The sequence below is a fragment of the Longimicrobium terrae genome (genome assembly GCF_014202995.1).
Classification (GTDB): Bacteria; Gemmatimonadota; Gemmatimonadetes; order Longimicrobiales; family Longimicrobiaceae; genus Longimicrobium; species Longimicrobium terrae.
This window is the reverse complement of the sequence record NZ_JACHIA010000012.1, coordinates 41,447-99,117: the sequence shown is the minus strand read 5'-3', so window position 1 is coordinate 99,117 and position 57,671 is coordinate 41,447. Positions and strand designations below refer to the sequence as shown.

Genomic DNA, 57,671 nt, shown 5'->3' with positions numbered 1-57,671 from the left:
TCGATCACTGCCATCCGCCACACCGGACCTGGTCGACTCGCGCCCATCCATCCGCCACAGTCCGCGCAGGCGGACTTCGTGCTTTTCCAGCGGCGAATTCATTCGCTCCTGGAAAGGCGGCCGCACCGAATCCCGTCGATCCCACGAACCCATCCCCACAGTGCCCAGCGGACTCAGACTTCTCCAACAACGCGATCGGGTGACTCAACGCCGAGACCAGCCACGGCACCATCAGCCACCTTCCGCGCCGCCGAAAGCCCGATGACGACGCGCGAGCCCGATTCCCTGCCGTGCGTGGACAACTTCGGGTTCGCTCGATGGCGGAACGAGAGAGGCCTCTGCCCGATGTGCGGGCAGAGGCCTCCTTCAAAAAATGCGGATGAACTCAGCGCGGGCGCAGCCTGCGGATCCGTCCTCAGGCTGTGCGCGGCGGCTGCGTGTCCGCCTCAGCGCGTGCGGCGGCCGGTCACCTGTCCGCCGTCGCCCGCCAGCGTCCAGTTCCCCGTGAAGTCGTTGCCGCTGAAGTTGAACGTCATCGCGACCTGCCCGTTCGGCGTGTCGGCGGTCAGCATGAGCTGCTGGCCGTTGACGGTGACGGAGCGGATGGGGAGCGGCGGCAGCACGCTGGTGACGATGCGGCCCGTGTACGCGCCCGGCGCGCCCTCGATCTCCACCGTTCCCGCCACGTTGTCCCCGCCGATGGACGTCGTGAACGAGTACGCGCCCATCGGGTTGAGCGCGCCCGCCGCCGGCATTGCGGTCCCCGTCGAAGTCGCGGTCACGGTCGTCGTGCCGGTGCCCGTCATGGGCGCGGGCGATTCCGTGGTCGCGGGCGCGGCCGAGCACGCGGCGGCGAACAGCAGGGCGGCCGGAGCAAGCAGAATGCGCATGGCTTTCATCGTGTCATGAGTGGAAAGGCGCACCGCATCCACGGCGCGCCCCGAATCCTGAGAAGCAGCTAATCCGCATTCCGCGGGCCGCCATCGAACGAAGAGGACAGAGACGGCTTGATCCACCAGCCCGTCCCCGTCCTCATCTCCCTGTTCCTATTCCCTATTCCCTACTCCCTATTCCCTATTCCCCGCAGTTACGCCCCCGCCTTCTTTGCCGCCACCCACCGCTCGATCGTCGCGCGCAGCATGGGCAGCGTCACCGTGCCGTCCTGCAGCACGTGGTCGTGGAACTCGCGGATGTCGAAGCGCGGGCCCAGCTCGCGCTCCGCCATCTCGCGCAGGCGGCGGATCTCCAGGTTGCCCAGCATGTACGCCGTCGCCTGGCCCGGCCAGCCGATGTAGCGGTCCACTTCGTTTTCCACGGAACCCTGATTCTCCGCCGTGTTGCGCAGCATGTAGTCGATGGCCTGCTGGCGGCTCCATCCCAGCGCGTGCATCCCCGGATCCACCACCATCCGCGCGGCGCGCAGGGCCTCGTTGCTCAGCAGCCCCAGGCGGTCCAGGTCCGACGAAAACAGCCCCATCTCATCCGCCAGCCGCTCTGCGTACAATCCCCATCCCTCCGCGAAGCCGGAGTTGCCCATGAAGCGGGTGAGCGGATGCACGTTCTGCCGCTCCTGCGCGATCGCCAGCTGCAGGTGGTGCCCCGGAATGCTCTCATGGAACGCGGTGGACTCCACGCCCACCTTGCTCTGCTTCTCGGCCTCGTACGTGTTCAGCCGGTAGATGCCAGGGCGCGAGCCGTCGTCGGCCGGCTGCTCGTAGCTGGCGCCGGACTGCGACGCCTCCGAGAAGGCGGGATACGGCTCGATGCGCACGTCCGCGCGGGGCAGGCGCCCGAAGTAGCGGGGCATGGCCGCCTTGCCGCGGGCGATGGCCGCGCCGGCGTAGTCCATCATTTCCTGCCGCGAGTGGAACAGGTACTGGGGATCGGTCCGCAGCCGCTCCAGCAGCGCCGGCACGTCGTCCGTGTTGAAGCTGCGGCGGGCGATGGTCTTCATCTCCGCCTGGATGCGGGCCATCTGGTCCAGCCCGATCTGGTGGATTTCACGCGCCGGCACGTCCAGCGTGGTCAGCGAGCGCACCTGCGCGCGGTAGCAGTCCGTCCCGTTCGGGTTGTTGCCCACGCCGATCTGCTCGCGCGCGGCGGGCAGGTACTCGTTCGCGATGAAGTCGCGGTACCGCCGGATGGCGGGATACAGCTCCGTCTGCACCACGCCCACCAGTGCCGTGCGGAAGGCCGGCGTGCTGTCGCGCGTGGCGGGAGACGAAAAGGGCGAGGTGGCCGCCGGCGTCGCCAGCAGCGCGTCCAGCTGCTGAATTACGCGGCGCACGTTCACCTTGGGCGCGCTGTACCCCATCCGCAGCCCCTCGCGCAGGTTCACGATCTCCGTGTCGATGGCGTTCGGAAGCCCGTGCCAGCGGGTGAGCGCCTGCGCGCGCAGGTCGTCCGTCCCGATCGGCTGCACCTCCGCCAGCTGCGCCAGCTGCACCTGCCAGCCCAGCATCTGGTTCACGCCGGACCACAGCTCGTTGCGGCACACGCGGCCCTGCGCGTCGCTCTGCGCGGCCTCGCGCAGAAAGCCCAGGGTGACGCCCTCCGGCCGGCCCGCCAGCGGCTCCGTCGGAAGCGCCAGCACGCGGCGGTAGAAGGCGTCGTCTTCCGCCTGGTAGCGGGCGAGCGCGGGGAGCGAACCATCGCTCAGCCGGTCGTGGCGGAATCCGGGAAGGCCAATGAAGGTGGCGAGTTCCGGGCTGCGGGTCAGCATCCGCTGCATCAGCTCGTTCGCCAGCGAGGTGACCTGGGCGGCGAGCGAATCCGCCGGGTTGGCGGCGATGGTGGGGACGGCGATGGGCCCCGTCATGCCCGGCGTCGCTGCGGGCGTAGCGGCGGGGGCCGGGCCGGCGGGCACCTGCGCGGCGGGCGCGCACGCCGCGAGCAGAACGCACGAGGCGCCGAGCCAGCGTGTGGATCGCTTCATGGGATTGTTCGTGGGGTGTGAAGGAGTGCCCGCGAGGGAGGGCCGGGCGTGTCCCGGGTACGCCGCGCGGTGGGGGAAAGATTCAGACGGAAAGTGCGAACTGCGAAGTGCGAACTACGAAGTACGAAAGTGGCGCGGGGCCGGCGCTCGTGTGGAGCGCCGGCCCCGTCCGGCTTCAGCCGATCGTCTCGTAGCTGTCGTCCGCGGCGGCGACTTCGGCGGTGGAGAGCGCGAAGGCCGTCCGCAGTCGTTCGATGGCGGCGTCCGCGTCCGCGTCCGTGCGGGCGTGGATGTCCGCCAGCGGCTGCCCCGCCTGCACCCGGTCGCCGATGCGCGCGCGCACCACGATGCCCACGGCGGGATCGACGGGATCATCCTTGGTGCGCCGGCCCGCGCCCAGCGCCAGCGCCGCGTCGCCGATGCCGCGCGCGTCCGCGGCCTCGATCCATCCCTCCGCATCCGCCGTGAAGGGACGGACCACGGGGGCGGCGGGGAGGATGTCGGGATTTTCCACCACGCGCGGATCGCCGTGCTGCGCTTCGATCAGCTGCTCCAGCACGCGGCTTCCCGCGCCGGAGTCGCGCAGTTCGGTCAGCCGGGCGCGGGCGGTCGCTTCATCCGGCGCCAGGCCGCTCATCTCCAGCAGCTGCGCGCCCAGTTCCAGCGTCAGCGCCCACAGGTCCGCCGGGCCGCCGCCGCGCAGCGTGTCGATCGCCTCGCGGATCTCCAGCGCGTTGCCCACGGCGCGGCCCAGCGGCTGGCGCATGGAGCTCAGCACTGCCCGCGTGCTCCGTCCCGCGCCCTCGCCGATGCGCACCAGCGTCCGCGCCAGGACGCGCGCCTCGTCCAGCGTCTGCATGAACGCGCCGGAACCCCACTTTACGTCCAGCACGATGCTGCGCGCGCCGCCCGCCAGCTTCTTGGACATGATGCTGCCGGCGATGAGCGGAATGCTGTCCACCGTGCCGGTCACGTCGCGCAGCGCGTACAGCTTCTTGTCCGCGGGGACGAGGTCGCCGCTCTGCCCCACCAGCGCCGCGCCGATCCGCAGCACCTGCGCGCGCATTTTGTCCAGCGGCAGCTCGCACCGGAAGCCGGGGATGGCCTCCAGCTTGTCCAGCGTGCCGCCCGTGTGGCCCAGTCCGCGTCCGCTCATCTTGACGAACGCCGCGCCCGCCGCCGCCATCAGCGGGACGAGGACGACGGAAGTCTTGTCGCCCACGCCGCCGGTGCTGTGCTTGTCGACGGTGGGGCGGTCCAGCCCCGGCCACTCCAGCGTGGCGCCGCTTTCCACCATCGCCTCGGTGAGGGCGAGGGTTTCGCGCTCGGTCATCCCGCGCCAGCAGACGGCCATCAGCCACGACGCCACCTGGTAGTCGCGGATTTCGCCGGATACGTAGCCGGCCAGAAAGCCGCGCAGTTCCTCGGGCGTCAGCTCGCCGCCGCGCTTCTTCCGCTCGATGAGCTCCACCGCGGACGGGGCGCTCACCGGCCCTCCCGCGCGGCCGCCAGGCTGGCCGGGCCGAACGCGCCGGGGAGCAGTTCGCGCATGTTGGTCAGCTTGTAGCGGTCCGGCCCGTCGGGCATGACCACGGGCAGGTCCGGGCCGAACTCCGAGATCACCTGGCGGCAGGCGCCGCACGGGGTGCACGCCACGCTGTCGTCCGGGCCGGCGACGGCGATGGCCAGAAAGCGGCGGGCGCCCTCGCTGACGGCCTTGCCGATGGCGACGCGTTCGGCGCAGTTGCCCACCGTATACGCGGCGTTTTCGACGTTGCACCCGGTGAACACCCGCCCGTCTTCCGCCAGCAGCGCGGCGCCGACGGGAAAGTGGCTGTACGGGGCGTACGCGTGGGTGCGCGCCTCGCGGGCGTGCCGCAGCAGCGCGAACGCCGTCTGCGGGTCCATGGGCTCGGATTCGGAAACCGGGGTCAACGCGGGGTCCTTCGGTCTGGCTGCGGATGCGGTGAACCGGCCCAATATACGATTTCCTCCCCGCGCGTGCGACCGCGCGGAACGGCGGCCGGGATCGGTGCGTCGCGGCGGGCCTCACGGGCGGCCCCCACCCGGGCTCGTACTACTCGCCCACCCTCCCCCGAAAAGACGCCCGAAAAGACCGGGGGAGGGTTGTCGGGGGCGGATGGTTCGGCGTGTGGAGCGGAGTTCGTCGCGTGAGCGAATTCCGTTGAGCGAATGAATCCGCCGCTCCAACAGCGGTAACCCCCGACACCGGCCGCTGGCGCGTCCGGTTCGGAGCTTCAACTGCGTTTGGGAATGCGGTGCGACCCGGTAGCCAGTCCGCGGAGGCGGACTTCGTGTTTTGCGAGGTGCGGTTTCAACCGCCGAACGGAGGCCCGCTGCCCGCGCCGGACCCACCCCCGCGCTGAGGTCTCCCCCTCTCCCGCTTGCGGGAGAGGGGGCCGGGGGGTGAGGGGTGCCCGCCGCCGCGCCACACCATCCGAAGCGTGAAGTCGTTGCAGTTCTCCCCTCTCCGTGCGCAGTTTGCACGGGGAGGGGCTGGGGGAGGGGCCTCCAGGCCGGAGCGCGCACTGAATCGTCCAGCCCACACGATACTGGTGTGTGCTCCCTCTCCCACGTCCGTTTGTGGGAGAGGGTCGTCGTGCGCAGCACGCGGGGTGAGGGCCCCATCGTGCGGACTGGACAGCCGTTGTAGATTGTTCGATTGTAATACTGTTTTCAGTAGCCCATCGCAGTATTGTTTTCAGTAGTATCCGCCGCCGGCCCGACCCTCGGCCGGCGGCTCGCGTTATACCCGGCTCTCCACGCGCCCCGCGGGACCGTCCCGCCGGTGCGCGATTGCACCTTTGTTCGTACGGGAACCATGAGCGACAGCAACCACGTCACCAACAGCTACCATCCCGCCGAAATCGAGCGGAAGTGGCAGGCGCGCTGGGACGAGCGCGGCACCAACGCCTGGACCGACGAGGCGCTGCGCTCCGCCGAACGCCCCTTCTACAACCTGATGATGTTCCCGTACCCCAGCGCCGAAGGGCTGCACGTGGGGAACATCTACGCGTTCACCGGTGCCGACATCTTCGGCCGCTTCAAGCGGCTGCAGGGGCACCAGGTGTTCGAGCCCATCGGCTTTGACGCGTTCGGCATCCATAGTGAGAACTTCGCGCTCAAGCAGGGAATCCACCCCACGGAGCTGATTCCCCGCAACGTGGCGCGCTTCACCACGCAGCTGCGGCGCGTGGGCTTCATGTACGACTGGAGCCACACGGTCGACACTACCACGCCCGACTACTACCGCTGGACGCAGTGGATTTTTCTGCAGCTGTACAAGGCGGGGCTGGCGGAAAAGAAGGAGGCGCCGGTCAACTGGTGCCCGTCGTGCAACACGGTGCTGGCCAACGAGCAGGTGGTGGGCGGCGAGTGCGAGCGGTGCGGCACGCCGGTGGAGATGCGCTTTCTGTCGCAGTGGTTCTTCAAGATCACCCAGTTCGCCGGGCGTCTGCTGGAGAACCTGGAAACGCTGGACTGGAGCGACACCACCCGCAAGGCGCAGCAGAACTGGATCGGCCGCAGCGAGGGCGCCGAGCTCTCGTTCCCCATCGCGCGGCGCAAGGTGGCGGACGACCGTCACGAGTCCGCGAAGATCGAGGCCGAGAAGCCGGTGATCCGCGTCTTCACCACGCGCCCGGACACGATCTTCGGTGCCACATACATGGTGCTGGCGCCGGAGCATCCGCTGGTGGACCGCATCACGTCCGATGAACAGCGCGAGGCGGTGGACGCGTACCGCCGCCAGGTGGCCGCCACGGACCTGGTGACGCGCCGGAAGACGGATAAGACCAAGAGCGGCGTGTGGACCGGCGGCAACGCGGTGAATCCCGCCACCGGGCAGGAGATCCCCGTGTGGATCGCCGACTACGTGCTGATGGAGTACGGCACCGGCGCCATCATGGCCGTGCCCGGCCACGACGAGCGCGACTTCGAGTTCGCGACCGCGTTCCATCTGCCCATCGTCCGCGTGGTGGCGGGTGAGGGGCAGGATGCGGACACGCCGCTGGACGAGGCGTACACCGGCCCCGGCGTGCTGGTGAACAGCGGCCGGCTGGACGGGATGGGTGTCATCGACGGCAAGCGCGCGGCGACCGCGTGGCTGGCGGAAATGGGACTGGGCGAGCAGCGGATCAACTACCGCCTGCACGACTGGACCATCAGCCGCCAGCGCTACTGGGGGCCGCCCATCCCCATCCTGTACTGCGACGAGTGCGGCATCGTCCCCGTGCCGGAAGATCAGCTGCCGGTGATTCTGCCGTTCATCGAAGACTTCAAGCCGGACGCGAGCGGCGTCTCCCCGCTGGCGCGCCACGAGGAGTGGTACCGCACCACGTGCCCCACGTGCGGCGGTGCCGCGCGGCGGGAAACGGACGTGAGCGACACCTTTTTGGACAGCGCCTGGTACTTCCTGCGCTACCCGTCCGCGGGCGACGAGCAGGTGCCGTTCGACCAGGAGATTACGAAGCGCTGGCTGCCGGTGGACAGCTACATCGGCGGCAACGAGCACGCGGTGCTGCACCTGCTGTATTCGCGCTTCGTGACCATGGCGCTGCACGACATGGGGTTGATCGACTTCGAGGAGCCGTTCACCCGCTTCCGCGCGCACGGGCTGATCGTCAAGGACGGCGGCAAGATGAGCAAGTCCAAGGGGAACGTGATCGTCCCCGACGACTACATCGCCGAGTGGGGCGCCGACACCATGCGCCTGTACCTGATGTTCATCGGGCCGTACCAGGAGGGCGGCGACTTCCGCGAAGGCGGCATCACCGGGCCGTACAACTTCCTGAGCCGCCTGTGGGATTCGGTGCTGAGCGCGCGGGAGCTGGCGCTGGACGCCGGGGTGGAGCAGAAGCTGCACGCCACGATCAAGAAGGTGACGGAGGACCTGGAGGCGCTCAGCTACAACACCGCCATCGCGGCGATGATGGAGTACCTGAACGTGGTGCGCGCTGGCGGCCGCACGCCGGAGCGGGCCGCGGTGGAGCCGCTGGTTCGCCTCGTCGCGCCCTTCGCGCCGCACATGGCGGAGGAGCTGTGGGAGCGTCTGGGCAACACCGAGTCGCTGTGGACGTCGGCGAAGTGGCCGGGCTACGACGCGTCCAAGGCCGTGGCGGACACGGTGGAGTTCGTCGTTCAGGTGAACGGCAAGGTGCGCGCGCGCATGCCCATGGCCCGCGGCATCGCCGAGGCCGAGGCGCGCGAGGCGGCCCTGGCGGATGAGAACGTGCAGAAGTGGATCGAGGACAAGCAGGTCCGCAAGACGATCTTTGTCGCGGACCGCCTCGTGAATCTGGTGGTTGGATAGTCTGCAACTGCCGTTTCACACGGAGGGCACGGAGGATACACGGAGGTCACGGAGGCATCGCGCCGCCGTGACCTCCGTTCGTTATCCATGATCCGCAGACACAAATCTCACGCAGAGCAGCAGAGGAGCAGAGAAAAGAACAAAAGCAGGGTTGATCTTTTCGCTCCTCTGTTCCTCTGCTCCTCCGCTGCTCTGCGTGAGACTATCTGTTGATCTGTTCCTCCGTGCCCTCCGTGCATCCTCCGTGACCTCCGTGTGAAACGGCAGTTCATGGAGCCGGGCGCACGAGTCACTGGCCTGCCGCGTGCACTCCACGGATCCAGGCATCAACGGAACTCGAAAGAGGCAGACGGATGAAGAAGCGCGTGGCGAAGCGGGCGTGGCCGCTGTTCAGCGGGGCGGTGGTGTGGATCACGGGGGTGGCGGTGCAGCGCGCGCTGGCGTCCGGGTGGCGGCGCACGCGCGACTCGGAGCCGCCTACGCCCAGGAGCGACGCGCCGCTCCTGGTGACCGCGTCGTACACCGCGGCCACCACGGCCCTCAGCGCCACGGCCGCCGTGCTGGCCGCGCACGGCGCCGAGGTCGCCTGGAAGCGGCTTACCGGAAAGAAGCCACCCAAAAAGAAGTGAGCGGCGTCAGAACTCGCCGATCATCCCGATCTCGGTCTTGAGCTCGTAGCCCAGCTGCTCGCGCACGCGCGTCTGGGCCAGGTCAATCAGGGCGCGCACGTCCGCCGAGGTCGCGCCGCCCAGGTTGACCATGATGTTGGCGTGCTTGTGAAAGATCTGCGCGCTCCCCAGCACGTGCCCCTTCAAGCCCACCTGGTCCACCAGCCGCCCCGCGCCGATCCCCTCCAGCTTCTGAAAGATGCTCCCGGCGCTGGGGTACAGCCACAGGTCCGGATGCCGGTCGTCGCGCCACTGCAGGTTCTCGCGGATGGTCTCCCGCATCTCCTCCTTCGGCGTCGGCTCCAGGCGGAAGGTGACGTCCAGCACCACGTCCTTGCGGTCGTGCAGGATGCTGTAGTCGTACCCGAACTGGAAGTAGTCCAGGTCCACCTCGCGCACCTCGCCCTCCTCGGTGAGGATCGTGGCGCCCTCCACCACCTCGGCGATGAACATCGTCCGTTCCCGCTCCGGCGGCGGGGAAAGGAAGTGCAGGTTCTGCCACACCGCGCCGCCCACCGTGCTGGGGATGCCCACGTAGTGCTGCAGGCCGCCCAGCCCCTTGGCTACGGTCATCTGGATTAGGTCGTGGTAGATCTTTACGCCGGAGCCGGCCTTGACGCGCGTGTCGTCCAGCCACTCCACGTGCTCCACCTCGTTCTTGATCACCAGCCCGCGGAACCCCTTGTCGCCCACCAGGATGTTGGCGCCCAGCCCCAGCAGGAAGAAGGGGATGTCCAGGTCGCGCGCGGTGCGGACGGCTTCCGCCAGCTCCTCCTGGTTGAGGGCGCGGTACAGGAGGTCCGCGGGGCCGCCGATCTTGAACGTGGTATGCGGCGCCAGAATGGCGTCGCGCTCCAGCCGGTCGTCGCCCAGGCGCGCGGCGATCTCGGAAACGGGCAGGTCCAGCGCTTTGGTGGCAGACATCCGGCTCGACAGGTTCAGGTTTGGGCGCCGAAACTCGCGCGCGTGGACGCGGTTTGCAAGGCGGGTGCCCCCCGTGGTGGACCCGCCCGCCCGCGTCGTGGTATCAATCCCGCGAAGATGCCCCAAACTGTGACCGAGGGGCGGGCCAGCCGTCTTATGAATGCATCCTCTCCCGCCCGAAAATCCGCAGGACCCGCATGACAGAACGTATCCACCGCGCGCTGGACGGCGAACTCGCCCCGGACGCGCTGACCGTTGAAGAACGCGCCCGCGCCGAGGCGCTGGGCCGCGCCATGGACCGGATCGCCGCGCCGTTGCGCGCGGCCCCCGTGCCCGACCTGGCCGCGCGCGTCATGGCCGCGCTTCCGGCGCAGGGACTGCGGCGCACCGGCTGGCGCGCGGCCGCCGCCTGGCTGTGGACGCCCCGCCCCGTCCGCCTGCGCCCTGCGTACGCGCTGGGCAGCGGGCTCTGCGCGGCGGCGCTCGCGATCGTGGCCGTTCCCGCCCTGCGCGACGAGGGTCCCGCGCCGGTCCGCATCGTCCAGGCGGGCCCGGACCGGGTGACGTCCTCCGATCCGCTCGTGTACGTGCAGTTCCGGCTGGAGACGAGCGCGCGGCAGGTGGCGCTGGCCGGCTCGTTCACGGGGTGGCAGCCCTCGCTGCGGCTGCGGCAGACGGAGCCGGGGGTGTGGACCGCGCTGGTGCCCCTTCACGCCGGCGTGCACGACTACGTGTTCGTGGTGGATGGCGACCGCTGGGTGGCCGATCCCCATGCGCCGCAGGTGGATGACAGCTTCGGCGGCACCAACAGCCGCATCTCGCTGCCCCCCGTGAGCGCCTCCGCGTGAAACGCCCGCTTCTTGTCCTGGCGGCCGCGCTGGCGCTGGCCACGCAGGCGGCGGCGCAGGGATGGACGGTGCAGGCCGCGGCCGGCCGCGCCGTGCACGATCCGGTGTCCGCCCGCGTGGGCAGCACCTCGGCGTCGCTGGGACTGTCGTACGACGGCGCGGCGCGCTGGGGCTACGTGTCCGGCGGGGTGGCGGTGCAGGGAGAAGGCCCCGGCTGGGGCGCCGCCGGCCTGGGGGGATGGATTCCCGCCGCGCAGTTCGGCGCGGTGCAGGCGGGGGTGAACACCGCGCTGCAGGGCTACGTCTTTGGCCCCACGGGCCCCAACGAGGCGGGGCAGGGCGGCAGCGTTCAACTGCAGCCTTCCCTGGCCTGGCGCGGCGGGGTGATGACGGCCACGCTGCGCTCCGGGCTTTCCGCCGCGGCGGACCGCATCAGCGATGCGGCGGAGCTGCGTGTCTTTCTGGACAGCGACGCCCGGCTGGCCGCTTCCGTCGCGGACGGGGTGGAGATCGGGGCCGGTGCGCGGCTGGTGTCGGGAGAGGGCGGGCGCTGGCCGTACGCCGGCGCCACGGCCGAGGTGCGCCGCCCGTGGGGCGGGGGATGGGCGTACGCCGGCCGCTGGCTGGACACCGATCATCCCGATCCCGCCACGGCCTGGGGGGCGGGCGTACGGCTGCGGGTGATCCGCGCCACGGAGGTGCAGGCGTCGGTGCGGCAGGAGCCGTTCGACCCCGTCTACTGGAGCACGCCGCGCCGCACCTGGAGCGTGCAGCTTTCGCGGTCGCTGGGGCGCGGGTCCCGGCGCGGGGCCATGGCGGCGCCGCGGATCGCGACGGGGGTGGCGGTGTTCCGCATCGCGCGGGCGAAGGCGGCGTCCGCGCCTTCGGTGGTGGGCGCCTTTACCGGATGGGCGCCGGTTCCCATGCAGGCGGAGGGGGATGCGTGGGTCGCGCGCATTCCCGTTGCGCCCGGCCTGCATCATTACGTGTTCCGCACGGCTTCGGGCGAGGTGGTGGTTCCCGACGGCGTGCAGACGGTGGACGACGGCTTCGGCGGGCGTTCCGCCGTGCTGGTGGTCCCGTGACGGGGCGCGTCGTCGTGTCGTCAGTCCCATGGAAGGCAGGCGCGGAAATTCCCAGAATTCCCATGAAGACGCTTCGGATCTACGCGGTTCTGCTGCTGGCCATGCTGGCGGCGCCCGCCGCGGCGCGGGCACAGACTCCGGAACAGCGGATCAGCGCGGCGCGGCAGGCGGCCGCCGCCTCGGGCATTCCCGTGCAGCTGCTGGAAAGCAAGGTGGCCGAGGGCCGCGCCAAGGGCGTTCCCGCGGAGCGCATCGCCGCCGCGGTGGAGCGGCGCCTGTCTACCCTCACCCGCGCCCGCGACATCATGGCGGGCCGGCCGGTGAGCGCCGCGGACCTGTCCGTGGGCGCCGACGCGCTGGACGCGGGGGTGGAGGCCGACGTGCTGCGCCAGCTGTCCTCCAGCGCGCCGGCTGACCGGCGCGCCGTGGCCATCGCTGTGCTGACGGAGCTGGTGGCCGGGGGCGAAACCTCGCAGCGCGCGATGGCCCGGGTGAACGCCGCCCTGCGCGGCGGCTCCGAAGCGCTCAGACGACTACCCGGCGAGGCCGCGTCAGAAAACTCGCGCCGGAACTCGGCGCCAGGGCGGGACCCTTCCCGGGCGGAAGGCGGTCAGGGCCGCGGGCGCGGCGGGCCGCCTGCTTCCGTTCCCGGAGCCACCAACCGTCCCAACAACGGCGGCGGCCGGGGCAACAACGGCGGCGGCAATGGTGGTGGGAACGGCGGGGGGAACGGGGGAGGCAACAACGGCGGCGGGAATGGCGGCGGCAAGAAGCCGTAGCCCATCCCGCGCGGGTGGATGGACGAGAAAAGAGCGGCGGCCGCGTTTGCGGCCGCCGCTCTTTTGTTCGTCGCTCCAGGATTCCGGGGATCAGTCCAGCAGAGCGACGACCTCGTCCGCGCAGCCCCATGCGACGGTGACGCCGCTGCCGCCATGGCCGTAGTTGTGGATCACGGCGCGCCCATCCTCCCGGTCCACGCGCTCCAGCCGGACCTCCGCGCGGCCCGGGCGCAGAGCGGCGCGGTGCTGCAGGATCTCCGCATCCGCCAGCGATGGTTCAAAACGCGCGCAACGGGAAAGGATCTCCTCCGCCGTGTGCGCGTCCGTTTCCAGCCGCGCGTCGTTCGCCTGCGCGGTGCCGCCGAGAATGACGTCGCCCGCGCGCGGAACGATGTAGATGGGCTCCGCGCCGGGGCTTACTGCCAGCCAGAAGCGCTCGATCCCGGGATTTCGCACGCGGACGATCTGACCGCGGATTGGATGGACGGACGGGTCGCCCGCCAGCGCGCCCGCCGCGAGGCCGGTGCAGTTGATCACCATCGGCGCAGCCGCCATCGGCTCGTCCAGCGTGGATGCGCGCCGCGGTTCGATCTGCACTCCCAGCGCGTTCAGGCGGGCCGCCAGCCAGCGCAGGTACACGGGCATTTCCGCGACGGGCAGGCGAAGCGTCTGCGCGTCCGTGTACTCCGGGATGGGCGAGGGAATGATTTCGCGCGGCACCGCATCCATCCCATGGATCGCCCAGACGGGGTCCGCGTCGCCGTTCCACACCTCCGTGCCCTCCACTTCGCGCACGCCGGACGCGGGATCCCGCGCATCCTCCAGCAACTGTTCGCGCGTCCGCAGCGCCCACCGCGCCACCAGGTCCATGGGCGCGGCCTTGTACGGATACCAGATCGCCGCCGCCGCGGACGAGACGATCGCCTCTACCGGGTCCGGCCCCCACACGCGGACGCGTCTGCCGCTTTCCGCCAGGCGGACGGCCGCCGCCAGCCCGATGACGCCGGAGCCGAGTACCAGGACGTCATCGCCGGAGGCGCGAAATGGTGTGTTCTGCATCGGCCGATGGGAGTGGATGATGGAGGCGATTCGTGCGCGCGGTGGCGGACAACATACGCCCGTCCGCGCCGGGAACGCACGTGATCACGACCATCGTTCGACGGATGACAGCAGGAAATCACGCAGAGCAGCAGAGTAGCAGAGACCACCTCTGCTCCTCTGCTGCTCTGCGTGAGACAAGTCTTTGGCGAAGTCAGGGCCGCGCGTTCGTGTTCCGGCGCGTCAATCCGACGAGCCTCGCCTTTTGCAGTGTCGCGGCGATCCCGGCGTTGCGCCCCGCGACGGTGACGACTTCGTATTCGATGGATGTCCCCATCACCATCGACGCTTCGGACAGGGTAAGGCCGTAGTCCTGCTCCAGCCACTGCGCCATCCCCGCGGTCGCCGAGCGCATCGCGTCATCCAGCGAACCGGCCTGGCCGATCACCATCAGGTGCGTGGGCGATTCCACCCGCGGCGTGGCGAGCGGCCGCGGCGGAAGGATGTCCACGGTGAACTCCACGTCCAGCGACGTTTCCAGTGCCCATTGTGTCGTCTCACCATCGCCCTGCGCCGCGTGGCCGTCGCCCAGAAAGAGGAGCGCGCCGGGGCGGAAAACGGGAAGGTAGACCGTCGTCCCTTCCACGATTTCATTGTAGTCCATGTTGCCGCCATGGCGCCCGCTGTCCCCCGCCGACGCGGGCGCGAACCCGAAGTCCGGCGCCACACCCAGGCCGCCGAGCATGGGACGGAGGGGGACGGTGTAGTCCGCCAGTCCGGCCGGTGGCGTTTCGAGACGGGCGACGCCCTGCGCCCGGTCCAGCCTCCATCGCACTCGTTGGCCCAGCCCGGATGCGCGCGCGCCGAGCCCCGGACCCATGGCGCGGCCCGCGAATCCGTCCAGGCTCTCGGCCCAGTCGCGGTTCGGCCGCAGCCGGTGGATGTGGATCGCGAGCACGTCGCCGGGCTGCGCGCCGGCCACGAAGAACGGCCCGGTCTGCGGATTTCCATACAGCGCGCGCGTTACGCCGTCCCGGTCCGCGCCGCCGGAGTCGAGGGTACGCGTGCTGACCGTATCGCCCGGGGAGATGACGAGCACCGGCGCGCGTTCGGCCGTGAACTCGTTGCTGAACGTCTCCGGCTCGAACGTCACCCGGCGCGGGGGACCGGCGGGGCGATCCGGAAGCCGCCGTCCGGTGAACGCGTGGCGGGCGCGCGCGGCCGGATCGTTGGTGTCGGGAAAATCGGCGGTGCCGGTCATCACGCCGCGCGCGATCCGACCGGTGTAGCGGTACGCGGTGTTCCGGCTGTCCATCGCCACGAACTCCACCCGGCCGCCGGTGCGCGTTCCGGCGACCTGCCATCCACCCAGCGTGCCGTGAACCGAATCCCCGCGAGATTCCAGCGTGAGCATCTGGTGCTCGGCGTTGCCCCAGCGGTCCACGGTAAGCAGCCACGTTTCCCGCGTCTGCGCGAGCGCGATCGTGGGGATGAGCGAGAAGACGAGGGCCAGCAGCGTTCGCATCCGGTTCCTGACAGCGGTGGGTATGCGCCGGGCAGGTCGCGGCGTCCCTCCTTGGTGCCGTTCCGGGCGGGAATGGTTTGATCAGTGGATGACGATCTCCTGCATCCACCGAGCACGATCATCCACCGAAGCACCCGGTGATGACGGATGGATCCGGCGGGGGCCCTTGTGCGAACCGCGCGGCGGGGTGAGTGTATGCGCTGGCGGACCGGAACAGGCACAAGGAAACGATGATTCAGCTTACCGACGCGGCGCGCGACAAGATCAGCACCCTGGTGGATGCCGAGGTGGTGCGCGATCCCGCGCTGCGCATTACCCTGCGGGACGGCAGCAAGCCCATGGACCGCGCCTACCAGATTTCGCTGGTGGAGCGCGAGGACAAGGAAAAGACGGAGATCGCCATCAACCTGGAAGGCATTCGCGTCTTCCTGAACCTGGACACCAGCAACCTGCTCAGCGGCGCGAGCGTGGACTGGAGCGAGCAGGATGGCGGATTCAGCGTGGACACCCCGCGCCCCGCGGCCCCCAGCGGCCCCCCGACGGTGACCTCGTCCGGCTCGGCCGGGGGTGCCTCCGGCCCGCTGGCGGAAAAGGTGCAGCTGCTGTTTGACGAGATGGTGAACCCGCGCATCGCCTCGCACGGCGGCGCGGTGGAACTCGTGGACGTGGCTGACGACACCATCTACGTGCGGATGACCGGCGGCTGCCAGGGCTGCGCGGCCTCCGCCATGACGCTGCGGCAGGGCATCGAGCGGATGGTGCGCGACGAGATCCCCGAGGTGCGGGAGATCGTGGACCTGACGGACCATGATGCGGGGGCGAATCCGTACTACTGAGGGGCGGGGAATAGGGAATAAGGAATAGGAGGCACGGCAGGAGATTCGCCGCGAATCCGTCTCCCATCTGTTCCCCCGCGACCCCCGCGTTCCTCCGCGGCCTCCGCGTGAAACGGTGTACAAGCGTCCGCGTGACGGCAGTCTCGGGACAGCGGACGAACCCCGCGCCCGCGAGCGGATCCGGGGCAAAAGAAAAGGCGGGGTGCGTTTCCGCACCCCGCCTTTCTTTCCATCTACTCGTCGTCCCCACCCCTCATCCCATCACCAGGCTCCGCCGGCGAACCGGCTTTGCCTCCGTGCAATACCGCTCAAGATCGCCGGTATCCGCACCCTCCCAGTCCGACGGAATCGGCGACAGGCGCCTCTTCTCGTCGTCGTGCTCAAAGCAGAGCCAGCCGCCCTGCAGGCCGGGCGTCATGCGCCCGTCGTTGCGCGGACTCGTAGCTCGGCACAATGCTCCATACTCGCCACTCCCGGCCGGCCGAATCCGCGAAATTCCTCAGCGCCATCGTACCTCCCCCGGTTGGTTCAGCGGCCCACCATGCAGAGCCCGTGCCATCCACCGAAAGAGCCAAGTGCCATCCGCGCAACGGGTTGGCGCTCAGAGCCCGCGCCGTGACCAGGGTTCGTTGGCTTCCAGGCACTCGATCAGTTCGATGTAGATGCGGCGCGCGGCCTCGGTGAATGTCTCGTCGTCCGCTTCGGCGACGGGGGCCAGCTCCGCGCGGATCCGCTCGCTCAGCGTACCGCTGCGGATCACCTTCGAAACCAGATCCAGATAGTGCGCCTCGTCCTTGCGCACCGCGCGCCGCGCGGAGACGACGAGCGCATCCAGCACGTCGCGCACGTCGCACAGCCCGTCGGGGCCGCGCGGCGCGTCCAGGTGCGGAGCGTGCACCCGCGCACGGCTTCCGTCACGGATGCAGGCGCGGAAATCCTCCACCAGGATGGCGTGATCCGGAAGTTCAACCTTTCTTTCCGCGACCCGCCCGGACAGATGCTTGAGCGCGGAGCGCACGAACGAGGCGATCGCCACGTCCATCCGCACGCACTCCTGCGTGTCCAGCACCCGCACCTCCATGGCCCGCCGCGAGAACTTGAAGACGGCGCCGCGGGCGTTGAAGAACTCGTGGCGGATGGCGCCCGTGTCCGGCAGCCGGTCCAGCGCCGCGTACATGGGCGCAAAGATCTTCTTTCGATAATCCGCGAAGCTGTCCACGTACTCCGGCACCAGCTGCCCGCACGATTCCGGGATGCGCGCCTGGTGCTCCAGAATCCACGCCAGCCGCCCGTCCGCCGAGGGCTGCAGCTCGCCGTCGTACATGGGCGTGCTCGCCGCGATCGCGGGAAGGTAGGGGATGAGGAGCGAGGCCGCGGTGTGCATGGCCACGGCATCCACTTCCCGCCCCAGCGGCAGGTTCAGGTGCGACGCCTGCACGTTCATCCACCCGTGCGTGCGCACGTCGAACAGCCGCGCGTACGTCGTGTACACGCGCAGCCCGGAGCGCGTCCACAGCTTTCCCTTCTTGGGATTGAACCAGGGATGCATCCCCGTGGGCAGCAGCCGCGCGCCGAACTCCGCGCGCAGCACCGCGGAAAAGCGCTGCACTCCCTCCGCCAGCACCCGCTCGGCGTCCGCCAGGCTGCGGACGGGCTCGTTGGTCTTGACCTCGAACACGTGGTCCGCGATCTCGTTGCTGAACCCCACCGCGCCCAGGTCCACGTCCGACGTGCCGCGCCCCGCCAGGATCTTGAACGCGGGTTCCACCAGGGAAACGACGTTCAGGTCGCGGTCCACCGTGGGGTACTCCAGTTCCATTCCCGCCACCTCGAACGGCTTGAAGTGGCGCGGGTCCTTCTGCCCCGTGGACGCGGACGCGATCGGCTTGCGGGCGCGCTCCAGCAGCACCGCCTCGCCCTCCGCGTCCGTGCGCTGCGGCGGCGCTGCCTCGCGCTCCGGCGCCTGTTCAATGCGCTTCAAGAAGAACTCGATGACGTCCTGGTAGATGACGGCGCCGTCCGCCGCGTCGTCGTACCCGACGTCCAGGTTGGGGTTGTCGTTGATTTCGATGACGACGGGCCCGTCCGGCGTTTCCTTGAGGTCCACGCCGTACAATCCGTCTCCAATGAGCGCCGCCGCGCGCAGCGACAGCTCCACCACGGCGGCGGGCGCGGCGTCGCGCGCTACGGCCTCCACGCGGCCGTAGCGCTCCTTGCCCGCCGCGTTCTCCGCGCGGATCTGCCAGTGCCCGCGCGCCATGTGGTACCGCGCGGCAAAGAGGACGCGGCCGTCCAGCACCGTCACCCGCCAGTCGTAGTCCGTGGGCAGGAACTCCTGGGCGATGATCAGCGGCGACTTGCGGAACATCTCGTCCGCGCGGCGCCGGAACTCGTCGTGCGACGACACCTTGTGCACCGCCGCGCTGAACGACCCGTCCGGCAGCTTGATGACCACGGGCAGCCCCAGCTCCGCCACGTCGTGCCACGGCGTGTGCCGCGTCACGATCCTCGTCCTCGGCGTGGGAATCCCCTCGCGGTGCAGCAGCTCCTCCAGGAAAACCTTGTTGCCGCAGCGGATGATGGACTGCGAATCGTCCACCACCGGCATCCCCAGCGCCTCGGCCCGCAGCGCGAACTGAAAGGCGGGCTCGCTCACCCCCGTCAGCGCGCGGATGAAGAGCGCGTCGTACTCCGGCAGCTTGTGCATCTCGTCCACGCCGATGCGGCGCAGGTGCACGTTCATCCGCGCCGCCACGCGCTCCAGACGGTCCAGCGTTTCCGGGCTGGACGGGCTGAACGGGTCGTTGGCGTCGTGCAGCACGGCGATGGATGCGCGCCGCTCTTCCCGCGCCTCCTGCGCGCCGCGGCGAAGGACGCGGCGCGGATCGCCCAGCACCTGCGCCAGCCGTGCGGCCTCTTCCGGCGCCAGCAGGTGCACGGGGACGGCGGCCACCTCCGTCACCTTCCACTCGCCATCCTCCCCCACCAGCGACAGCCGCATCACGGGGGCGGAGCACTCGCGATAGACGTGCAGGGCCGTGTTGCGGAAGCGCGCGTCCTCCGCCCCGCCCAGCAGGACGAGCGTCTGCGCCCGCTCTTCTTCCACCGCCGGGCGGCAGATCCACGAGCCCTCCTCGCACACGCGTACGACCGGCGCGGACTCCGCCGCGGCCAGCCCCGCCGTCCGCCGCCGCGAGGCCATTTCCTCCGGGTCCACCGTGGGGACGCCGGCTTCCTGCAGGATGCGGAACAGGTTGTTGGGGTTGGCGAGCTGCTCGCTTTCCTCCACGCTGGGCACCGCGAGCTGGCCGCGGGCGTCCGCCAGCAGCGAGACGTAGTAGCCCTCGCTGCCGTACGCCCACGAGCGGCACAGGTTTACGACCAGCGCGCGCGGATCCGCCAGGTCGCCGCCGCCTTCCAGGTAGCGCTCCACGGGGATGACGACGCCCTCGGGAATCCCCGCCGCGTCCTCGGGATCGGATACGACGGCCAGAATGCGGGTGCGGTTCACGCGGCCTCCTCCTCCGGCCACATCTCCAGCAGCACCGCGTCGTACGTCACGTCGCCCAGGAGGATGGCGTTGATGAGCCGCTGCCCGTCCACCACCTGCCGCCCGTCCGGCGAGACCGGGACGTGCTCCGCCGGGTCGCGCAGGGAAAAACGGCGGCCCCAGTGCTCGTATCCCACGATGACCACGAAGTGGCCCGTCGGCTCACCACCGATGTCGTCCGGCACCAGGTCGTCGTCCGCCGTCTGCCGCTCGCGCATGAAGTTGTACAGATACGTCGCCGAAAGCCCCGCCAGCACCGGGTGCCCCCGGTCGATGATCCCCCGCAGCAGCGCGGGCGTCAGGTCGCGAAAGACGAGTTCGCCCCCCATCTCCAGAAACGCCAGGTATGCCTCGGCCGCCTGCCGCCGCTTGGCGTCGCGCAGGTGGGGGAGGCGCGCGCGGATCTTTTCCGCCAGGTCCGCGCGGTCCAGCCCGTCCCAGGTGGGGTCGAAGATCTGCAGGTCGTACGAGTACAGGCACGCGTGAAAGCCGCGGCGCAGGGCGGAGATCCCCAGAAAGACGGCCAGCGTGCCGCCGTCCTCGTTGCGGTCGATTTCCCCCAGCACCTCCTGCTCGCCCACCCGCAGCCCGTAGAAATCGTAGACCTTGCGCAGGCAGGTGGGCCCGCAGGTTACGTCGTCCGGCTGCAGAAAGCGCTGCACCCTCAACTCGTGCGCAAAGCGGTCCTCCTGCTCGCGCCGGTCCTCCGGCAGCGGCGGAGCCGCGCCCAGCATGTCCGTCATGGTGTGGTGCCGCCCGGTCCCCGAATGCGTCGCGGGCACCGAACGGTGCCCGCAGATCCGCCCGGACTGGCAACGGGCGTACCACAATCCACAATCCGCCACCGCGCGTGCCCCGTTCTTGCGCCGCGCAGTAGATTGGTCCCATCCACCCGTGTACAAGGTCGATGTCCAATCCTGACGTACCCGCGCGCGAGGGCCAGCCGGACCTGGCCGTGCAGGAGCGCACCCGCACCGCGCACCCGCGCATGTACCGGGTGATGCTGCACAACGACGACTATACGACGATGGAGTACGTGGTCGACGTGCTGATGCGGCACTTCGGGCGCAGCGAGCCCGAGGCGCTGCGCATCATGCTGCAGGTGCACCACAAGGGTGCGGGCGTCGCGGGGGTCTTTACCCGGGACGAGGCAGAAACGCGCGCCGCCGAGGTGATGGATGAGGCGCGAGGCCGCGGCTTTCCGCTGCGGCTGACGACGGAGCCGGAGTAGATCGCATGTCACAGCCCGCACTTCGCCCCGAGCTGGAAATCAGCCTGCAGCTGGCCATTCTGGACGCCGCCCGCCGCGGCCACGCCTACGCCGGCCTGGAGCACCTTCTTTTCGCCCTGCTGCAGGACGACGGGACCGCCGCCGCCCTGCGCCGCGCCGGCGCCGACGTGGACCGCCTGGGATCGCGGCTGGAGCGCTTTCTGTCCGAGCAGATCCAGGCCGGCGACGGCCCCCGCGACACCAGCACTCCCACCCTCGCGTTCCGCCGCGTGGTGCAGGACGCCGTCCTTCAGGTCTACCGCTCCGGGCGTGACGAGGTGACGGGCTCGCACGTCCTGGTGTCGATGTGGGACGAGTCGGAAAGTTTCGCCGTCCACTTTCTGGGCGAGTCCGGCGCGGACCGGCTGCGGCTGATGCAGTCCGCCTCCGATCCGCAGTCCGCCGAGCCGGAGCCGGCCGGCGCGGGCGTGGACGGGGCGGAGGAGACGGCAAAGGATGCGCTCTCCCGATTCGCCACCAACCTCAACGCGCTCGCCGCGGCGGGAAAGCTGGACCCCGTCATCGGCCGCGAGCGCGAAATCACCCGCGCCATCCACGTCCTGGCCCGCCGCCGCAAGAACAACCCGCTCTTCGTGGGCGACCCCGGCGTGGGCAAGACGGCGCTGGCGCAGGGCTTGGCCATCCGCATTCACGAAGGCGCCGTCCCCGCGCCGCTGCGGGACGCGGAGATCTTCTCCCTCGACGTGGGTGCGCTGCTGGCGGGAACGCGCTACCGCGGCGACTTCGAGGAGCGGCTCAAGGCGGTGCTGCGCGAGGTGGAGGCGCGGCCAGGCGCGGTGCTGTTCATCGACGAAATCCACACCCTCGTGGGCGCGGGAAGCACCAGCGGCGGGGCGATGGACGCCAGCAACCTGCTCAAGCCGGCGCTGGCGGCCGGCCTGCGCTGCATGGGAAGCACCACGTGGGAGGAACTGCGCTCGCACTTCGAGAAAGACCGGGCCCTCGCGCGGCGCTTTCAGAAGGTGGAGGTCGCCGAGCCGTCGGTGGAAGACACCGTCCTGATCCTCAAGGGGCTCCAGGAGCGGTACGAGACGTTCCACGGCGTGCGCTACACGGACGAGGCCCTGCGCGCCGCCGCCGAACTGTCCGCCCGCCACCTGCACGACCGCCGCCTGCCGGACAAGGCGATCGATCTGATGGACGAGGCCGGCGCGGAGGTGCGCCTCGCCGCGCCCGCCCCGGTGCAGCCGGACCCGGTGGCAGCAGACGGTGCGGAGGAGGGCGGCGCCGCCGCCGACCGGCGGCCCGAAGTGGGCGTCGAGACGGTGGAGCGCATCCTGGCCGGGATGGCCAACATCCCGCCGCGAACCGTGGCGGGGAACGAGCGTGAGCGCCTGCGCACGCTGGACGCGGAACTGCGGGCGCGCGTCTTCGGCCAGGACGCGGCCATCGGGCAGCTCGCCTCCGCCATCAAGCTGGCGCGCGCCGGGCTGGGAGATCCGCGCAAGCCGGTGGGCTCGTATCTGTTTACGGGACCCACGGGAGTGGGCAAGACGGAAGTCGCCCGGTCGCTCGCGGAAGTGCTGGGCGTGGAGCTGATCCGCTTCGACATGAGCGAGTACATGGAGCGCCACACCATCAGCCGGCTGATCGGCGCGCCGCCGGGGTACGTGGGCTTTGACCAGGCCGGCCTGCTGACCGAGGCCGTGAACCGCGCGCCGCACTCCGTCGTCCTGCTGGACGAGATTGAAAAGGCGCACCCGGACGTCTTCAACCTGCTGCTGCAGGTGATGGACTACGGAAAGCTGACGGACAACAACGGCAAGCAGTCCGACTTCCGCAACGTGGTGCTCATCATGACCAGCAACGTGGGCGCGGAAGACCTCATGCGCCGCCGCCCGGGCTTCGTGGCCGGCGATATGGCGGGCGGGGACGATGGCGGCGCCTACGAGCGCACCTTTTCTCCCGAGTTCCGCAACCGGCTGGACGCCCGCATCGGCTTTGCCCCGCTTTCGCGCGAGGTGATGGAGCAGATCGTGGATCGGGCGCTGGGCGAATTGCGGCAGCGTCTGGCGGAACGCGGCGTGGAGTTGCGCGTGGACGCCGCCGCGCGGGGCTGGCTGGCGGAGCGCGGGCACGATCCGGCCAACGGCGCGAGGCCGCTGGGACGCCTCATTCAGGACCGCGTGGCGCGGCCTCTGGCGGACGAACTTCTCTTTGGATTGCTGGCCGATGGGGGTGTAGCGAGCGTCCGGGTGGAGGAGGGAGAGCTGAAGGTGCTGGCGGAGTAGCACACCCGGAAGCCGCCGTTCGTATCACGAGTGTGGCAGAATTGGACCCTGAATTGCGACAGAGTGTACGAAGGGGCATCCGGTATCCGACAGGATCTCCCCCTGGAGCGTGTGTTGTAGCAGTTTGGTGTTGACGCTGTTCACTGTTCAGGGTTCAACCCGCGCTTTTGCAAGAAAATAGTGGCGTTATCACACTTACTTGCATATAGTATACAACATCACGAACAGGTACCATTTTCGGGAACAGAGACACACCCTCATAGTACGGAGTGCACGGTTATGAAGACATCCAGGACCAAGGCGGCCGCGGAGCGCGTGCCTCGCCGTTGGCGCACGCCTCCGCCCCTGACGCGCGGCTCCGAGTCGCTGGAGGGGATGGAGATTCTTCGTGAAGTCGGTGGTGAAGTGGGTGTGCTGCTGTGGCAGGCGTACCGCAACGTGATGTTCTGGTCGATGTCGGACGCGGCGGACCGCGGGCAGCTGTTTTCCGCCGACGCGGGAACCCGCCGCCGGCAGGAAGTGGCCGACGCGCGTGTCCCGGAGCGCCTGAGCGGCGCGTTGGAAAGCGTGGCCGTCATGCTGGAGTCGCCGGAAGGCGCCAGCGGCGACGCGGTGGCCGAGGCGTGCACGGCCATCGGCCAGTGGGCCGAGGACGAGGGCTACATGAACACGGCGCTGGCGTACACGCAGGCGGCCGCGGTGGCTTCGCCGGGACGTGCGCGTCTTGCGCTGGCCGTGGGGCAGCTGGCCCGCCGCCGCGCCGAGCTGGCCCGCGCCGAAACGTGGTTCCGCCACACCATCATGATCGGGCGGCAGACCGGCGACTGGGAGTCGTACTCCCGCGCCTACATCGCGCTGGGCAACATGCTGGTGCGGCGCGGCAACTTCCCCGGCGCGCACCGCATGCACATCAAGGCTCTCCGCGCCGCCCGCCGCAAGGGCATGCCGGAGATCCAGGGCATGGCGCTTCACGACCTGTTCACGATCGCGATTGAAACGGGTCGGCACGAGCAGGCTGAAGAATACGCACGGCAGGCTTTCCGGGCATACGGACCGATCCATGATTCCATTCCGGCGCTGGCCCACGACGTGGCTTACTACTGGATGGAGCGCGGTCACTTCGCCCGCTCGCTGGACGTGTTTCAGGCACTGGAGTCTCACCTGAGCCTGCCGTCGGCTCGTCTCATTCTGCTGGCGTCCACGGCTCGTGCGGCTGCGGGCACCGGCAACCGTGACGTGTTCCGGAAGGCCTGGACTCAGGTAACACGTCTCAGCCGGGATGCGGAGGCGCAGGGTGTCGCGCCGGGATGCATGCTGGAGTTGGCTCTGGGCGCGGCCTCTCTGGGCGAGTGGGACCGGGCCGAGCAGGCGGCGGACGAATCCTATGAAGGAGCTGTTCGCCAAGGGCAGGGCAAGGTGCGGTTCCGTGCCGAAGCGCTGCTCGAGTCGATCCGCAACGACCGGGTCGCCGCCGGGAACCTTGCCGCGGCGCGCTCTTCGTCGCCTAAGGTTGATGCGCTCGCCTCTGACTTCGTGCGCAGTCTGCGCGGTCCGCTGGTTGAAGTCTGATCAATCAGAAAGGGTCCCCGAACTTCATGTTCGGGGACCCTTTTTGTTGTTGGTGCCAGTCGGCTGGCTCAGCCCCCCGAACCGATCGTGGGGCTGCCGTTGCAGAGTACGACAACCGTCCCATCACGCATCGTCTGCAGGGAAACCACACCGGTGCAGACGAAGTCGCCGTCCTTGGCCGGTGCCGCGGTGTCGGGCCGGGCCTCGGGTGCGGTGACGGAATCGGAACAGGCGCCGAGCGTGGCTGCGGTGATGGCGGCGAGGAACAGACGGGCCAGCTTCATTGGGAACTCCGATGCAACGGGAAGGTGAGTCGGATGGTACGGCGGGGTGCCCGAGGGCGTGACTACAAGTTGCACCCGAACACGGCTCCTCACCCATCCGCTCGCGCCCTGTCACCGAGTATTATCCGACAAGTCATGGTCCGCGGCCCCAAACCCCTCCTGGTCATGCACTCGAATGGTGCACTGCGGGAGCAGCTTCGCCGGATGGAGACGCGCGGGTTCCGGTGCGCCTTTCCCACTTCGTGGAGCAGAATGCGTGAGGCGGTCGCCGCGTCGCCGCCCGCCGCCATCCTGGTGGTGGACCCGTACGACGGCGGCACCGGCAAGTCGCGCGAACTCTGCGCCGATCTGCGTTCGCTGCTGCTGGAGTTTCCGTCCGCGACGGTGCTGGCGGCGATGGACACGGACCCGGGCCGCTCGCGCGATCTGCGCACGCTGGGGGAGTGGGGGGTGGCCGACGTGATCTGCCTGGAGGAGGACGACACCCAGGAGGCGCTGTACCGCCGCCTTCGCGCCGTGGAGGGGCGCACGCTGCAGAACCTGCTGCAGCGCACCCTTCCTGCGCTGATCTCCGGGCGCGCGCGCATGCTGGTGATGACGGCGGCGGAGGTGGTGTCGGTGGGAGGAAAGGCACACGACCTGGCCCGGCGTCTTCACCTTTCCGAGCGCACGGTGCTGAGGTGGTCCGCGCGGGCGGGGCTGCCGGCGCCGCGGCGGATGATGGCTTGGATGCGCATTCTGCTGGCGTCGGCGCTGCTGGACGATCCGGGGCGGAGCGTGCTGAGCGTGGCCCACGCCTGCGGCTATTCGTCGGACAGCAGCCTGCGCCGGGCGACGACGGACTTTCTGCAGGCGGGGCCTTCCGCGCTGCGCAGGGAAGGCGCGTTCGAGCGGGCGTCGACGGCGTTTCTGGAGGAGCTCGCCGTGACGCGCGCCGCGGGGACGGGGCGGTACTCGCTCCGCTTCTGATGCGAACCGGAGACGGGTGCGGCTTCTTCCGCGGGAGCCGGCCGGAGCAGGGTCTGGGAGGTGCGGGTGGGATGAAAAAGCGCGGACGGCCGTGAAGGCCGTCCGCGCTGCTGTTGTCCTCCGGACGAAACTCGCGTGAGGGATTCGCGCCCGGAGGGCCGAGAACGCGGTGCGCCGCACATCTACTCGGCGATCCGCATCTCCATCCTGGGCGCACCGCGGGCTCGGCGCCGTTGGCAACAGCTGTATCGTTGCCTACGGCGCGCGAAGCCCGGCCCGGAGCGCAGCGGAGGGACACGCCATGACCGCAGTGCGTGAGTGCTGGGTGCGTGAGTGCGTCAGTGCGAAAGTCCTGTGGCGCCCGCCCGTGACCGATGTGGTCAGGCTTCGAAGTCGAAGAGAACCGGGGTCCAGCCGGCGCCGCGGACGACGATGGCGCCGACGTAGCCGGGGCCGGGGTGCAGCTCGCGCAGCGTCCACCGGCCCGCCTCGTCCGGGTCGCCGCGGGTGGCCAGCAGGCGCGCGGGCTCGCCCGGACGGAAGCTGACGTCGAAGCGGTCCAGCGGCATCGACAGGCCCTCGCCCACGGCCTTGATGTACGCTTCCTTGCGCGTCCAGCACTGAAAGAAGGCCAGTTCCCGGTCCGTCTCCGGCAGCGCGGCGAAGATCTCGTTCTCCGGCGCGGAAAAGAAGCGCTTGGCGATGTCGATGCCGTCCGGCATCGGCTTGAGCGCCTCCAGGTCCACCCCGATCTCGCGCTCCAGGGTGACGGCGTACAGCGCCATGTCGCCCGCGTTGGAGACGTTGAAGCGCAGCCGTCCGTCCGCGCCGTCCAGCATGGGCTTGCCGTGCGAGGTGGTGCGGTAGCGGTGCGCGGCGGGAGCAAGGCCGGTGTAGCGCGCCAGGATTTCGCGCTGGGCGCCGCGGCCCGCCACGAACGCCGTCCGGTGCTCGGCGAAGCGGAAGCGGGAGGCCCGGTCGCGCTCGTCCGCGCCCAGGTGCGCCTCCATCCGCGCCAGCGCCGCGGGGGATGGACGGAGTGAGGCGCGCCACACGTGCACCTCGTCCGCGCCCAGCGCCACCGGGCCGGACGGCGCCGGCCGCCACTCCGCGTCAGACCGCATGCGCCGGGGAGGACAGGACGCCGCGCAGTTCCTGGTTCAGCGCCTGCAGCACCTGCGCGCGGTCGCCGTGAAGAAAGAAGTGGTCACCCGGAAACATGCGGAAGCGGAACTCGCCGCCCGCCTGCTCGCCCCATGCCTCGATGTGCGCGGCGGGAACCTCCATGTCCAGCGCGCCGCCCCAGGCCACCAGTGGCAGCGCGAGCGGCGCCTCCGGCGTGTACTGGTAGGTTTCGCCCAGCTGGAAGTCCGCGCGCAGCATGGGCATCAGCAGCTCCATGATTTCGCGGTTGGCCAGGATCTCTTCCGGCGTGCCGTTGTAGCGGCGCAGCGTGTCCATGAACTCCGCGTCCGGAAGGGCGTGGATCAGCGGATCCAGCAGCGGAAGCTGCGGCGCCGGGCGGCCGGAGGTGATGAGCAGGCGCGGCATTGGACGGCCCGCCCGGCGCAGCCGCCGCGTGAGCTCGAATGCCATCAGCCCGCCGTTGCTGTGGCCGAAGAAGGCGAACGGGCGGTCCATCCACGGCGCCAGCTCGCGCTGCATGGCCGTCGCCATCTCGTTCAGGTCGCCGATGGGTTTTTCCATCAGCCGCCCCTCGCGGCCGGGGGGCTGCACGGCCACCAGTTCCACGTCCGCGGGCAGCTCCTTGGCCCAGGGGGAAAAGAGGCTGGCGCCGCCGCCGGCGTAGGGAAAGCAGAAGAGCCGCAGCCGCGCGGCGGGCCGCGGATGCGGGATGAGCGCCCACCCCTTGAGGGAGCCAGGTCGGTTCACGTGGTTGAACTCCGGTGCGCGGCCGGCGGGCGGCCAGAGGGAATGCGGGCGCCGGACCGGGCCGCGGGGGCTCCGGTCCGGCGCGGGACGATCATGCGGTGCGGTCCGCCTTCAGCTGTCGCGGGGCGCGGCTTCCAGCGCCCAGCGGCCCAGGGTGACCTGCTGGATCTCGGTGCTCCCCTCGATGATCTCCATCACCCGGGAGTCGCGCAGCAGGCGGTCGGCGGGATACTCCTCGGTGCACCCATTGGCGCCGTGGATCTGCACCGTATCCAGCGCGGCGCGGGTGGCGGCCAGCGAGGCGAAGTACTTGGCGTGGAACACCTCGCGCGCGCCCTCCGGATCTCCCGCGTCGCGCAGCCAGGCCGCGTTCAGGCACAGGAGCCGCGCGGCGCGCAGGTCAGTGGCCATGTTGGCCAGACGCCGCTGCACCAGCTGGTGCTCGCCGATGGGGACGCCGAACTGCCGCCGCCGCGCCGCGTAGGCCGTGGAGGCGTCCAGGCAGGCGCGGATGATTCCCACGCACCCGCTGGCCACGCTCAACCGGCCGACCTCCAGTACGGAAAGCGCCACCGCCATCCCGAATCCCGGGCCGGCCAGGCGGTTCTCCCTGGGCACGCGGACCGCGTCGAACTCGATCTCCGCGACCATGGAGGCGCGCGTCCCCGTCACGCCCAGCGGGCGCACGGTGACGCCGGGGGCGCGCAGGTCCACCAGCAGCGCCAGCGGCCGCCCTTCGCCGCGCGCAAAGGTCAGCAGCACGTCGGCGATCTGGCCGTACGTGGTCCACCGCTTCCGGCCGTTCAGCACGTAGGCGTCGCCGTCCAGCTCGGCGGTGGTCTGGATGGCGGCGGCGTCGCTCCCCACCTCCGGCTCGCTCAGGCCGAACGCGCCGATCGTTTCGCCGGCCGCCATGGACGGCAGCCAGCGCTCCCGCTGCGCCCGGGATCCCCAGCGCGCGACGGCGTGGCAGGCCATGGAATGCACCGTCAGCAGCGAGCGCACGGACGAGCAGCCGCGCCCCAGCTCTTCATTGAGCAGGGCGAAGGTGACGGCGTCCATGGCCGCGCCGCCGAACTCCGCGGGGACCACGGCGCCCAGGTACCCGGCCGCCGCCATCGCCCGCACCAGCTCCGGCGGGGTGCGCGCGGCGCGGTCCCATTCGCCGGCGAAGGGCGCCACGTGCTCGTCCGTCCACGCGGCGAAGCCGCGGCGCGCCGCCTCGCGCGAGGGGCCCAGCCCCAGGCGCGGGCCGTCGTCCGCGGCGGCGGCGGGGAGGGCGGCATCCAGCAGCGTCACGGGATCAGGCCACCCCGGCGCCGCGCTTGCGCTCCACGAACGCCGCCAGCGCGTCCACGCTGCGGAAGTTGTCGATGTCCAGGTCGTCGCTTTCGCAGACGATGCCGAAGGCCGACTCCACGAACTGCACCAGCTGCATGGCGAACATGCTGTTGACGAAGCCGGAGGCGAACACGTCTTCGTTGTCCGCCAGTTCCTTGCCGCGCACGTGGCGCGAAATGAATTCCCGGATCTGCTCCCTGTCGTCCATCTGCACTCGTCGGGTAGGCTCCGTCAGGCGGCGGCGGGGGCCGCGCCGGGGACGGAATAGTCAAAGAAGCCGCGGCCGCTCTTTCGGCCGTGCAGCCCGGCATCCACCATCTTCACCAGCAGCGGCGCGGGGCGGAACTTGGGGTCGCCGTAGCTTTCCTGCAGGATCTGAAGCGAGTGGAGAATAGTGTCCAGCCCGATCAGGTCGCCGGTGGCCAGCGGCCCCATTTTGTGGCCGAAGCAGGTGACGAAGATGCGGTCGATGTCCTCGGCCGACGCCACGCCGTCCTGCACCTCCCACACGGCTTCGTTGATGGTGATCATCAGCACGCGGTTGCTGACGAAGCCGGGAAGGTCGTTCACCACGATCCCTTCCTTGCCCATCTGCCCCAGAAAGCGGAGCGCCGTATTCACCGTGTGCTGCGAGGTGTGGAAGCCGCGGATGGTTTCCACCACCGGCTTGAGCGGCACGGGATTCATGAAGTGCATCCCCAGCACCCGGTCTGGCCGGCCCGTCCATGAGCCGATGCGGGTGATGCTGATGCACGACGTGTTGGCGGCGAACACGGCGTGCGGCGGGCACACCGCGTCCAGAACGGGATAGATGGACTCCTTGACCGCGACCTTTTCGGTGGCGTTCTCCACCACGAAGTCGGCGTCCCTGAAGGGCGCGTAGTCGGTGGTGAAGGTGATGCGCTCCAGCACCTCGGCCGGCGACGGGCCGCCGCGGGTGCCGCTGAACATGCCGTGAAAGCGCACGTTCTGCCGGATCTGCGCGCGTGCGGTGTCCAGCACCTCATCCTTGAGGTCCAGCAGCAGCACGCGGTGCCCGGTCTGCGCCAGGTTCTGCGCCACCCCCACGCCCATCACGCCCGCCCCCACCACGCCGATGGTGGCCAGGTCGTGCGCGGGAGCGGCCGGAGCCTTGTCGGTCGTCGCCATCCGTCTGGTGTTCGTTCGGTTTTGATGAAAGGAGTCGGCGGCCGCGCCGGAGGTCCGGCGCGGCCGCTGTCCGCGTCAGCCCAGCCCCTGCGCCTGCATCTTGTCGCGCAGCGACTTGGGGCGCATGTCGGTCCACACCTGTTCGATCCAGGCGAGCACTTCGGCCTTCTGTCCCGGCGTGCCGACGGCGGTCCAGCCCGCGGGCAGTTCGCGGTCGGCCGGCCAGATGGAGTACTGCTCTTCGTGGTTCATCACGGCCGTGTAGACGGTCGTGTCTTCGCGCTCTTCGTTGCTCATGGTCCGGAGGGGTGAGGTGGGTTGTGTCTGGGCCGGGGCGCCGAGCGTCCGGCGGCTGCGTCCGCGCGGGCGGGCGCGGCAATCTAACACACTTACCGCAGATTTTGGAACACCTCCATCGCCAGCCGCCCATGCCCGCGGGAGAACTCGTTCAGTGTGGACGTGCACTGGCGCCACAGGCCGTATCAGCCCGCGGCGGTGCCGCTCCTTCCGGGCACGAACATGTGGCCGGAGTGCACGTGCCGCTACCGAGACGCCATCAGGTGCAATCTCCGTGATCCGGTTCCTGACGGAAAGGAGCGCCCCGCGCCCGCATCCTTTTCCGCCTCCGTGGAGACGAGTCGCACGGCGGGCGGCGGGCTGGAGCGGAGCTGGAACGCGCGGCTCCCGTCCTGTTCACCTGCTCACGACCGCGCTCGACTGGGAGCCGTCCACGGCAGGCGCGCCGTCCCGCGGGGGACGGAGCGGGTGCGCGGGAACGACCGGCGCCGCCCCGGATCAGTCCGCGTCGCGAACGACTTTGCCCAGCCGGGCGATTCCTTCGCGGATGTCTTCCTGCGAGGGAAAGGAGAAGTTGAGCCGCATGCAGTTGCGCCCCGCGCTGCTTCCCGGGACGGCGAACGCGGCCCCCGGAACGTAGGCCACGCCCGCCTCCAGCGCGGGCCGCAGCAGGGCCGAGGTGTCGAAGCGGGCGGGAAGCTCCGCCCACACCAGCGCGCCGTTGCGCGGCGTGCTCCACCGCGTGCCCGCGGGAAAGTGCTCGCGGATGGACTCGATCATCACGTCGCGCCGGCGCTGGTACGAGGCGCGGATGGTGGCGAGGTGACGGGGAAAGTGCCCCGAATCCAGGTACTTGGAGACGAGCCGCTGGCTGAAGGTGCCGCTGTCCAGGTCTGCCCCGTCCTTGGCGCAGCCCAGCACGGGAATCAGCGGCTCCGGCGCGATGATCCACCCCACGCGGAACCCCGGCGCCATCACCTTGCTGAACGATCCCACGTACAGCACCCACTCGTCGTCCAGCGCGCGCAGCGGCGGTTCCGGGTTGCCGAAGTGCAGCAGCCCGTACGCGTCGTCTTCCACGATGGGGATGCGGTGCTCGCGCGCCAGCGCCACCAGGCGGCGGCGGTTGGCCGGGCTCACGCTGCAGCCCAGCGGGTTGTGGCCGTCCGTTACGCAGTACAGAAAGGCGGGGCGCTCGCCGGCTTCCAGGTGTGCCTGCACGGCGTCCACGTCCATCCCGTGCTCCAGGCTGTTGCCCACCGTAAGCATGCGCGGGGCGTACGGCTCAACCACCTGCTGAAAGCCCATGTAGACCAGCTCGTCGCAGATGATGCTGCCGCCTTCCGGGAGCAGGATGCGCGTGAGGAGGCTGAGCGCCTGCTGGGCGGCGGTGGTGAGAAACACCTGCTCCGGCCGCACGGTGACGCCGCGATCCGCCATCAGCCGGGCGACGTGCTCCTTGAGGGCGAGGGGCGCGGGGCGGTACTGCAGCGCGTCGACGTCGCTGAACAGCACGCGGTCGGCGGCCTTGGCGTACTCGTCCACGGGAAACAGTTCCGGGGCGGGCAGGCCCAGTGCAAACGAGATGATCCCCGGCCGGCCCATCAGCCCCAGCATTTCCTGGATGGTGGAGGGGCGGATTGCGCGGGTCCACGCGGCCAGCGGCAGCCCCGCGATCGTGTGCGGGAGCTCGGCCGCGAGGGCGGCGGGGGGATCGATGGTCATCATGGAACGATCCTGCTGGTGGATCACGCGGGCAGATGCACGGTCCAGGCGGACGCGCGCGGCGAGGAGCGGGGAAGTGTACGAAGTTGTAGCAGATCGCCGTCCGCGTTTCTGTTCAGCAACGATAACCGGCGTGAATGGAAATGCGCAAGCATCTGTCCGAAAAGGGTTCTAAGTGTACGCGTGGCGGGTAATCCGGGCCAGAACGCACGGCGGATCCAGTGACCGGACGCGGGCCTCCGCGGGCCGTCCGCGGCGTTCCGGACGCCATGTGGCAGTTGCGGGCAGTGTGGAGTGGATTCAGCAGGCGCGGTGGCGCATGAGGATCGGTTCCGCGGCGGGTCGGTTCCGGAGGGGACGGGAGCCGGTCGCAGACAGGGCGTGATTGGCGGCGGGCGCCAAGGCGGCCCCTACCCGGGCTCGTGCTACTCGCCCACCCTCCCCCGCGAGAGCGAATGAATCCGCCGCTCGAACAGCGGGAACCCCCAACACATGGCCGCTGTCGCGTCCACGTTCGTGGCTTCAACCGCATCGGGGTCACGCGATGGGCTGGGGTGTGCTCCCTCTCCCACATCCGTTCGTGGGAGAGGGTCGTCGTGCGCAGCACGCGGGGTGAGGGCTCACAGCCGGCGTGACGAGCAACAGGTTTGGCGCGCGCCGCACCTTGCCTGAGCGAATGAATCCGCCGCTCAAACCGCGGGAACCCCCGACACGATGGCCGCTGTCGCGTCCACGTTCGGGCTTCAACTGCATCGGGGACGCCGTCCATGCCGCGGTCCGCCCCTCGGGGTGGGGTCTCCCTTTCTCCCGCGGAGCGGGGGAGAGGGCCAGGGGAGAGGGGGCCTCTCCGCGCGGGCACCGTCCGACCTGCACGCACCCGTCCGCACGCCTCTCGTCAGCGACTCGCCGAACATCGTCATCCAGCCGGACCGCCCGCGGGCACCTCTTCGCACTCCGGATTCCATCATCCACAAACACGGAAGAGCCACTCAGTCACTCACATAATCCGCCATGCACGTGGCCGAAGTGCGCTCTTCAGTGGACGCGGGTTTCCGCGCCATTCCTGCACTTGCAAGAAATATCTGGACAGCTCGGCGTGAAGTGGTTATGTTGATTGCGTCTGGCGGCATACGCCAGACGGCCATCGAGAGTGACCTGAACCCATCCGGCTCCATGCAACCGATTGCCCGTCCGCTCATTGTCATGCACTCCGACGGCGTCTTCAGGGAGCGCGTCCGGCGTGTGGGCAACCAGCGGTTCAAGCTGCAGTTCGTGGACGACTGGGACGCGCTTCGCAAGGCGCTGAACGAGTCGCCCCCCGCCGCGCTGGTCGTGGCGGACCCGTACACCCGCGCCTACGGCACCGAAACGGAGCTGGCGCCGGAGCTCCGCTCCATTCTGTGGGAGTTCCCCACGGCCACCGTGATCGCCGCGCTGGAAGTGCGCCGCGGCCGCGTGCGCGACCTGCGCACGCTGGGCGAGTGGGGCGTCAAGGAAGTCATCGCGCTGGATGAAGAGGACACGGTGGAGGCCATCTCCCGCCGTCTCCGCTCCGCCCAGGGCCGCCCGCTGCAGAGCCTGCTGGAGCGCTCGCTGCCCAGCAACCTGTCCGGCCGCGCCCGCGCGCTGCTGATGGCCGCCGCCGAGGTGGTGGCCGAGGGCGGCCACGGCCGCGACCTGGCCTCGTCGCTGAAGCTTTCCGAGCGCACCCTGCTGCGGTGGGCCGAGCAGGCGGACCTGCCGCCGCCACGCCGCGTGCTGGCGTGGATGCGCGTGCTGCTTGCCTGCGAGCTGCTGGACGATCCGGGCCAGACGGTGCTGAGCGTGGCCTACACCTGCGGCTACGCCTCCGACAGCTCGCTGCGCCGCGCGGTGCAGGAGTTCACCGGCGTGATGCTGACCCAGCTTCGCAAGCAGGGCGCGTTCGCCACCGCGTCGGAAAAGTTCCTGGTGGAGATCGAGGACGCCCGCGAGGCCGGCCGCATCGCCCGCAAGGAAACCAAGGGCGCCGACGACGGCTCGGATCTGCCGCTGTCGCGCATCCATCCGCCGCACGACGAGATGACGCTGGCCGCCACGCTGGCCGGCTCGCCGGAGCGTCCGCGCCGCCGGGGCCGCCGCAAGGCCAACCCGGTCTGACCCACGCTCCGTCCCGTTACGTACGCCGAGGGCCCGCGCCGACCGCGCGGGCCCTCGCTGCGTCCGGGGCCGGGGCGGTGGATGGCGGAGCGCACGGGTTTTTTCGTCCGGGCAGCGGGCGGCGTGGTTCCTGCTACCGGCGGCGTATGCGGCGTGCGTTCAGTTCAGCCGCGGTACCGCGACACAACGGGCGATGCGAGAAGACCAGGGGGACGGGGCGGGGCGGCGCGGCGGAGTGCCGCCGCTGATGGGTGACGGAGAGTCCGAGACGCTGCTGGCCCGCGTGCACACGCCTGCGCAGGCGAACACCGAAGCCCGCGAGTCGCGCGCGGCCTCCACGCCGGCGCCCTCCGCGGGCCCCGAGCACCGGCCGCTGGCCCGGCGCGTGGTGGAGCGCATCATCGACGGGCGCTCGCACCCGTTTCTGCGCGTCATTGCCTACTACATCCTGATCGTGGCGCTGATGTCGCTGGCGGTCTACTACGTCCCCACGGTGCGGCGGGCCTTTCTGTCTCCCGTGGCGCTGCCCATGAACCCGGACGGCGCGCTCACGGCGGGGCCGGTGGGCGACTTCGGCAGCAAGCTCACGCTGGAAGAGGCGCTGCAGCGCGCCATCAGCACGCTGCTGGTGATCGTGGGCGCGCTGACGCTGGTGGTGCCGGTGGCGTGGGTGTACATGCTCACCAAGCGCTTCCGCTTTGATCCGGCGCTGGTGGCCTCCGTCATCATCCTTCCCATCGTGGTGGCGGGAATCGCGCTGGTCGTCAAGAACAGCATCGCCCTCGCCTTCGCCCTGGCGGGGATCGTGGGCGCGGTGCGGTTCCGGAACACGCTCAAGGATCCGCGCGACGCCGTCTACATCTTTCTGGTGATCGTCATCGGCCTGTCCGCCGGCGTGCAGGCGCTGGACGTGGCGGTGGTCATATCGTTCGCGTTCAACATCGTGGTGCTCATCGTCTGGAAGTTCAACGTGGGCAGCATCTACAGCGGCCGGTACGCGCGCACGGGCATTCTTTCCGTGGGCGCCCAGCGGCTGCTGATGGCGCAGGAGCCGGCCGCGCAGCGCGAGGTGCGCAGGCGCATGCTGGACCAGGCCACCGACATCAAGACGGACGGAATTCTGCTGGTGCACAGCCATCAGCCGGACCTGGCCCGCCTGACGGTGCAGGAGGCGCTGGCGGATACGGCCAAGGCGTGGCAACTGGTGGACGTGGTGCGCCGCGAGGACGGGCTGCGCACGCTGGAATACCTCGTGCGGCTCAAGCGCACCTCCACCGCGCCGGAGCTGGTGGGCGCGCTGGACGAGCGGTGGAGCGAGCAGGTGGCCGCGGCGGAGTACGTTCCCTTCCGCGCCCGCAGCCGCAAACGGAAAAAGCCCTGAGACCCCCTCCCGGGCGCGCGGATTTCGCCCCCGGGATCAAACACGTGACGAACACGATGCAGAAGCAACGATGGATGCGCGGGCTGCGCCTGGCGGGCGCGGCCGCGCTGCTGGCCGTGGCGCCCGGGTGCGGGCTGCGCAGCTTTGGGCTGGGCAGCCTGGTTCCGGGGCTGGGCGGGGCGGATTCGGTGGCGCTCAACCTGGTGCTCATCGGCGACGCGGGGCTGCCCAACCCGGCGGGCGAGCCGGTGCTGAACGCGCTGCGTGACGAGATCGCCAAGGCGCCGGACCGCAGCTTCGTCGTCTACCTGGGCGACAACATCTACCCCGTCGGGCTGGAAGACACCACGACGGCGGAGGGCAAGGAGGGGCTCCGCATTCTGCGCGCGCAGATGGCGCCGCTGCTGGAAACGGGGACCCGCGGCATCCTGGTTCCCGGCAACCACGACTGGGGCAACGGCATTCCCGAGGGGCTGGCCCACGTGCGGCGCCAGGAGCGGTTCATCAACCTGAACGGCAACGGGCTGGTGACGATGGAGCCGCGCAACGGCTGCCCGGGCCCGGTGGTGGTGGACGTGGCCGGCGTGGTGCGGCTGGTAACGCTGGATACGCAGTGGTGGCTGCACGCGGGCGAGCGCCCGGGGCGCGGCAGCGGCTGCGAGCCCGTGACCGAGGCGGGGATCATCGATTCGGTGCGCACGGCCCTGGCCTCGGCGGGGCCGCTGCACACCGTGGTGGTTGCGCACCACCCGTTCGTGTCTGGCGGGCAGCACGGCGGATACTTTGACTGGCCCACCTACCTGTTTCCGCTGCATCCGTGGGCGCGGCTGGCCGGGCTGTTCGCGCGGCAGGACGTGACGGGGCGCGAGTACCGCAACATGACGGTGCAGCTTTCCGCCGCCTTTGCGGTGGATTCGCCGCTGGTGTACGCGGCGGGGCACGAGCACAGCCTGCAGGTGTTCGGGCGGCGGCCGCTGGTGCCGGCGCGCTACCACATCGTCAGCGGCGGCGGCATCTACGGGCACACCACGCCCACGCGGCGCATCACCGGCATCCGCTACATCCGCCAGGCGAGCGGATTTCAGCGCATCACCTTTCTGGCGGACGGGCGCGCGCGGCTGAGCGTGGTGGTGGTGGACAGCAAGGGCGGCGCGCACGAGGACTTCAGCATGTGGCTGGATGACCCGCGGGTGAAGCTGCTGCGCGCGCAGGCGGATTCCGCGGCCAGGGCCGCGGCCGCGGTTGCGCCGCCCGTTCCCGCGCTTCCCACGGCTCCGACAACGGCACCCGCTCCCGCGACGGTGCCCGTTCCGACGACGACTCCGACGACAACTCCGACGACAACTCCGGCGTCCGCGCCGGCGCCGACGACTGTGCCCGCTTCGATGACAACTCCGGCGACAGCACCGGCTCCCACGCCGGCCGCGCCGCGTACGGAAGCTCCTCCGGCGATGCCCGCACCGATGATGATCGTGATTCCGCCCGATCCGGCAGCGCCTCCACGGACCACGCCGCCTCCCACCCCCATGATCGTGCCCGCGACGACGACTCCGGCGCCGGCGGGGGCGTGGTGATGCGCGTACTGGCGAGTGCGGCCGTTCTGGCGCTCGGCGCGCTGGCATCGTCGCCGCGGCCGGTGCGCGCGCAGGGGCGTGACACCGTCGTGGTTCCCGGGCCCGAGTACCGGGCGGGCGGGCTGTGGCAGACGTTGTTCGGCCGCAGCTACCGCGACCTGTGGACCACGCCCACGCGCGTGCCCGTTCTGGACCTGTCCTCCTTTGCGGGCGGGCTTACGCCCACGGAGCGCGGCGGCGGAAACCAGACGGCTTCGCTGCGCTTTCGCGGCGCGGATGGAGAAGAGTATGCCTTCCGCTCGCTCAACAAGCGGCAGGCGAGCGCCAACACGCCCGGCCTGCGCGGCACCTTCGTGGGCAGCGTGCTGCAGGACCAGGTGAGTTCGCAGTCCCCCACGGGGCTGATCGCCGCGGGCGGGCTGATGGAGGCCACCGGCGCCCTGTACGCCCCGCCGCGCATCTTCGTGATGCCCGACGACGCGCGGCTGGGCGAGTTCCGCGCGGAGTTCGCCGGGATGGTGGGGACGGTGGAGGAGCGGCCCGACGCGCCCTTCGGCGGCTCGGCGGAGATCGAGGGCACGGAAGACTTTCTGGACGAGCTGGAGGACGATCCCGCCAACCAGCTGGCGGCGCGCGAGTTTCTGCGCATCCGCCTGCTGGACCTGGTGATGGGCGACTGGGACCGCCACGGCGACCAGTACCGCTGGGCGCGCTTCGACACGGCGGGAATGCACCTGTGGCGCCCCATCCCCCGTGACCGCGACTACGTGTTCGTGGACTACGACGGGCTGGCCATCGACGTGGCGCGGACGATGGCGCCCAAGGCGGTGCGCTTCGATCCCCGGCTGGCGCACGTGCGCGGGCTGGCGCTGCAGGGCATTGACCTGGACCGGCGGCTGCTGGGCGGGCTGGACCGCGCCGCGTGGGACTCCGCCGTGGCGTACGTGCAGGCGGGGCTCACGGATGCGCGCATCGCCGAAGCCGTGCGCCGCATTCCCGCGGAGCACTGCGCCCTGCGCTGCTCCTTCTTTCAATCGCGGCTCAAGGACCGGCGCGACCGGCTGCCGGACGCCGCCGCGCGCTTCTACGCCCTGCTGGCGCCGGAGGCGGAGGTGCACGCCACGGACGCGGCGGACCGCGTGCTGGTGGACCGCGCGGGCGACGCGGCGACGGTGCGCATCTTTGCCGGCGGGGACACCACGGGCACGCCGTACTTCCGCCGCCGCTTCGTGCGCGCGGAGACGCGGGAGGTGCGGGTGTGGATGCACGGCGGCGCCGACCACGCCGAGGTGCGCGGGCGCGGCGGTCCTCTGGTCCGCATCCTGGGCGGCGGCGGGGACGACCGGCTGGAGGACCGCGGCACGGGCGGGCGCACGGTGTTCTACGACGACCGCGGGGAGAACGCCTTCGTCCGCGGCGCGGAAACCGTGGTCGACACGCGTTCGTACACGCCGGACGCGGAGGCGCCGGCGGTGCACGCGCGGCTGGCGGAGCCGGGGGGCGGCGAGCCGCGCGACTGGGGTGGATCGAGCTCCTTCGCCGCGCCGTACGCGGACTTCCGGCCGTACATGGGGCTGGTTCTGGGCGTGGGGCCCACGTCGGAGCGCCATGGATTCCGCCGCCGTCCGTTCGCCACCAAGTCGTACGCGCGGGTGATGTGGGCACCGGAGCACACCCGGTTCGGGGTGGAGGCGTACGGGGCGCGCACGGTGACGGGCGGGGCGCGCATCCAGTCCCTCTTTCTGCGCGCGTCGGAGCTGGAAGCGACGCTGCACTACGGCTACGGCAACGACACGGAGGCCTCGGAGCGCGAGCGCGCCATCATCCGCGAGCGGCAGGTGCTGGTGGAGCCGGGCTTCACCGTTCCGCTTTCCCGCTCGTTCGCGCTGCACGCGTTCGGTGTGGCGCGCTACACGGACCCCGAGGTGCGATCCGGATCGCCCGCGGCGGCCGACGGGGTGACGGGGACGGAGCCGTACCTGGCGCTGGGCGCGCGCGGCGGCTTTACCTGGGACCGGCGCGATGACGCCGCCTATCCCCGGCGCGGCGCGATGGTGACGCTGGACGCCGCGGGATTCCCGGGGCTGGGGCACGACACTTTTCTGGGCGAGGGCGACGAGGGCGCCTTCTACCGCACGCGCGGGCTGGCGACGGCGTATCTTTCCGCCGGGCGCGGCCCCGTGCTGGCGCTGCGGGCGGGCGGCGAGGCGGCGGGCGGCGCGTATCCCCTGCAGTACGCGGCGCAGCTGGGCGGATCGCGCTCGGTGCGCGGGTACGAGGTGGCGCGCTACGCCGGCGACCGCTCCGCTTTCGGCTCGGCGGAGGTGCGGACGGTGCTCACCCGCGCCAACCTGGGCGTTCGGGGTGACCTGGGCGCGCTGGCGTTCGTCGATGCCGGCCGCGTGTGGTACGACGGGGAGAGCGAGGGCGACCTTCACACCGCCGTCGGCGGCGGCCTCTTCTTCCGATTCCAGACCCTTGCCGCCAGCGCCGTGTACGCCAAGGGCGAGCAGGGCCGACTGTACCTGCGCCTGGGGCTCCCGTTCTGAACACGATGTCCGTACCGCAACCGCTTTCCGGCCCCGTGACGCCGGCTCTCCGCTACGATTCCGGCATCCCCGAAACGCTGCGGCGCATTTCCGCGGAGCCCCCGCCCGAAGGTCTGGAGGCGGGGACGCCGCGGCTTTCCGCGTGGCGCGACGTGTACTGGGACACCGAGGCGGGCGACCTGGAAGGCCGGGGCGCCTGGGCCTGCGTGCGCCACCACGAGGACGGGACGCGCATCTTCGCCGTGCGCACCGGCCGCGCGCACGAGGGCGGGTCCGTCGTCGAGGCGCCGCTGGAGCCCGCGAGCGAGGTGGAGGACGAGGCCGCCCTCTTCATCGGCGCCACGGAGCCCGCCCTGCGGCTGCGCGCGCTGGTGGACCCCGCGCTCCTCGTCCCCCGCATTCAGGTGGAGACGCAGCGCCAGCACCGCGTGTTCCGCACGGACACGGGCGACGCGGCGGAGGTGGCCTGCGACGCCATGGTGGCGCGGGACGGCCGGCTGCGGGCGGAGCTTTCCGAGGTGGTGATCGCCCCGCTGGACGGAAACGTGGAGCGCGTGGCCGGGGCGCTGCGCCACGCCCACGGCCTGCCGCGGGTGGATGAGGACCGGCTGGAGCGCGCGCGGACGGCGCTGCGCGAGCGCGAGCTGGACGGGCTGGAGCGGGCCGTGCGCGCCGCGCGCCGCGTGGCCGTGCTGGCGATGGAAAACGGCCGCGTCGCCCTGCGGCGCGAAAAGGCGGCCCTGCGCGTTCCGTCCGGCGCGGGATCGGGGGAGGATGCCTGCCGCCAGGTGCTGCGCGAGTGCTTTGGCGATGACGGGGCGCGGGTGCGGCTGCTGGGCACGGGCCCCGGCGCGGGGGAGCGCGCCGCGGTGGAGGTGTGGCTGGCGGAGGGCGTGAACGACGCCCCGGAAGCCGCCGCCTGCGTGCTGGTGCACGTTCCGCTGGGGGAGATCCTGGCCTCCGTGGGGTCGCCGGCGCTGCGGGAGCACGACACGCTCGTGGCGCTGCACGTGGCCGCGCGCTCCGCGCTGCCGCTGGGCGAGCGCGGCGCGGCGATGGAGGCGGAAGAGGCCGAGGCGCGCCGCACGCTGACCGCGCCCCCGCCGCCGGAGGAGGGCGACGCCGCCAGCCTCCCGCCGGGCACGCTGCTGAACATGGAGCTGAGCCTGCTCGCCTTCAACCGCCGCGTCCTGGGGCTGGCGGAAGACGAGCGGGTGCCGCTGCTGGAACGGGTGCGCTTTCTGGCCATCTTCGGCGGCAACACCGACGAGTTCTTTCGCGTCCGCGTGGCGGGCTTCAAGCGGCAGGTGTCGCTGGGGAGCGAGAAGCGGACGATTGACGGCGTGCGCCCGCAGGACCAGCTGGACGCCATCGGGGTGCGCTCGCGCCGGCTGATGGAGCGCGCCTACGCCCTTCTGCACGAGACGCTGCTGCCGGAAATGGCGCGGCGGGGAATTCAGGTGGCGGCCTCGTCGCTGCTGGACCGCGAGGAGCGCTCGTGGGTGCGCGACCACTTCGAGCAGGAGGTGCGGCCGCTGCTGATGCCGCTCACCGCCGGCCCGGAGCACCCGTTTCCCCACGTGCGCAACCTGCGCCCGGCGCTGGCGGGCCTCATCCGCGACGCGTCCACGGGCGAGGAGCGGCTGGGGATCGTGGAGCTGCCGGACGGCTCGCCGCGCTTTGTGCGGGTCGCGCCGACGGGGCGGTACGTGCCGCTGGAAGAGGTGGTCGCCGCCCACTTCGGCACGCTGTATCCCGGGATGGAAACGGACATCCCCCACGCCTTTCGCGTCACGCGCAGCGCGGAACTGCACCTTGACGAGCGCCAGGCAGAGGACCTGTTGCACGCGGTGGAGGAGCAGGTGCGCAAGCGCCGCTTTCGCCCCGTCGTGCGGCTGGAGGTGCAGCGCGACATGCCGGCCAGGGTGCGCGCCCAGCTCCTGCGCGAGCTGCAGTACGAGGCGGCCGGCCGCGTCACCGCGCTGGGCGAGCAGGACGTGTACGAGGTGGCGGGTATCATCGACCTCCGCGCCATCCGCGAGCTGGCGACGGAGGAGGGCGAGGGGCTCAACTATCCCCCGCCGCCGCCCGCGCGTACGCCGCTGGACCCGTCGCGCTCCGTGTTCGACCTGCTGCGCGAGCGGGAAGTGCTCGTCTCGTTTCCCGAGGACTCGTTCGAGGGGACGGTGGAGCGGCTGGTGGTGGAGGCGGCGGAAGACCCGGACGTGCTGGCCATCAAGCTGGCGCTGTACCGCACCAACTCCAAGTCGCGCATCGTGGAGGCGCTGACGCGGGCGGCCGCGGCGGGCAAGCAGGTCGTGGCCCTGGTGGAGCTGACGGCGCGCTTCGACGAACTGAGCAACGTGCAGTGGGCGCGCTACCTTCGCAGCTACGGCATCCACGTGATCTACGGCGTGCCGGGGCTGAAGGTGCACGCCAAGATCGCGCTGGTCGTGCGGCGGGAGGGCGCGGGGCTCAACCGGTACGTGTACATCGGCACGGGGAACCTGAACGCGAGCACGGCGGCGTTCTACACGGACCTGGGGCTCATGTCCGCCAGCCCGGCGCTTGCCGCGGAACTGAACGACGTGTTCAACGTGCTGACCTCCGCCGCGCCGGAAGCGGAGTTCCAGCACCTGCTGGTGGCGCCGTTCACCATGCGCCGCCGCTTCGTGGAGATGATTGACCGCGAGGCGGACCACGCGCGCGCGGGGCGGGGCGGATGGATCCAGGCCAAGTTCAACGGCCTGGCGGACCGCGACCTGATCTCGGCGCTGTACCGCGCGTCGGCGGCGGGGGTGCGCATCGACCTGCTGGTGCGCGGGCTGTGCGCGCTGCGGCCGGGCGTCGCCGGGCTGTCGGAAAACATCCGCGTGTTCAGCGTGCTGGGGCGCTACCTGGAGCACGCGCGCATCTTCCGCTTCGAGAACGGCGGCGACCCGGCGTACTACATCGGCTCGGGGGATTGGCGGACGCGCAACCTGAGCCGCCGCATCGAGGTCGCCGTCCCCATCCGCGATCCGGATCACCACGCGCGGCTGGACCACATTCTGGAGGAGGGGCTGGACCGGCCGGAGCTGTGGGAGCTGGGCGCGGACGGCACCTACTACCAGCGGCCGGAAGTGGCCCCGCGCGACGTGCAGCCCGCGCCCGCGCCGGACGGCGCCCCGCCGCGGAACGACGCGCCGGCGCCGAAGCCCGTTTCCTACGACCTGTCGGAGGATGCGCGGGCGGAGCGCGACTGGCCGCGTGTGGAGCGGGCGGGCGAATGAGGCGGATGGGGATGGTGCCCGCCACCGCGCTGCTCCTGGCCGCGGGGTGCGGAGAGGCGGGCGCCGGCGGGAAATCGGCGGGGGACAAGCCGGTACAGTGGTGCGAGATCGCGGAGTCCGGCGTGACCCTTCCCTCGCAGGTGCGGGAGACGAGCGGCGCCGCGCTGGACCCGCGCGGCGGCGGCGTGTTCTGGAGCCACGGCGACAGCGGATCGCCGCCGGAGCTGTTCGCATTGGGCCCCAACGGCGAGCCGCAGGCCACGCTCACCCTGACCGGCGCCAGGAACCAGGACTGGGAAGACGTTTCGCTGGGCGCGTGCGACGGCGGGCAGTGCCTGTACGTGGCCGACATCGGCGACAACGGCAAGGACAAGAAGGACCCGGTGGCGCTGTACCGCGTTCCCCTTCCCGCCGCGGCGGGGGAGCACAAGGCGCGCGCGGACCGCTTTCAGGCGCGGTATCCCGGCGGGCCGCGGGACACGGAGGCCATGTTCACGCTGCCGGACGGGTCCATCTACCTGATCAACAAGGGGCAGAGCGAGCCCATCGAGCTGTACCGCTGGCCCACGCCGCTGCAGCCGGGCCCCGTGGATCTGGTGCGCGTCCGCGAGCTGGCGCCCAGGGCCGGGCAGCTGGGCGACCGGGTGACGGGCGCGGGGGCCAGTCCGGACGGAACGTGGGTGGCGGTGCGGACGTATTCCACGCTGGCGCTCTACCGCACGGCGGAGCTGCTGGGGAGCGGCGGGCCGGCGTACACGCTGGACCTGGCGCCGCTGGACGAGGCCCAGGGGGAGGCCGTGGCGATGGGGCCGGGCGGGGTGATCCTGCTCACGAGCGAGGGTGCGCAGCATCACGTTCCCGCCCGCGCCACCTGGCTGCGGTGCTCGCTGCCGGCTTCGTAACGGCAACACCAACAGCCTGGACGCGGGGGGACGCGGGGGTGGCGGGGGTACGCGGGGAACAACGAACCGGGCGCGACGAAGGGTAATCCTTTCGTCGCGCCCGGTTTTCGTCACCGCATATCGGCCGTCCAGACAATCAGCAGCGGGCGGCTGGCTCTGGTTTGTTGCGGATGGCTTGGCTTCTCGCCGGGCCGGGAGGCCCCTCCCCCCCGGCCCCTTCCCGCTCCCCTCCCGGCCGAAGCAGAGCGCGGAGAGGGGGGAACTCACACTGGGTACGACGATTCGCGCAGGTGAAGCCTGCAGGCGCAGCCCTTTCGTACTCTCGTACTCTCGTCTTTCGCACCCCGCACTAACGCACCCCGCACTCACGCACTATCCCCTACAGCGGTTCCGCCTCGCGCACGCGCTTCTGCGGGACGAGGGGGACGCCGAGAAGGAAGTGCAGTTCCCGGCGCAGGCGGCGGGCCCAGGCGCGCTCGTTGTGCGCGCCGCCCATCTCCACGATGAACATCAGGTCGTGGCCGGTCTTGTAGCCCTTCTGCGTCAGGATCTCCTTCATCCGCCGCACGTCGTGCAGTTCCTCACTCCCCTCGCTCGTGCCCACGTCCAGGTAGATGCGCCCGGGCGAAAACGGCCGCTCGCGCACGAACGGGTAGATGGAGGCGCCCGCGAACCACAGCGCGGGACTCATCACCCCCGTGAACCCGAAGACCTCGGGGTGCTTGAAGAACGCGTACAGGCTGATCAGCCCGCCCATGGACGAGCCCGCGATCCCCGTTCCCTCGCGGTCGGTGCGCGTGCGGAAGTCGCGGTCAATCAGCGGCTTGACCGTCTGCACGATCCAGTCGACGTACTTGTTGCCCTTGCCGCCCTGCTTGTGCCGGCGGTCCGTCCAGGGGCTGTACTCGTTCAGCCGCTCCGGGCCGATGTTGGGCAGCCCCACCACGATGGCCTCCAGCCCCTCGTCGGCGGCGGACTCCAGCGTCTGGTCCACCTCCCACTCGTCGCCAAAGCTCGTGGCGCGGTCGAACAGGTTCTGCCCGTCGTGCATGTACAGCACGGGGTAGCGGCGGGCCGTGCGGCCGTACGAGGGCGGCAGGTACACGAGCACGTCGCGCTCGTTTTCCAGCTGCGGGCTGTACAGGCCGCGCAGCACCTTGATGCTGCCCACCACGGTGTGATGGCGCCCGTCATCCTCCCCAAGGTAGTCCTGCCACTCGTCCCCGCCGCGCTGCCGCTCCGCCGGGGCCTGCTCCGTCTCCGCCGTCTGCTCGTCCGTCATCAATCCGCGTAAGTGCCTGGAGTCCGATCTTCGCCGCCGCTGCCGCCGCTCGTCTATCAACAAGCGTTCCGCCCGCGTTCCGTCATCAACTTACCCACTCGCGCCGATCCCCACCACGTACCCGGCCAGTGAACGGAAATGCATCACACAGAGTTAACAGAGTCAACAGAGTAACAGAGCGAAAAGAGCCAGGATCGACGGCGGGATCGGTTTCTTGACTGTTAACTCTGTTGACTCTGTGTGATACCCATGTTGATGTGCCATGTGAGACGGGACGCTCTCCCTGGATTCCATCCGCCTGCCCGCCGCGCACGTGCCGGATCGGGTGCGCCGCGGGGTGCCTGAATTGTGACCTTCCGGTACTTGCGCCGGGAGAACCGGCCGGGTATTCTCTTGAGAATCGTTCTCAATCTCAAGCGAACTCTGTCCGGCCGCTCTCGGCTTCCTGTGGTTCTCATGCGATCTCTGGTTGTTCTCGGCCTTGGCTGCGCGGTCTGCGCCGCCCCCGCCGCGCTCCACGCCCGGCCCCTGACGCCGCGCGACACCACGCCCGCCCTCACGCGCATGGCGGCCGACACCACGGCCCGCATCCGCTTTCAGATTCCCGCGCAGCCGCTGGCCGCCGCGCTTCGCGACTTCGCGCGGCAGAGCGACCTGCGGCTTCAGGTGGATGCGCAGGCCGCGTCGTCCGCCCGCAGCACCGCCGTGAGCGGCACGTACACGGCGCCCGACGCGTTGCGCATGCTGCTGGCGGGAACCGGCATGACGGCGCGCATCGTCGGCGGCGAAACGGCGTTCATCACCCGTGACGGCGGCGACCGCACCTACGCCATGACGCCGGTGACGGTGGTGAGCGAGCGCAGCCGCGGCTACGGCGCGCCCCGCACCACGACGGCCACGAAGACCGATACGCCGCTGCGCGATGCGCCGCAGTCGGTGAGCGTGGTGACGCGCCAGGTGATCGCCGACCAGGCCATGCAGGGGATGTCGGACGTGGTGCGCTACGTCCCGGGCATCTCCATGGGCCAGGGCGAAGGCCACCGCGACGCGCCCACCATCCGCGGCCAGTCGTCCACGGCGGACTTCTTCGTGGACGGCGTGCGCGACGACGTGCAGTACCTGCGCGACCTGTACAACACGGAGCGGGTGGAGGCGCTCAAGGGGAGCAACGCCATGATCTTCGGGCGGGGCGGCGGCGGCGGGGTCATCAACCGCGTCACCAAGGAGGCGCAGTGGGCGCCCACCCGCGCGGTCACGCTGGAAGGCGGCTCGTTCAACCACCGCCGCGGCATGCTGGACGTGGGGCAGGGCGTGGGCGGCAACGTGGCGCTGCGCTTCAACGGGATGTACGAGAACTCCGAGGGCTTCCGCGACCAGTCGGAGCTGCGCCGCTACGGCGTGAATCCCACCGCGGCGCTGGCGCTGGGCGCGAGCACCACGCTGCGCGCCGGCTACGAGTACTTTCACGACGACCGCCGGGTGGACCGCGGCATCCCCTCGTTCCAGGGGCGTCCGTCGCGCACCGACATCACCACCTACTTCGGCAACCCGGGGCTTAGCGACTCCGAGGTGGACGTGAACAGCGCGTCCGCCACGCTGGAGCACCAGGCGGGCGTGCTCACCATCCGCAACCGCGCGCGGTGGGCCAGCTACGACAAGTTCTACCAGAACAGCTTTCCCGGCGCGGTGACGGCCGACGGGTCGCAGGTGGCGCTTTCGGCGTACAACAGCAGCAGCGACCGCGAAAACCTGTTCAACCAGACGGACCTGCTGTTCAGCGTGAACACGGCGGGGATCCGCCACGGCTTCCTGGCCGGCGCGGAGTTCGGGCGGCAGGACACCGACAACTTCCGCAACACGGGCTACTACAACAACACGGCGGCCTCGTTTCCCGTGCCCATCGGCTCGCCAACGGTGAACACGCCCATCACGTTCCGCCAGAGTGCCACGGACGCGGACAACCGTTCGCGCGCCACGGTGGCGGCGGTGTACCTGCAGGACCAGATCACCGTGGTGCCCATGCTGCAGCTGCTGGGCGGCGTGCGGTTTGACCGGTTCGACATCGACTTTCACAACAACCGCAACGACGAGGATCTGAGCCGCCGCGACAACCTGGTGTCGCCGCGCGCGGGCGTGATCTTCAAGCCGATGGAAACCGCGTCCATCTACGGAAGCTGGAGCGTGAGCTACCTGCCCAGCAGCGGCGACCAGTTCGGCTCGCTGACGGCGACCACCAAGACGCTGGAGCCGGAAGAGTTCACCAACCGCGAGGTGGGCTTCAAGTGGGACGCGCGCAGCAACCTGTCGCTGACCGCCGCGCTGTACCGGCTGGACCGCACCAACACCACCGCGCCGGACCCGGCGGACCCGTCGCGCATCGTGCAGACGGGCGCGCAGCGGACGCACGGGTGGGAGCTGGGCGCCACGGGCAACATCACGGACAACTGGCAGATCGTGGGCGGGTTTGCGCGGCAGTCGGCCAGGATCGTGAGCACGACGTCGGCGGCAAAGGCCGGGCAGCGCACGCCGCTGGTGCCGGAGCGCTCGTGGTCGCTGTGGAACCGCGTGCAGGTGGTGCCGGCGCTGGGCTTCGGTGTGGGCGTGGTGCACCAGAGCGACGTGTTTGCCGCCATCGACAACACCGTCACGCTCCCCGCGTTCACCCGCGCGGACGCGGCCGTGTACCTGCGCGTGACCCGCGGGCTGAGTGTGCAGGCGAACGTGGAGAACGTGCTGGATGAGCGGTACTACCCCACGTCGCAGGGCAACAACAACATCATGCCGGGTGCCTCGCGCACCCTGCGCCTGAGCCTGACCACGCGCCGGTAACCGCGCGCGGCGGGTTGGGTGGATGATGACAGGCGGCGCGGCTCCGGGTTCGGGGCCGCGCCGCTTCGTATTCGTCTGACCAGCGATGGAGGGTGCGTCTGGCGAGGTTCGGGGTAGCGCCGGGCACCCCTCTCCCCCCAGCCCCCTCTCCCGCAAGCGGGAGAGGGGGCGCCGTTCGGCGCCGCCGGACGATTCTGCGCGCGCCCGCGGCGCCCGTGCAGTGGGTTCCAGTTTTCGCCTCCTGGGTCACGTCCCCCATCCCCACGCGGACGCCCCACGTCCACGCCCGATCACGTTGCCTCACGCCAAAAGGCGTCATCCTGAGTAGGCGCCGGCCGAAGCCCCGGCGGCGCAGATGCTTGGCGCCGACGAAGGATCTACTTTCCCCCGTTCCAACTATCCCGCGCGCACCGGCACCATCCCCACGTGCGGTTGAAGCCCCGAACGGCGCCTGGGGGCGGCCTGTCGGGGCATTGCGTCTTTGGAGCGGCGGATTCATCCGCTCCAGATACTCGCCGCGCGACCAACTCGGCTTCCCGCACCGAACCTGCCGCACGCCCCAACCCTCCCCCAGCCTTTTTGGGGGGAGGGTGGGCCGGTGGTGCCGGCCCGGGTGGGGGCCGCCGTGGGGCCTGGGACGCGCTCAGTTCGTCGGCTGCACCTGCTCGGCCCAGCTCTGCGCGCCGCTCTGCCCGTTCAGAAAGGGCAGCACGGTGGTGGCCAGCACGGGGGCGCTGAAGATCTCGTAGTGCGTCAGGTCGGGGAGGATGGCCAGGCGGTTGCGCGACATGGTCTCGCGGCCCCATCCCGCGTCCTTCAATCCACCACCCAGCATCTGGTAGAAGCGGATCACGTGCTCCGGGCGGAACATGTCGCCGTCACCGTAGACGAGCATCACCGGCATGGTGAGCTTCGGCACGTCCGCCGACCAGTCGAACGGCGCGCGAATGTAGTCGCCCATGCGGTCCAGCAGCAGCGGGAACTCAGCCGGGTCCGGCGCGACGGCCCGGTACGACTGGTACATGGGCGTATCCTTCATCTGCTCGGCCATGGCGCCGCTGACCATGGCCTGCTGCGGAAGCATCTCGGGATAGAAGCCGTCCTGCGCGTAGCTGCCGGACACCAGCACCAGCCGCCGCACCATCTCCGGATGCCGCGCACCGAACTGGAACGCCACGCCCGCGCCCATCGAGTAGCCCATCACGTCCACCTGCGCGAAGCCGAGTTCGCGCACGATGGTGGCCATGTCGTCGCCCTGATCCACAAGGTTGATGGGACGGCTGCCCAGCCGGGTGCGGCCGTGCCCGTGCAGGTCCACGCCAATCACCTGCCGCCCCCGCGCCAGCATCCGCAGCACCGGCCCGAACATCTCGATCTGCCCCAGCCCGCCGTGAAGCAGTAGCACCGGCTCGCCCTGGCCGTAGACCTGGTAGTAGTAGCTGACGCCGTTGGCCTGGATGTGGCCGCTGCGGGCCGGGGCGGGTGCGGTGGTGGTCTGGGCGCTCATTGTGCTCTGCTGCGCCTGTGCGTGGAGTACGGCGGGCGCGCCCGTCGTGGCCGCCGCGCTGGTGACGAGGGCGGCCAGCACGGCCCGCGTGATCCGGCGGGCGGCGGCCGGAGCGCGCCGGGTCCGCATGCCGGCTTCGCTGGTCTGGTGGATAGTGCGCATGGGTTCGTCCTCCGGTGTGTGTCGTCCGGCGCGGGTCCCTCGCGGCCCGCGCATCGTCCTCCCTACACACCCGTCGAACGATCCCCGCTCTTTTCGACAAACGCATCTTCCTTTTCCCGCCACAGACATGTTGCCCATCGCGTCTGCCGCTGCTACTGTTCGCTCCTAATCGGCCGGGCATGGTCAAATCTCGTTGTGGCATTTGGCGCTCACATACGAGCAATGAGCTCTGCCGCGTTACTCTTCAACGACGAGATAACGTGTCTACGAAGGAAGCCACAGCACGTATCAAAATCAACAAACTCCTTGAAGCAGCTGGTTGGCGATTCTTCCCCGAAGATGGTAGGCCAGCGAGCATTTTCTTGGAACCAGTCATTGCACTCCGAGGGGATGACTCAGAAAGTTTAGGCGATGGCTTCCAGAATACGAGAAGGGGATTCGTCGACTTTCTGCTTGTTGACTCGAAGGGCCTCCCCTTGGCCATCGTCGAAGCGAAAGCAGAGGACAAGAATCCGCTGGTGGGGAAGGAGCAGGCCCGGAAGTATGCTCGATCACAGAACTGCAGGTTTGTGATTCTTTCGAACGGGAACCTGCACTATCTGTGGGACTTGGAACGAGGGAATCCGTACGTGATCACGAGTTTTCCCACTGAGGAGTCGCTAAAGAGCTTCCAGCGAGGCCTGTCCCCGAACCCGCGACGCTTGGCTGACGAACTAGTAGGTGCGGACTACATCGTTCTCACGCAACGGCCGACATACGAGGCCGAGGCAGGCTGGAGAAGCCAGGCCGAGCGCGCGAGCTATATAAGAGCCAATAGCCTGCGGTTTCTGCGGCCATATCAGCTTCGAGCCATCCACCGGTTGCAGGACGCAATTCGAGACAACAAGGACCGCTTCCTATTCGAGATGGCGACTGGCACAGGGAAGACACTTACTGCCGCAGCCGTCATTAAGCTGTTCCTTCGCACTGGAAATGCGAAGCGGGTACTCTTCTTGGTAGATCGTCTCGAACTCGAGGACCAAGCGAAGAAGGCTTTTACGTCGCTGTTGAGTGCCGATTTTAACACCGTGATCTACAAAGAGAATCGGGATGACTGGAGAAGCGCTGAGATCGTCGTCACGACGGTTCAATCACTTCTGTTCAACAACAAGTACCAACGCCTATTTTCGCCGACAGACTTTGATTTAGTCGTTTCCGACGAGGCTCATCGCTCGATAGGCGGAAATGCGCGAAGCGTTTTCGATTTTTTTGTCGGTTACAAGCTCGGCTTGACCGCTACGCCGCGCGATTACTTGCGTCGATTCGACCAGCGGAACGCGAGTGACCCCCGGGAGGTAGAGCGTCGCCTCTTGCTGGACACCTATCGTACCTTCGGGTGCGAAAGCGGCCAACCTACATTTCGATACTCGCTTTTGGATGGTGTACGGGAAGGTTATTTAATCACTCCCACCGTGGTCGACGCGCGTACCGAGGTTACTACCGAGCTTCTCTCCGCAGAGGGGTTTGTAGTTTCGTTCACGGATGATACCGGAGAGGATCAACACGAAACTTTCAAGCAGCGCGAATTCGAGAAGCGATTCTTTTCGGATTCCACGAACCATCTGCTTTGTAAAACCTTTTTGGAGAATGCCCTCCGCGATCCAATCAGCGGTGAGCTCGGTAAGTCGATTGTCTTTGCGGTCAGCCAGAACCACGCAGCCAAGCTCTCGCAGATTCTGAATGAGATGGCATCCCTGCTGTACCCCGGAAAATATCAGTCAGACTTCGCTGTCCAGGTGACCTCGTCAGTGTCAGATGCCCAGCAGTTCACGATCAACTTCGCGAATAACAGACTGTGCGGCTCGGGTAACTTTCTTCCGGCATATAAAACGAGCAAGGCAAGAGTATGTGTGACAGTGGGTATGATGACCACCGGTTATGATTGTCCTGACGTTCTAAATATTGGGCTGTTTAGGCCCATCTTTTCACCCACTGACTTCATCCAAATAAAAGGGCGTGGCACCCGTACACACAGCTTTACGGAGCAACTCCTCGATCGCTCAACCCTGGGTGAACTTTCCCATCCAGAAAAAACCAGTTACAAGCTTTTCGACTTCTTTGCAAATTGTGAGTATTTCGAAGCAGAGTTCAACTATGATGAAGTCTTGAAGCTTCCTCGGCGAAAAGATCTGGTAGATCTATATACGGGGGGTGGAGAGCCTACGGTGATCGATGGAGCGTATGAGCACCTCGGCACAGATATTCTCTCGACGGTTAGGGAAGAGACCATCGGTGGCGCCGGCATGAAGATCGACCGCATGTTCTTCGAGCGTTTCGGTGAGACTGTTCGCGAAAACTCCGAAATCGTAGCCGCAGTGGAGGCCGGGCAGTGGGATCGCGTCATACACTACGTGAACCAGGATGTATTCGACAAGCCAGACGAGTACTACACGTTGGCGAAGCTGCGCAAGGCTGCCGCCGTAGATCGCCGGGTTAGTCTACGGGAGATTCTGGAGAAGGTGTTTGGCTTGATTCCTCAATTCAAATCCAAGGATGAGTTACTCGAAGAGGAGTTTGTAAAGTTTGTGGCTGACCACACGCCGGACGAAGCGGAAGCCATATCTGCCATCAGGCACTACTTCAAAGCGTATCTAACCAGCGCCACCGTGCGCGAAATCGTCGATCAGCGTAGGTTGACCGCTCTTGCGACGAATCCGGTGCTCTCGACGCGCGACTTCAAAGCCGTGCCGCCGAGGTACCGGACGCTCGTGCCGGAGTACATCAAGGATTACGTGTCCTTGAACCAGTTCGCTGCATAAAGGAAGCCGGATGCTGGATCTCGAAACGAAGCGCCGCATCGACACTGCCCGTGACATTCTGGTCGGTAAGGTCCCAGATCCCAAGAGCCAGGTCGAGCAGATTACGATTGCTCTGATTTACAAGTTCATGGACGACATGGACGCCGAGGCGGAAGAACTGGGAGGGCAGCGCAGTTTCTTCGCCGAGGGCTTCTCCCGATACGGGTGGGCAAAGCTGATGCGCTCAGGCTTGGGTGGTCACGAGGTGCTGAACCTCTATGCCGAGGCGATCGGAAAAATGCCAGAGAATCCGGGCATCCCGCTACTCTTCCGTGACATCTTCAAGAATGCCTTCCTGCCGTACCGGGATCCGGAGACGCTGCGTGCATTCCTCAAGGTCATAGATGGATTCGAGTATGACCATTCGGAGCGCCTTGGTGATGCCTTTGAATATCTCTTGTCGATCTTGGGCAGCCAAGGAGACGCGGGACAATTTCGGACCCCCCGCCACATCATCGACTTCGTCGTATCGATCGTTGACCCGAAGAAGCACGAAACCGTGCTCGACCCGGCATGCGGTACAGCCGGATTTCTGATCTCAGCGTACAAGCATATCCTGCAAGCTAATAGCACTCAATCCGCAGTCCAGACCTCCAAAGCCGGCCACGATGCTACGGCGTCGCTTCACTCCTCCCGGATCCCGCCGGCGCGGGGCGATCTGCTGACCCCAGACGAACGCGGGCGTTTGGCGGCCAGCTTCAAGGGTTACGACATCTCGCCCGATATGGTGCGCTTATCGCTTGTGAACCTTTACCTGCACGGCTTCACTGACCCACACATCTATGAGTACGACACGCTGACTAGTGAAGACCGCTGGAACGAGCACGCGGACGTGATTTTTGCTAATCCTCCCTTCATGTCACCGAAGGGAGGAATCAAACCGCATACCCGATTCTCAATTCGGTCCAAACGGTCTGAAGTGCTCTTTCTTGACTACATAATCGAGCACCTCTCGCCGACAGGTAAGGCAGGGGTCATTGTGCCGGAAGGCATCCACTTCGTAGCTCAATCGGGCCATGAGACGCTCAGGCGTACTCTGATCGAAAAGGGTTTTCTCCTCGCCGACATCACGCTTCCCCATGGTGTGTTCAAGCCGTATGCAAGCGTAAAGACCCACATCCTAGTGATTGATCGAGCTATTGCACGGCGAAGCAATTCTGTTCTTTTCGTAGAAATCGAGAACGACGGATACTCGCAGTCGGATACTCGAGAACCGCTACCGCTCCAATCTCAGTTACCCGTGGCGAAAGATGTGGTCCTCTCGTTTAAGGAAGCAGTTAGAACCGGCTCGACATGGGAGTGCGCGGATACAAGTATTCGGTCGTACGTAGTCCCGAAACCGCAACTTCTAGGCACGAGTACCGCTCACCTGCTTGGCCGGTGGCATGACCTCCCCAACAGAGTCATTCATCGGAGCGATGTTCCACTGTTCACAATCGGGGAGCTTTGCCGCATCGAGGATGGGCGGTCACCAAACATGGCAACCACCCCAGGTGAGTTCGTGCTTGTTGTTCCCGCGGAAGAGCGTAAGTCATCTCAACACTGGGATTTTGAGGGTAAGGCGGTATGTGTTCCGCTGGTGTCATCGGCTGGCCACGGCAAGGCTGATATTAAGCGGCTTCACTATCAAGAAGGAAGGTTTGCATTAGCAACGACCATGTGTGCGTTGTTCCCGAAGGACGAGACTGTTCTTCGTCCTCGCTTCCTTTACGTCTTTCTTAGCGCGATGTGCACGGACCTTCTGGTACCGCTCATGTGCGGAGCGACAAATGTGACGATGGACAGCCGGCAACTTTCTGAAGTCCTAATCCCCGTTCCCGAAGCTTCGGTTCAAGATGAGGTAGTAGAATCATATCTGGTAGAAACTGAGGTCGCGGCGATTGACCGGGTCGCAAATGCACTGAGGCAATCGTCATCCCGTAAAGAAGTGATCCAGTTCGCAGAACGTCTCCTACAAGATACGATGAAACTGCGTCGCGATGCGCAGAACAGAGCTAACGTTTCGGCTTTTCTCCCCAGCTAAGTTTGCGGAGGGGTTAGTTGTTGGCGAGTGCTGAGATCTTGTCCTGCACTCGGGAAGTTGCCGGTAGGCGGCTGACGGCTCGGCGCTACAGTGAGTGGTGATGTGCGTACTTGCTCCGATGTATAATCCTACTTTGTGCGTCGGCTTCCCACCTATCCTGTCGTAGTCGGCCTGTTCTTTGAGAGATTACACTACCTCATTTCAGGCCGTAGACGCGCGCGGGGCGGGGTGTCTACAATAGGCGCCGATTGTCGCGCCCGTGTTGGGCCGCGACGTGCACCCGCGCCGCGCCTACCATGTCCCGCGTGCGACACCGCAGCCGGGCCGAGTTGCCGCCCTCCCCCATCGAGTTCGCCTACCCACTCGCCATTCCCGACACAACGGTGCTCGGCGCGGCGATCCTGGACGAAACGCCCGACCATTTCGCGCTCCACGTCTTTCAGGCCCTGCGGCTCACGTTTGCGTGGGCAGCCGGGCCCGATGTGTCCGGCGCGGAGTTCGACCACGCGAATCTGGCGGAGTGGGAGTCCGACGTGCTGCAGACGACCGGCGTGGACGAGGCGCTGTGGGCGCCGGTTTCCGTCATCGCGAGCGAACTTGCGCGCCCGGCGGAGCTGGAGCCCGAGCGCCTTTCGCACGCGTGCCTGGCCGTGGTGGACTGGGCGGTGGGGGAGCAGGCGTTCGGCACCGCGGTGCTCTTTGCCGAGGCTGCAGCCGTGGTGTGGCCAAACAACGCACGGCTCGCCTGGATCTGCGGAAAGATCTATCGCGAGCGGCAGAATCTGAGTCTCGCCGGGATGTGGTTCCGGCGCGCCAAGCGCGTCGCCGTCTGGACGGGTGACGCGGAGCTTCAGGCCACGGCGCTGAACAGCCTCGGGAACCTGAAGGTGCATCTTGGCGATCTTGTTGCCGGACGCCAACTGCTGCTGTCAGCTGCCCGTGTGGCGAAACGAGAACGGCTTCACGAGCGGCAGGCCAAGGTTCTACATGACCTGCTCGCCGTCTGTATCTACGACGGGAGCTACGATGAAGGAGAGAGATACGCCGCGAAAGCTTTTTCGGCGTATGGACCACACCACCCGAACGTGATCAATCTGGCGTTCGATGTCGCCCTGCTCTGGAATCAGCAGGGACGATTCTCCCGAGCGCTACCGGTGTTCAAAGCTCTCCGAGACCGATTCCTGGATGATGACCGGCATCTCCGACTTCTTGTGAGCACGGCGAGAGCGGCGGGGGCTTCAGGAGATCCGGCAGCTTTTCACGAGGTTTGGACGCAAGCGTGGGCCATGATGGATCGCGGAGCAGTTCAGCATCTACGCGCAGCAGCGCCACTCGAACTCGCCTTGGGTGCGCTCAGCTTGGGTTTGTGGCAGCATGCGGAACTGGCTCTGAAGGTATCCAGTGATGCTGCCCGGGAGCTACGAGAGGGAGAGACTCTGGCCCGAGCTGAAGCTTTACTCGAACGGCTGGCCCGGCGTCAGTCCGCCGACCGCACAGCCACCGATGGATTCACACACCCGCTCAAGACAGGGGACTTAGCCTTGGCTCTCGTGAGGTCGCTCGATGCACAGCCCACCGCTGGTGCTCGGAACACGGGAGGGTGATCGGTCTGTCAGGTTCCGGAGCCAATCACAATCCCGGTGGATGGCGTATCCGTGGTGGAGTTCGGCGGCTGGGTACTAGGTGTGGTGTCCTTCTGGATGGCTGTCGCACGCCCTGACTTTACAGTGGAGTGGGGCTCCGAAGGGCTTTCTACGCAGCCGGTAATCAGGAGAGCGGAAAGCACGATCAAGAGCGGGAAACGGCGCATCGAATCCTCCATGGCGAACGGAGACAATCAAGGACGCCATCAAGATGCACTCTGGAAACGTCCACTTGCAACACACGTTCAGCCTGAAATGAAGTCTCCGCTCGTACCTCCGCCGGGGCGGGTGACGCATCCCGGGCGCACGCTGCTGGTGCTGGCGCCGGAGTTCGCGGAGGCACCCGCGGCCGTGGGCGGATACACGGTGCAGGCGCACGCGAACTGGCCGGCGCTGGCGGATAGCGTGCGGACCGCGGCTCCGTCCAGCGTGGTCCTGGTGCGTGCGCCGGCGAGCGAGGTGAGCGGGCTGATCCGCGCGACGCCCTCGGTTCCGGTGGTCGCGGCGGTGTCGTTTCGTGATGCGGGCGCGGCGCAGGTCCGCACGCTCCTCTCGGCCGGCGTGGCGGAGGTCGTGAACGTGGATGTGCTGCCGTCGATGGCGGGAATGGTTCCCACGCTGCGCCGTGCGCACGCGCGGCCGCTCACGCGGCGAATGGAGACGGGGCTGCCGGTGTGGGTGCCGGAAGAGGGACGGACGCTTTTGCGCGCGGCGGCGGAAACCGTGGTGGATCTGGGCGGGCGCGCGATGTTCGCGGGGATGTTCGGCGTGTACGAGCGCACCGTGGCGGAAAAGTGCGCCGAGCTGCACCTGCCACCGCCGCGGCGTCTGCTGGGGTGGGCGCGCGTGCTGCTGGCGCTGTCACTGCTGGAGGAAGCGGAGCGCACGGTGATGAACGTGGCGCTCGTCTGCGGCTATCGCGACAACAGTTCGCTCAAGCGCGCGGTGGAGAACTTCAGCGGGGGCGCCGCCCTGGCGTCCATCCGCGACCAGAGCTTCGCGTCCGCGTTCGACGGGTTCCTCACCGAACTGCGCGAGCTTCGCTACGGCACGCGCCGCATCCCCCGCGCCGCACCGGTCTGAGCCTTCCCGCACCGACCCGCTGGCCGGTGCGCCTGCCACCGGCTGCCCGCGCGCCGCGGCTCTGTCCCGTCAGCGAACGTCGGCGGATCGGCTCAAGCCAAGTGAAGTACCACGTCGTACTTTCGTACTTTCGTACTTTCGTACTTTCGTACTTTCGTACTTTCGTACTTTCGTACTTTCGTACTTTCGTACTTTCGTACTTTCGTACTTTCGTACTTC

General features: G+C 68.9%; 39 protein-coding genes and 1 pseudogene. 21 read left to right on the top strand and 19 right to left on the bottom strand.

What is annotated here, in order from left to right:
* Window positions 1-446: 446 nt before the first annotated feature.
* The 4 genes from HNQ61_RS18260 to HNQ61_RS18245 all read right to left on the bottom strand — a co-directional run bounded on the left by HNQ61_RS18260 (window position 447) and on the right by HNQ61_RS18245 (window position 4,870).
* On the bottom strand, window positions 447-890 hold the full coding sequence (locus tag HNQ61_RS18260; RefSeq protein ID WP_183685740.1) for a hypothetical protein: 444 nt from the start codon (window positions 888-890) through the stop codon (window positions 447-449).
* A gap of 197 nt (window positions 891-1,087) precedes the next feature.
* Window positions 1,088-2,935 carry a DUF885 domain-containing protein gene (locus tag HNQ61_RS18255; RefSeq protein ID WP_170034773.1) on the bottom strand — a complete coding sequence of 616 codons (1,848 nt, stop codon included), beginning with the start codon at window positions 2,933-2,935 and terminating at the stop codon, window positions 1,088-1,090.
* A 175-nt stretch (window positions 2,936-3,110) separates the two neighbouring features.
* Entirely contained in the window at window positions 3,111-4,424 is a 1,314-nt protein-coding gene (locus HNQ61_RS18250) for a thymidine phosphorylase (RefSeq protein ID WP_170034774.1), read from the bottom strand.
* Window positions 4,421-4,870, bottom strand: coding sequence for a cytidine deaminase (locus tag HNQ61_RS18245; RefSeq protein ID WP_240978474.1), 450 nt, complete (start codon window positions 4,868-4,870; stop codon window positions 4,421-4,423). Before HNQ61_RS18245 ends, HNQ61_RS18250 begins: the two co-directional genes overlap by 4 nt.
* A 907-nt stretch (window positions 4,871-5,777) precedes the next feature.
* Between HNQ61_RS18245 and leuS the strand changes: the two genes are divergently transcribed.
* Window positions 5,778-8,267 carry a leucine--tRNA ligase gene (leuS, locus tag HNQ61_RS18240; protein WP_170034775.1) on the top strand — a complete coding sequence of 830 codons (2,490 nt, stop codon included), beginning with the start codon at window positions 5,778-5,780 and terminating at the stop codon, window positions 8,265-8,267.
* A 353-nt stretch (window positions 8,268-8,620) separates the two neighbouring features.
* Window positions 8,621-8,896 (top strand): DUF4235 domain-containing protein, encoded by a 276-nt coding sequence (locus HNQ61_RS18235; RefSeq protein WP_170034776.1) that lies wholly within the window; start codon window positions 8,621-8,623, stop codon window positions 8,894-8,896.
* Window positions 8,897-8,902: 6 nt separating this feature from the next.
* Here HNQ61_RS18235 and murB read toward each other — a convergent pair whose 3' ends face one another.
* Window positions 8,903-9,859 (bottom strand): UDP-N-acetylmuramate dehydrogenase, encoded by a 957-nt coding sequence (murB, locus tag HNQ61_RS18230; protein WP_170034777.1) that lies wholly within the window; start codon window positions 9,857-9,859, stop codon window positions 8,903-8,905.
* A 197-nt stretch (window positions 9,860-10,056) separates the two neighbouring features.
* Between murB and HNQ61_RS18225 the strand changes: the two genes are divergently transcribed.
* The 3 genes from HNQ61_RS18225 (at window position 10,057) to HNQ61_RS18215 (ending at window position 12,571) form a co-directional block, all read left to right on the top strand.
* The gene (locus HNQ61_RS18225) at window positions 10,057-10,707 is read left to right on the top strand and encodes a glycogen-binding domain-containing protein (protein WP_170034778.1); all 651 of its coding nucleotides are present in this window, start codon (window positions 10,057-10,059) and stop codon (window positions 10,705-10,707) included.
* On the top strand, window positions 10,704-11,792 hold the full coding sequence (locus tag HNQ61_RS18220) for a glycogen-binding domain-containing protein (protein ID WP_170034779.1): 1,089 nt from the start codon (window positions 10,704-10,706) through the stop codon (window positions 11,790-11,792). Before HNQ61_RS18225 ends, HNQ61_RS18220 begins: the two co-directional genes overlap by 4 nt.
* A gap of 62 nt (window positions 11,793-11,854) precedes the next feature.
* Window positions 11,855-12,571: a hypothetical protein gene (locus tag HNQ61_RS18215; protein WP_170034780.1), complete on the top strand. Its 717-nt coding sequence runs from the start codon at window positions 11,855-11,857 to the stop codon at window positions 12,569-12,571.
* 90 nt (window positions 12,572-12,661) lie between these two features.
* Here HNQ61_RS18215 and HNQ61_RS18210 read toward each other — a convergent pair whose 3' ends face one another.
* Window positions 12,662-13,630 (bottom strand): FAD-dependent oxidoreductase, encoded by a 969-nt coding sequence (locus HNQ61_RS18210; RefSeq protein ID WP_170034781.1) that lies wholly within the window; start codon window positions 13,628-13,630, stop codon window positions 12,662-12,664.
* A gap of 193 nt (window positions 13,631-13,823) precedes the next feature.
* Complete coding sequence (locus HNQ61_RS18205; protein WP_170034782.1) at window positions 13,824-15,134, bottom strand: acetamidase/formamidase family protein; 1,311 nt, start codon at window positions 15,132-15,134, stop codon at window positions 13,824-13,826.
* A gap of 230 nt (window positions 15,135-15,364) precedes the next feature.
* Here HNQ61_RS18205 and HNQ61_RS18200 point away from each other — a divergent pair, with 230 nt between their 5' ends.
* Window positions 15,365-15,970 carry a NifU family protein gene (locus tag HNQ61_RS18200; RefSeq protein ID WP_170034783.1) on the top strand — a complete coding sequence of 202 codons (606 nt, stop codon included), beginning with the start codon at window positions 15,365-15,367 and terminating at the stop codon, window positions 15,968-15,970.
* 601 nt (window positions 15,971-16,571) lie between these two features.
* Here the strand turns inward: HNQ61_RS18200 and HNQ61_RS18190 are convergent.
* Window positions 16,572-19,481, bottom strand: coding sequence for a glutamate-cysteine ligase family protein (locus HNQ61_RS18190; RefSeq protein ID WP_170034785.1), 2,910 nt, complete (start codon window positions 19,479-19,481; stop codon window positions 16,572-16,574).
* A complete protein-coding gene (locus HNQ61_RS18185) occupies window positions 19,478-20,263 on the bottom strand; it encodes a cysteine peptidase family C39 domain-containing protein (RefSeq protein ID WP_170034786.1) in 786 nt (261 codons plus the stop codon). The genes HNQ61_RS18190 and HNQ61_RS18185 overlap by 4 nt, the downstream gene beginning before the upstream one ends.
* A 164-nt stretch (window positions 20,264-20,427) precedes the next feature.
* Here HNQ61_RS18185 and HNQ61_RS18180 point away from each other — a divergent pair, with 164 nt between their 5' ends.
* From HNQ61_RS18180 to HNQ61_RS18170, 3 genes are all read left to right on the top strand, one after another.
* Complete coding sequence (locus HNQ61_RS18180; RefSeq protein ID WP_170034787.1) at window positions 20,428-20,751, top strand: ATP-dependent Clp protease adaptor ClpS; 324 nt, start codon at window positions 20,428-20,430, stop codon at window positions 20,749-20,751.
* A 5-nt stretch (window positions 20,752-20,756) separates the two neighbouring features.
* On the top strand, window positions 20,757-23,042 hold the full coding sequence (locus HNQ61_RS18175) for an AAA family ATPase (protein ID WP_170034788.1): 2,286 nt from the start codon (window positions 20,757-20,759) through the stop codon (window positions 23,040-23,042).
* A 279-nt stretch (window positions 23,043-23,321) separates the two neighbouring features.
* Window positions 23,322-24,611, top strand: a complete 1,290-nt coding sequence (locus HNQ61_RS18170; RefSeq protein ID WP_170034789.1) for a tetratricopeptide repeat protein — start codon at window positions 23,322-23,324, stop codon at window positions 24,609-24,611.
* 68 nt (window positions 24,612-24,679) lie between these two features.
* Here HNQ61_RS18170 and HNQ61_RS18165 read toward each other — a convergent pair whose 3' ends face one another.
* Window positions 24,680-24,895 (bottom strand): hypothetical protein, encoded by a 216-nt coding sequence (locus HNQ61_RS18165; RefSeq protein WP_170034790.1) that lies wholly within the window; start codon window positions 24,893-24,895, stop codon window positions 24,680-24,682.
* A 252-nt stretch (window positions 24,896-25,147) separates the two neighbouring features.
* Here HNQ61_RS18165 and HNQ61_RS18160 point away from each other — a divergent pair, with 252 nt between their 5' ends.
* Window positions 25,148-25,864, top strand: coding sequence for a helix-turn-helix domain-containing protein (locus HNQ61_RS18160; RefSeq protein WP_170034791.1), 717 nt, complete (start codon window positions 25,148-25,150; stop codon window positions 25,862-25,864).
* Window positions 25,865-26,244: 380 nt separating this feature from the next.
* Here HNQ61_RS18160 and HNQ61_RS18155 read toward each other — a convergent pair whose 3' ends face one another.
* The 7 genes and pseudogenes from HNQ61_RS18155 to HNQ61_RS18125 all read right to left on the bottom strand — a co-directional run bounded on the left by HNQ61_RS18155 (window position 26,245) and on the right by HNQ61_RS18125 (window position 32,272).
* Entirely contained in the window at window positions 26,245-26,988 is a 744-nt protein-coding gene (locus tag HNQ61_RS18155) for a 4'-phosphopantetheinyl transferase family protein (RefSeq protein WP_170034792.1), read from the bottom strand.
* On the bottom strand, window positions 26,978-27,757 hold the full coding sequence (locus HNQ61_RS18150) for an alpha/beta fold hydrolase (RefSeq protein WP_170034793.1): 780 nt from the start codon (window positions 27,755-27,757) through the stop codon (window positions 26,978-26,980). Before HNQ61_RS18150 ends, HNQ61_RS18155 begins: the two co-directional genes overlap by 11 nt.
* Before the next feature lie 111 nt (window positions 27,758-27,868).
* Window positions 27,869-29,056, bottom strand: coding sequence for an acyl-CoA dehydrogenase family protein (locus HNQ61_RS18145; protein ID WP_205761512.1), 1,188 nt, complete (start codon window positions 29,054-29,056; stop codon window positions 27,869-27,871).
* Window positions 29,057-29,060: 4 nt separating this feature from the next.
* Window positions 29,061-29,306, bottom strand: a complete 246-nt coding sequence (locus HNQ61_RS18140; protein WP_170034794.1) for an acyl carrier protein — start codon at window positions 29,304-29,306, stop codon at window positions 29,061-29,063.
* A gap of 23 nt (window positions 29,307-29,329) precedes the next feature.
* A pseudogene (locus tag HNQ61_RS18135) lies at window positions 29,330-30,307 on the bottom strand (3-hydroxyacyl-CoA dehydrogenase family protein); the annotation flags it as partial.
* Between the two features lie 15 nt (window positions 30,308-30,322).
* Window positions 30,323-30,544, bottom strand: a complete 222-nt coding sequence (locus tag HNQ61_RS18130) for an MbtH family protein (protein WP_170034796.1) — start codon at window positions 30,542-30,544, stop codon at window positions 30,323-30,325.
* A gap of 498 nt (window positions 30,545-31,042) precedes the next feature.
* The gene (locus HNQ61_RS18125) at window positions 31,043-32,272 is read right to left on the bottom strand and encodes an aminotransferase-like domain-containing protein (RefSeq protein WP_205761514.1); all 1,230 of its coding nucleotides are present in this window, start codon (window positions 32,270-32,272) and stop codon (window positions 31,043-31,045) included.
* Window positions 32,273-33,442: 1,170 nt separating this feature from the next.
* Between HNQ61_RS18125 and HNQ61_RS18120 the strand changes: the two genes are divergently transcribed.
* The 6 genes from HNQ61_RS18120 (at window position 33,443) to HNQ61_RS18095 (ending at window position 44,086) form a co-directional block, all read left to right on the top strand.
* Window positions 33,443-34,408: an AraC family transcriptional regulator gene (locus HNQ61_RS18120; RefSeq protein WP_170034797.1), complete on the top strand. Its 966-nt coding sequence runs from the start codon at window positions 33,443-33,445 to the stop codon at window positions 34,406-34,408.
* 193 nt (window positions 34,409-34,601) lie between these two features.
* On the top strand, window positions 34,602-35,789 hold the full coding sequence (locus tag HNQ61_RS18115) for a DUF4956 domain-containing protein (RefSeq protein ID WP_170034798.1): 1,188 nt from the start codon (window positions 34,602-34,604) through the stop codon (window positions 35,787-35,789).
* A gap of 56 nt (window positions 35,790-35,845) precedes the next feature.
* Window positions 35,846-37,363 (top strand): metallophosphoesterase family protein, encoded by a 1,518-nt coding sequence (locus HNQ61_RS18110; RefSeq protein WP_170034799.1) that lies wholly within the window; start codon window positions 35,846-35,848, stop codon window positions 37,361-37,363.
* A complete protein-coding gene (locus HNQ61_RS18105; protein ID WP_240978728.1) occupies window positions 37,363-39,912 on the top strand; it encodes a BamA/TamA family outer membrane protein in 2,550 nt (849 codons plus the stop codon). Before HNQ61_RS18110 ends, HNQ61_RS18105 begins: the two co-directional genes overlap by 1 nt.
* 5 nt (window positions 39,913-39,917) lie before the next feature.
* Window positions 39,918-43,184 carry a polyphosphate kinase 1 gene (gene ppk1, locus HNQ61_RS18100; protein WP_170034801.1) on the top strand — a complete coding sequence of 1,089 codons (3,267 nt, stop codon included), beginning with the start codon at window positions 39,918-39,920 and terminating at the stop codon, window positions 43,182-43,184.
* Window positions 43,181-44,086 carry a hypothetical protein gene (locus tag HNQ61_RS18095; RefSeq protein ID WP_183685738.1) on the top strand — a complete coding sequence of 302 codons (906 nt, stop codon included), beginning with the start codon at window positions 43,181-43,183 and terminating at the stop codon, window positions 44,084-44,086. Before ppk1 ends, HNQ61_RS18095 begins: the two co-directional genes overlap by 4 nt.
* 379 nt (window positions 44,087-44,465) lie before the next feature.
* Here HNQ61_RS18095 and HNQ61_RS18090 read toward each other — a convergent pair whose 3' ends face one another.
* A complete protein-coding gene (locus HNQ61_RS18090; RefSeq protein ID WP_170034803.1) occupies window positions 44,466-45,368 on the bottom strand; it encodes an alpha/beta hydrolase in 903 nt (300 codons plus the stop codon).
* A 456-nt stretch (window positions 45,369-45,824) separates the two neighbouring features.
* Between HNQ61_RS18090 and HNQ61_RS18085 the strand changes: the two genes are divergently transcribed.
* Window positions 45,825-48,197, top strand: coding sequence for a TonB-dependent siderophore receptor (locus tag HNQ61_RS18085; protein ID WP_170034804.1), 2,373 nt, complete (start codon window positions 45,825-45,827; stop codon window positions 48,195-48,197).
* A gap of 643 nt (window positions 48,198-48,840) precedes the next feature.
* Here HNQ61_RS18085 and HNQ61_RS18080 read toward each other — a convergent pair.
* Window positions 48,841-49,833 carry an alpha/beta fold hydrolase gene (locus HNQ61_RS18080; protein ID WP_170035955.1) on the bottom strand — a complete coding sequence of 331 codons (993 nt, stop codon included), beginning with the start codon at window positions 49,831-49,833 and terminating at the stop codon, window positions 48,841-48,843.
* Between the two features lie 293 nt (window positions 49,834-50,126).
* Between HNQ61_RS18080 and HNQ61_RS18075 the strand changes: the two genes are divergently transcribed.
* The 4 genes from HNQ61_RS18075 (at window position 50,127) to HNQ61_RS18060 (ending at window position 57,452) form a co-directional block, all read left to right on the top strand.
* Window positions 50,127-52,664 carry a DEAD/DEAH box helicase family protein gene (locus HNQ61_RS18075; RefSeq protein ID WP_205761518.1) on the top strand — a complete coding sequence of 846 codons (2,538 nt, stop codon included), beginning with the start codon at window positions 50,127-50,129 and terminating at the stop codon, window positions 52,662-52,664.
* Between the two features lie 10 nt (window positions 52,665-52,674).
* Window positions 52,675-54,726 (top strand): N-6 DNA methylase, encoded by a 2,052-nt coding sequence (locus tag HNQ61_RS18070; protein ID WP_170034806.1) that lies wholly within the window; start codon window positions 52,675-52,677, stop codon window positions 54,724-54,726.
* Between the two features lie 296 nt (window positions 54,727-55,022).
* The gene (locus HNQ61_RS18065) at window positions 55,023-56,330 is read left to right on the top strand and encodes a hypothetical protein (protein WP_184430758.1); all 1,308 of its coding nucleotides are present in this window, start codon (window positions 55,023-55,025) and stop codon (window positions 56,328-56,330) included.
* 294 nt (window positions 56,331-56,624) lie between these two features.
* The gene (locus HNQ61_RS18060; RefSeq protein WP_170034808.1) at window positions 56,625-57,452 is read left to right on the top strand and encodes a hypothetical protein; all 828 of its coding nucleotides are present in this window, start codon (window positions 56,625-56,627) and stop codon (window positions 57,450-57,452) included.
* Window positions 57,453-57,671: the final 219 nt, after the last annotated feature.

What these genes read in the sequence shown, in the direction of transcription:
- murB (WP_170034777.1), bottom strand. Translation starts at nt 9,859, where the DNA reads ATGTCTGCCACCAAAGCGCTGGACCTGCCCGTTTCCGAGATCGCCGCG.
- HNQ61_RS18115 (WP_170034798.1), top strand. Translation starts at nt 34,602, where the DNA reads ATGCGAGAAGACCAGGGGGACGGGGCGGGGCGGCGCGGCGGAGTGCCG.
- HNQ61_RS18175 (WP_170034788.1), top strand. Translation starts at nt 20,757, where the DNA reads ATGTCACAGCCCGCACTTCGCCCCGAGCTGGAAATCAGCCTGCAGCTG.
- HNQ61_RS18215 (WP_170034780.1), top strand. Translation starts at nt 11,855, where the DNA reads ATGAAGACGCTTCGGATCTACGCGGTTCTGCTGCTGGCCATGCTGGCG.
- HNQ61_RS18120 (WP_170034797.1), top strand. Translation starts at nt 33,443, where the DNA reads ATGCAACCGATTGCCCGTCCGCTCATTGTCATGCACTCCGACGGCGTC.
- HNQ61_RS18095 (WP_183685738.1), top strand. Translation starts at nt 43,181, where the DNA reads ATGAGGCGGATGGGGATGGTGCCCGCCACCGCGCTGCTCCTGGCCGCG.
- HNQ61_RS18210 (WP_170034781.1), bottom strand. Translation starts at nt 13,630, where the DNA reads ATGCAGAACACACCATTTCGCGCCTCCGGCGATGACGTCCTGGTACTC.
- HNQ61_RS18165 (WP_170034790.1), bottom strand. Translation starts at nt 24,895, where the DNA reads ATGAAGCTGGCCCGTCTGTTCCTCGCCGCCATCACCGCAGCCACGCTC.
- HNQ61_RS18235 (WP_170034776.1), top strand. Translation starts at nt 8,621, where the DNA reads ATGAAGAAGCGCGTGGCGAAGCGGGCGTGGCCGCTGTTCAGCGGGGCG.
- HNQ61_RS18185 (WP_170034786.1), bottom strand. Translation starts at nt 20,263, where the DNA reads ATGACGGACATGCTGGGCGCGGCTCCGCCGCTGCCGGAGGACCGGCGC.
- HNQ61_RS18170 (WP_170034789.1), top strand. Translation starts at nt 23,322, where the DNA reads ATGAAGACATCCAGGACCAAGGCGGCCGCGGAGCGCGTGCCTCGCCGT.
- HNQ61_RS18070 (WP_170034806.1), top strand. Translation starts at nt 52,675, where the DNA reads ATGCTGGATCTCGAAACGAAGCGCCGCATCGACACTGCCCGTGACATT.
- HNQ61_RS18090 (WP_170034803.1), bottom strand. Translation starts at nt 45,368, where the DNA reads ATGACGGACGAGCAGACGGCGGAGACGGAGCAGGCCCCGGCGGAGCGG.
- HNQ61_RS18110 (WP_170034799.1), top strand. Translation starts at nt 35,846, where the DNA reads ATGCAGAAGCAACGATGGATGCGCGGGCTGCGCCTGGCGGGCGCGGCC.
- leuS (WP_170034775.1), top strand. Translation starts at nt 5,778, where the DNA reads ATGAGCGACAGCAACCACGTCACCAACAGCTACCATCCCGCCGAAATC.
- HNQ61_RS18125 (WP_205761514.1), bottom strand. Translation starts at nt 32,272, where the DNA reads ATGATGACCATCGATCCCCCCGCCGCCCTCGCGGCCGAGCTCCCGCAC.
- HNQ61_RS18060 (WP_170034808.1), top strand. Translation starts at nt 56,625, where the DNA reads ATGAAGTCTCCGCTCGTACCTCCGCCGGGGCGGGTGACGCATCCCGGG.
- HNQ61_RS18130 (WP_170034796.1), bottom strand. Translation starts at nt 30,544, where the DNA reads ATGAGCAACGAAGAGCGCGAAGACACGACCGTCTACACGGCCGTGATG.
- HNQ61_RS18255 (WP_170034773.1), bottom strand. Translation starts at nt 2,935, where the DNA reads ATGAAGCGATCCACACGCTGGCTCGGCGCCTCGTGCGTTCTGCTCGCG.
- HNQ61_RS18260 (WP_183685740.1), bottom strand. Translation starts at nt 890, where the DNA reads ATGCGCATTCTGCTTGCTCCGGCCGCCCTGCTGTTCGCCGCCGCGTGC.
- HNQ61_RS18065 (WP_184430758.1), top strand. Translation starts at nt 55,023, where the DNA reads ATGTCCCGCGTGCGACACCGCAGCCGGGCCGAGTTGCCGCCCTCCCCC.
- HNQ61_RS18180 (WP_170034787.1), top strand. Translation starts at nt 20,428, where the DNA reads ATGTCCAATCCTGACGTACCCGCGCGCGAGGGCCAGCCGGACCTGGCC.
- HNQ61_RS18205 (WP_170034782.1), bottom strand. Translation starts at nt 15,134, where the DNA reads ATGCGAACGCTGCTGGCCCTCGTCTTCTCGCTCATCCCCACGATCGCG.
- HNQ61_RS18160 (WP_170034791.1), top strand. Translation starts at nt 25,148, where the DNA reads ATGCGTGAGGCGGTCGCCGCGTCGCCGCCCGCCGCCATCCTGGTGGTG.
- HNQ61_RS18085 (WP_170034804.1), top strand. Translation starts at nt 45,825, where the DNA reads ATGCGATCTCTGGTTGTTCTCGGCCTTGGCTGCGCGGTCTGCGCCGCC.
- HNQ61_RS18105 (WP_240978728.1), top strand. Translation starts at nt 37,363, where the DNA reads ATGCGCGTACTGGCGAGTGCGGCCGTTCTGGCGCTCGGCGCGCTGGCA.
- HNQ61_RS18200 (WP_170034783.1), top strand. Translation starts at nt 15,365, where the DNA reads ATGATTCAGCTTACCGACGCGGCGCGCGACAAGATCAGCACCCTGGTG.
- HNQ61_RS18080 (WP_170035955.1), bottom strand. Translation starts at nt 49,833, where the DNA reads ATGCGGACCCGGCGCGCTCCGGCCGCCGCCCGCCGGATCACGCGGGCC.
- ppk1 (WP_170034801.1), top strand. Translation starts at nt 39,918, where the DNA reads ATGTCCGTACCGCAACCGCTTTCCGGCCCCGTGACGCCGGCTCTCCGC.
- HNQ61_RS18155 (WP_170034792.1), bottom strand. Translation starts at nt 26,988, where the DNA reads ATGCGGTCTGACGCGGAGTGGCGGCCGGCGCCGTCCGGCCCGGTGGCG.
- HNQ61_RS18225 (WP_170034778.1), top strand. Translation starts at nt 10,057, where the DNA reads ATGACAGAACGTATCCACCGCGCGCTGGACGGCGAACTCGCCCCGGAC.
- HNQ61_RS18140 (WP_170034794.1), bottom strand. Translation starts at nt 29,306, where the DNA reads ATGGACGACAGGGAGCAGATCCGGGAATTCATTTCGCGCCACGTGCGC.